This is a genomic window from Burkholderia anthinoferrum (assembly GCF_002925705.1).
Taxonomy (GTDB): domain Bacteria; phylum Pseudomonadota; class Gammaproteobacteria; order Burkholderiales; family Burkholderiaceae; genus Burkholderia; species Burkholderia semiarida.
Genome location: NZ_LFZP01000049.1, coordinates 115,343 through 173,013, shown reverse-complemented (window position 1 = coordinate 173,013; position 57,671 = coordinate 115,343). Strand labels below are relative to the sequence as shown.

Here is a 57,671-nt window from a genome sequence, read left to right as displayed (position 1 = left end):
CGCGAGCATATCGACGAGCGCGGCATCGTGTCGCTGCGACAGGTAAACGAGCGGGCGCGACGGCGCGACGGGGTCGTGCCGGACCGCGATGAACGGCAGCGCGCTCATCTGCCGTTCGACCTCTCGCGGGCCTGACATGCTCGGTTGACAACAATGGTTCACGATCGCCTCGCCGCATAAGGGTGGGTATCGGAGCGGCCGTTGCCCGATCGCGCCGGCGGGGCCCGCGGCCCTGCGGCGCGGCGCCGCTCCGTCCTCGAATCGATGCCGTGTCATCGGCAGAACACGACGCGCTGCGTGTAGACCTGCGGCTCGACGACGGGCTTCGCCGATCCGTTGAGATCGTCGCGATAGGCGCGGTAGGTCTTGCCGTTTACCGTCACGTCCGACGCGCGGGCCGTTTCGATCCGGTCGAGCCCGGTGTGCCGCCATGCGTTCACCCGGTCCGCCGCCGTGACGGCCGGCTCGCCCGCGATCTTCTGCGTGAGCGCGCTGCCGTCGCTCCACGGTTGCGTCCGCATGTCCTCGGCGTGCTGCATCGCGCCGACCGTCTTGCCGGTCGGCCTCGGCCCGCTCTGTGCGTCGAACGGCGCGCCTCGGCCGTACACCGGCGATTGCCACGATGGCGCGTGGCCCGCTTCCGGCATCATGTAGATCATCTGCGGATCGCCGATCATCATCATCGGCGCGCATGCCGCGTTGTCGGGACGGCCGAGGGTCGACAGCGCCTGCTGCACGCTCGCGGCGTTCGCAAGCGTCTGCTCGCTAAGAATGACGAAGACCGCGGGATTCTGGAAAACCGACTGCGCAGCGGCTTGCACGCTGGCCAGCAGCAAAGCGACCAAAAAGATCCTCATGATTGAGGCCTCCTTGCATCCTCGTCACGCAAAAAGAGGTGTTGACCTCGGGGATCGGAACAACACCCGTCAAACAGGAAACGACCATCGGGCATCGGGTCGAACGCCTGCCGTGCGGCCGGCGCGCCGGTCGCACGGCAAACCGGTCCGCATGCTTACGACGAGGTACTCGTCGAGATGACGGTCGGCGCCGGCGCGACCGGCGCAGCAGGTGCGGCCTGCTGGTCGACCGTGGCCGGCGACAACGCTTGCGCCGGATCGGTCAACGCCGATGCGGCGGCGGGCGGCGCGGCGGCGGCTACTGCGGGTTCGACCGCGTCCGGCACTTTCGCGACGGGGGCCGGCATGTCGGCCGGTGCCGCGACGACGGCCGGCGGCGCGGCCTCCGGGGCAGGCGGTTCGGCCGATGCCTGCGGCGCCGGTTCGACAGCCTTCGCATCGGCAGCCTTCGCATCGGCTGCCGGCGCCGCGACGACGGCAGCCGCCGGCATCGGTTCGGCCACCATCTCGCCCGCAGCCCGCGCCGTGTCGGTCGCGGCCGGTATCGGCTCCGGTACGTTGTCGGCGACGGGCTGTGCTGGCTCGGGAGCCGTGTCGGCGACGGCCGGAGCAGGCCCGGGCGTCTTGTCGGCAATCGCCGGCGCGGGTTCGGAGGCTTTGTCGGCGACCGGCTGCGCGGGCTCCGGCGCCTTCGTATCGGCCACCGGTGCGGCAGGCACTGGCGTGGCCTTGTCGGCCGCGACCGGTGCGGCAATGACCGCTGCAGCCGGCACGGCGGCCATTGCGGCGGCCGGTACGACCGACGCAGCGGGCGCGGCGACGGCCGCAGGCGCGGCTGTCGCCACGGGCGCCGCGGCCGAGGGGACTGCCGCTGCAACGGCCGGCGCGGCAACGGCCGGCGCGGCTGCGGCAACGGCCGGCGTCGCGACGGCAGGCGCGGCGGCGACGGGCGCCATCGTCGGGACAGGAACCGGCACCGAAACAGGCGCGGCGCGCATCGACGCCGTCTCGATCGGGCGCGTCGCCGCGGGCGCCGGCACGGTCGAGCCGAGCGGCGGCAGGCCCATCCGGTCGCGCACGATCGGATCGCGATACTTGATGTCGTCCGCGACGGTCGCTTCGACGCTGGGCGCCACGTTCGAACGCGCGAGCGGCGCGGTCGTGCCCGGACACAGGTGCCCGGTCGCCTCCACCGCGCGCCGGTTCGCATCGCTCTGGCACAGCAGCGCGAGCGCCACGTCGGTCAACCCCATCGCACGGAATTCGCGCGCATCGAGACGCCGCACGCAGGCCTGGTCGACCAGCGTCGTGCCGCCCGTCGCGCCGAACCCCGGGAACGACACGCCGACGCTCACCGAGCCCATGCAGGTATCGGACAGCGTGGTCGTGAGGCCGGGCGCCTGGATCGACGGATTCGTCTTGATCGTCTGCGTGCCCGAGTAATTGACGTTTTCCGTCGCCTGCGTGTTGTACGGGCTGGAGCCCGGCGCGCCGGTCGCGAGTGCGTTCGTGCTCTGCGGCGCCACGTTGCCGCCGGCCGTAGTGGACGGCATCGTCACGTTCACATTCACGCTCGAATTGCCGCTGCCGCGTACCCCGCTGCTGCTCGTGGCATTGCCGCCGCGCGAACTCGTGGTGTTCGTGTTCATGCTCGAACCACCGCCCTGGCTGATCGCGGTCGACGACGTCGTCGACTGCGCGCTCGACGTCGAATCGGCGGTTTGCGCCTGGGCGCCGATCGTGGTCATCGCGAACATCGCCGCACATGCCACCTTGATCCTGTTGCTGTTCATTTCACTCTCCGGACGAGGTTGGACCTCCGACCCAGGCAACCGTACTAATTCCCCTGAATGACTTCAGATTTCGCTGCTTCCCCGAACTGCTTCCAGCCGCTGCCCAGCTGGGACCACGAGCCGGCCGACATGCCCTGCCATTGCCGGGTGTCAGGTCCGCCGATCGCGCTGCCCGACGAAAGCGTTTGTTGTTCTGACGGTTTGGTTGTCTGGTCACGGTTGTTTGACGTCTGCATAGTCGATTGCCCGCCATCGGCGGCACGGTCGGCGCCATACGCCGTCAGCGACGCGAGCATCAGCGCGGCGGCAATCAGGTTCTGCTTCATGCCAACTCCTTACGTGACAACAAGGTGGAAAAGAGACCAGCGTCGCTGGGAAACTGGCCCCCCACACCTGACTAATGACTGCTCCCGGTCGCGCTCGAGTCGGCCTGGCTTCCGCCCGATGCGGACGGCGAACCGGCCGGGCCGGTACTCCACGCGGTCGACGCGTTGGTGTGATTCGAGCCCGCGATCGCGCCCGACCCGCCCATGCCCGTCCAACCCGCGGCGCCGGCGTTGGCCATGCCGTGGTCGTTTGCGCCCGTGGCCGTGTAGTGGTTCGCGCCGAGTACGATCGTGGCGGTCACCCCGCCCGAAAGCGCATTCGCGTTCTCGTTCGTGCTGCCGTTTCCGGCGAACGAGCCGGCGGCACCGATACCGCCGCCTGCCGCGAACGCGCCCCCGTTCGTGCCCCAACCGCTGGCCGTCGAAGTCGAGTTGTGATACGCGGACGCCGTGCCGGCGGAGCCGGCCGGTGTCACGGTACTGCCTGCATTCGCGCCGGCCGTCGAAGTCGAATTGCTGGTATAGCTGCCGGAGCCGACCAGCACCGAACCGGAAACACCCGCCGCAACGGATTGCGTCTGGTTGGTCGTGGACGATCCGGCCGCCAATGCAGCGGACGAAATGACGGTAAGCGCGGTCGCTAAAATGACTTTGGCTTTCATAGCAATCCCTTGCCGTGAGGAAGTTCGACGGTGGCGGAGCCGAGCCTGCCCGCACGCGGCAAGGCCCGGCCTCCGCACCGCCAGCCAATGACGAACGCTACGCGTCGCGGCTTAGTGGTGATACGTCCAGCCGGTCGAGCCCGCGTTCGCGCCGCTGCTGCCGCCTGCTTGTGCGCCGCCGAAGCCGAAGCCGCCGACCGTCGACGTTTGCGTGTGGTTCGTGTACGAGATCGAGCCGCTGCCGCCGTAGCCCGCCGTTGCACCGGCTGCACCGAGTGCGGAGCCGGAATCGGTCGCGGTGAAGTGGCCGAACCCGGTGACCCCTGCCATCGTCTGGCCACCGCTCGTCGAAGTGGTGCTCGACACCGTGCCGCTGCCGGCAAACGCTGCACCCGAAACCACCAGAACTGCTGCTGCAATCAGAAGCTTCTTCATGGTCGACTCCATAACGGCGTGGAGAGAATGAGCATGGAAGATCGCACGCCATCGATCCTCCTGCCTCGAGCAATCCTCGAAAAATAAGGATTGCTATCAAATCGGGAAATCTTTATCGAATTGCAAACCTTCGCATTTATTTTTGGCCAGCCGAAGTCTAGTTTTATGTTTTCAATTTTTCCAAAATTTATGCGTAGGTGTTTTCTATTATTTTTATGAGCATTGATACGCCCTTGAAACACCCACGATTACATCAACCGGAACGACGCGCACATCCTTCCGGCTCGCGATTTTCAATACCCCATCCAAAAGCGACGCGCAAACCAGGCACCCGCTTTCCGAATTGAAAATTCGCGAATGTATTTAATACTGCAAAATGCGGCACGCGTTCCGCATATGCCCTTTAGCCGGGCGATAACGGGCATGCATTGCAGCCAGACGACATGTCTGCTCCCTGAGCTTACGAAGAAAGGCCTTCCGGATAATCCGGCCGACGCGCGTTCGATCTAGTCCGGCCGGCGCCGGCACTGGCCCGGCGCGATCGAAACGGCTCTGCACGGTTGAAGTGGAATCGGCGCGCTGTCCGGCATGAACAGCGTGGCCCATCCGGGAACGCTCGATGAAGTCGAGCATCGCTGTCGCCGGGTTGCGGCGCGCAACGGCAACCGCTCCAGCACGCGGCGCGCGCGGAGGGCGCGAAATCGGCAAGGCGCGACCGGCGACGCTGGCACTGCGTCGCAAGCGCTACCCCGATCAATCGGACTACCCCTATGGTGCGCAAGAAACGCGCGGATCAAGCCACTGCTTATAGTGTTCATCGCCGCTTCCCCGACTGGCTTATGACGAACTGGCCGCCCCCACATCGTTGTTGCATCGTGTCGACCGCTCGCCGGTGCGTCCTGTGTCGCAAACCGCATGCCATGCGATATTCCACCGAGCATTGCGCGCCGAAAACAGCCGCCAGGCCTGATCATTTCGCCGGGAATGGCATTTTTTGTTTCACGAATGTATCGCGATAACGGGACGTTCGCGGCAGTGATCCTCGAACAATGCGACGCAATGCGCTGAATTCGGCGCGACAAGGCACGCCGGACACCCCTGCGAACGGTTGTTTCATAGTTGAGAAGCGTTTCGCGACAGGGCCGCTGGTTCACGCGCTTGCGCCGGCAAACCGCGTGTTGCAGCATGCCGGCAAACCTTCCATGACGCAGGACAACGCGGATTCAGTCGCTCGATGCCCGACGCCGAATGGCCGCCGATACGGCCGGAACACCGAGTCACTCTGAAATGGGAAACGGATTTGATTCATCCGTGAGAATAGCCACACGATCATGCAGCGAGAATGCTGCCGTCCGGCGCGTTGCGGCCGTAAAAATTTAAAAGGAAAAACATGCGATCCTGGCAAAAACAGGCGCATCATTTTTTCATTTCCATTCGATTCGCCTTTCATCCATGGCGCACCGACGAGTCATTCGTTGAAGCGACATACTCGATCCACCATCCGCTTGATTCTCATCACTGAAACGTGCCGATTCAAAACGGCGCTCAGGTCGCCAATCTCGCAACAGCCTGGTTTATCGCGCATCTCGTCCTATCGGACCGCATCGATCCTGCGACCGACACGGACGCGTCACTGCCCCCACCATGCACGCGCGAAACACGAACGTACATACCGAACGGTCAATGCGCGGCAGCGGCCGCACGCCAATCGGCGTGTCGGTGAAAAGGCGATGAAGGTCGCCACCGATCGATGCTTGCGTCGTTCAGGCATCGACGGGCTCGTCAGTGAAACCGGAGCGCAGCGCCGGCATTCCGCCAGGCAACGGTCGTCGCGAATTGATGAGCGGCAACGGGCCGGCCGCCCGTCAGCCGAGCAGTTCCTTCTTCCGCAGATGCACGACGTCGCGCATCGGCGGCGCGCCGAACAGCCGGCTATATTCGCGGCTGAACTGCGACGCGCTTTCGTAGCCGACGACGGCCGCCACCGACCCGACGTCGCCGCCCTGCCGCAGCAGCAGCCGCCGCGCCTCGTGCAGCCGCAGCTGCTTCTGGTACTGCAGCGGGCTCAGCGTCGTCACGTGCTTGAAATGATGGTGCAGCGACGACACGCTCATGTTGACCGCCTGCGCGAGCGACTCGACGCGCATCGGCTCCGCGAAGTGATCGCGGATCCATTCGATCGCACGCGCGATCCGGTGCGTCTGGCTGCCGGCGATCGCCATGTGCCGCAGCCGCGTGCCCTGCCCGCTCGTCATCAGCCGGTACAGCACTTCCTTCTCGATCAGCGGCGCGACGACCGCGATGTCGGCCGGCGTATCGAGCAGCCGCAGCAGTCTCAACGCCGCATCGAGCAGCGGCGGCGTCAGCTCGGCGAGCGCGATCCCCTCGCCTTCCGGGCCGGCTTCGGGCTCCGGCAGCCGCATCTCGGCCGCGAGCTCGACGATGCGCTGCGGATCGAGCGTCAGCGACAGGCACAGGTACGGCGCCTCCGGCGTTGCACGCGTCACGCGCGACAGGATCGGCAAGTCGATCGACGTAATCAGGCAATTCTGGGTGTCGTATTCGTATGCCTGGCCGGCCACGATCACGCGCTTCGCGCCCTGCGCGGCGATCACCAGCGCGGCGCGCGACACGCCGCAGCCGAGGTCGACCGGCCGCGTGTGCCGATGCAGCATCAGGCCCGGCACGGCCGTCGAATGCGAGCCGTCGGCCGGCGCGAAGCGGCCGATCAGCGACGCCAGTTCGCGCCGGCCGGATTCGCGCGACGCGACGATATCGGTCATGTCCATGACGCATCCTCGAATGATTTCCCGTGTCGCGCGAGCATAGCGAAACGGCTCGCGGCGTGGCGGGGATTTGCAGGATTGTTCAATAAATTTGCAGGATTGGGTAGACGCAAAAAGCGGCTGCTCGCGCACACTCCCGGCTAACCTGCCCGTAAGGCGGGTTTTCCCCATGGAGACATAAAAATGCCTACCTCGTTTGTCCTGAACGGCAAGAACGTCACGCTCGACGCCGATCCGTCGATGCCCGTCCTCTGGGCGATTCGCGAACACGCGGGACTGACCGGCACGAAATTCGGCTGCGGCATGGCGCAGTGCGGCGCATGCACGGTGCATCTCGAAGGCCAGGCCGTCCGCTCGTGCGTGCTGCCGCTCGCCGGCATCGCGGGCAAGCACGTCACGACGATCGAAGGCCTGCAAAGCAAGCCCGCGCAGGCCGTGCAGGCCGCGTGGGTCAAGCTCCAGGTGCCGCAGTGCGGCTATTGCCAGTCCGGCCAGATCATGTCGGCCACCGCCTTGCTCGAACAGAACCCGAAGCCGACCGACGCGGACATCGACGCCGCGATGAACGGCAACCTCTGCCGCTGTGCGACCTACGCCCGCATCCGGGCCGCAATCCACGACGCGGCCGCGACGCTGGGAGCCTGACCATGACGATCGAACTCGACAATACCGGTTCGGTGCGCCCGTCGCGCCGCACGTTCCTGAAAGCCGCGGGGGCAACCGCCGCCGTCAGCCTGACGATCGGCTTCGACTGGGCCGGCCTCGGCCGCCGCGCGCTCGCCGCCACCGCCCCGGCCGGCGAATTCGCGCCGAATGCATTCCTGCGCATCACGCCCGACGGCGCCGTCACGGTCATCGCGAAGCACGTCGAAATGGGCCAGGGCGCGTATACAGGCATCGCGACGATCGTCGCCGAGGAGCTCGACGCCGACTGGTCGAGCGTGCGCGTCGAAAGCGCGCCGGCCGATGCGAAGCGCTATGCGAACCTCGCGTTCGGCACGATGCAGGGCACGGGCGGCAGCTCGGCCATGGCGAACTCGTGGCAGCAACTGCGCGAAGCGGGCGGCAAGGCGCGCGCGATGCTCGTGTCCGCCGCGGCGGCCCGCTGGAAGGTGCCGGCCGGCGAGCTGACCACCGCCAACGGCGTCGTCACGCACGCGAAGAGCGGCAAGACGGCCACGTACGGCGCGCTCGTCGCCGATGCGTCGAAGCTGCCCGTGCCCGACAAGGTCACGCTGAAGCAGCCGGCCGATTTCAAGCTGATCGGCCATCGCATTCCGCGCGTCGACGGGTCGGCCAAATCGAACGGCACCGCGCAATTCACGCTCGACACGACGTTCCCCGGCATGCGCGTCGCGCTGCTGCAGCGGCCGCCGCGCTTCGGCGCGACGGTGAAATCGTTCGACGCGACAGCCGCGAAGGCCGTGCCGGGCGTCGTCTCGGTCGTGCAGGTGCCGGGCGGCGTCGCGGTCGTCGCGACGGGCTTCTGGGCCGCGAAACAGGGCCGCGACGCGCTGAAGGTCGAATGGGACGAAACGAAGGCGGAAAAGCGCGGCTCGGACGAGATCATGCGCGAATACCGGCAACTCGCGGAGAAGCCGGGCGCGTCCGCGCGCAAGGACGGCGATGCCGATGCGGCGATCGCCGGCGCGGCGCGCAAGATCAGCGCGACGTACGAATTCCCGTATCTCGCGCACGCGCCGATGGAGCCGCTCGATGCGGTCGTCAAGCTGACGGCGAACAGTTGCGAGATCTGGGCCGGCGACCAGTTCCAGACGGTCGACCAGGGCAACGCGGCCAAGGTCGCCGGACTGAAGCCCGAGCAGGTGAAGATCCACACGCTGTATGCGGGCGGCAGCTTCGGCCGGCGCGCGAACGCGTGGTCGGATTACGTGGTCGAGGCCGTGTCGATCGCGAAGGCGCTCGGCGCGGACGGCAAGCCCGTCAAGCTGCAATGGACGCGCGAGGACGACATCCAGGGCGGCTTCTACCGGCCGATGTACTTCCACAAGCTCGACGCGGGCCTGACCGCGGACGGCCGGCTGGTGGGCTGGCGTCACCGGATCGTCGGCCAGTCGATCCTCGCCGGCACGCCGTTCGAGGCGTTCATGGTCAAGAACGGGATCGATGCGACGTCGGTAGAGGGCGCGGCGAACCTGCCGTACGCGGTGCCGAACGTGTCGGTCGAACTCACCACCGCGAAGACGGGCGTGCCCGTGCTGTGGTGGCGCGTGGTCGGCAGCTCGCACACGGCCTACGCGGTCGAGGCGTTCATCGACGAAGCCGCGCACGCGGCCGGCAAGGACCCGTACGCGTTCCGCCGCGACCTGCTCGCGAAGGAGCCGCGCATGCGCGCGGTGCTGGAGCTGGCCGCGCAGAAGGCCGGCTGGGATCCGGCCAAGCCGCTGCCGAAGGGGCGCGGGCGCGGGATCGCGGTGGCCGAGGCGTTCAAGAGCTATGTCGCGCAGGTGGCCGAGGTGTCGGTCGACGCGGACGGCAAGGTGAAGGTCGAGCGCGTGGTGTGCGCGGTCGACTGCGGAATCGCGATCAATCCCGACATCGTCGCCGCGCAGATGGAAGGCGGCATCGGGTTCGGACTCGGCGCGGCGATGCACAGCGCGATCACGCTGAAGGACGGCCAGGTCGAGCAGCGCAACTTCGACGGCTACCACGTGCTGCGGATGGCCGAGATGCCGAAGGTCGAGGTGCATATCGTGCCGTCGGCCGAGGCGCCCACCGGGGTCGGCGAGCCGGGCGTCGCGCCGGTCGGGCCGGCCGTCGCGAACGCGATCTTCGCGGCGACGGGCAAGCGGCATTACGTGCTGCCGTTCGATTCGGCGGATGGCGCGAAGGCTTGATCCCGATGCGATAGCGCGCCGGCCGCGGGCGGGGCATGCCCCGTGGCCGGCGTTTCGCCGCTGTCGATGTAGGGTTCGATGTCGGCGGGAATTTCATACAACCCATTGATTTAAAAATAAAATAAGGCAAACCCGGTAGAGTTCGATGTAGGGTTCGCTATCTGGCTGAACCATCATCCAGCCCGTCCCCGTAAACCATCCCCTCTCCCACGTTACGTCAGACGTAACGCCCGTAACGTCGGCGCGCCGATGCTACGTAACAATCCTTCACCGTCGATCCAGCCCTATCATCGTCTGCCCGACGCTTCCCGTTAAAAATTCTTTTGAATTCAAGGCCGCCGGACCCTCTGCGCCGCTCCGCGCGGCCGCCACCACGTGACGATCCCGCCCCTGGCCCGGAAGTTGCTGCACAGGACCCGCAAACACTCCTTCTAGGACATGCGAGGGCCACCATGGATTGCAAATACCTGTACATCGACAACATAAAAATCAACTTCGTCCGCCGCACGATCGAAATCGACGACAAGGTCGTCGACGTGACGCCGCGCGAATTCGACGTCGTCGAATTCCTGCTCGACAACATGAACAAGATCGTGCCGCGGCAGGCAATCCAGGAAGCCGTGTGGGGCCGCGAGCTCGGCGTGTCGTCGCGCACGCTCGACACGCATATCTCGCGGATCCGTTCGAAACTGCAGCTCGAACACGACAAGAACCTGCGGATCATCCCGATCTACGCGGTCGGTTATCGCCTCGTGCTGTTCGGTGCGGCGATGACGCACGTCGAGCGCCACGAGGCCGCGCCGATCCTGCGCGCGGCGCCGCAACCGGCGATGGCCGCCGACTACGCGTAACGCTTCGCCCGCGCGCCGGCCACGCCTCCCCACCGCGCCGCGCGGATTCGCAGCCCTTCGCGGCCTGCACGCCGCCCGGCCCGCTAGCCAGTCGCGCCCCGACCGCCGCCTCCGGGCGGCGGTTGCCGTTGAGCGCCCGCCGTCGCCTCCCCCTTCACCGCACTTCACCGCACTTCACCGCCCTCCGCCGCACTTCGTCACGCTTCGTAGCGCCCCGCTCCCGCCATCTCCGCGCGATGGACGCGACTACGGATTCCGGCACGGCACGCGGCCATCGCCGTCCCTACAATCGACGCAGCAGCCGCGCGCCCCTCGGCGCCGCCGGCCCCAGAACAACCCGTCGAACCAACGCCGAATCCGCCCCGATCCCGCCGTGCCAGCGCTGTTCCTGACGAATGCCGACGCCGGCGACGCCGCGAACCGGGCCATGCCCGCCGCCTCCGAACCGCCCGCGGCCGCCGCGCCGGCCGCGGTCGCGCTCGACGCGTCGCCCTACCTGCCGCGCCTGTCCGCCGCCGCCGCGCGCGGGCTGTCGCACGCGTACTGCGCGACCGGCGCCGTTCCGGTCACGCTCGGCGAGCACGCGTACGAGGTGCGCTGGCGCGTCGACGCCGAGCCGGCCGCCGACGCGCACGCGTACCGCTTCGTCGTCGGCCCGGCCGCCGGCACGCTGTGGATCGACCCCGTCGCGGAAACCGAATGGCTCGGCGAGGCGGCCGACCCGGCCGTACCGGCCGTGATCCGCGCGGCGCTGCTCGCCGACCTCGCCGCGCCGCTCACGGCCGTGCTGCAGGCGGCGACGCGGCAGCGCGTGGAGCTGCTGCCGCCGGCCGATCACGCGCCGGCCTGGCACGCGTCGCCGGCCGCGCTGCGCTTCGAGCTGCGGCGCGCCGACGCCGCGTGGCGCTGCCACGGCGCGCTGCTGTTCGATGCGCCGGATGCGCTGGCCGTGTTCTTCGCGGCCGCGCCCGCCGCGCGCACGTCGGCGAGCGCGGCCTACGCGAACCTGCCCGTGCCGCTCGTGTTCGAGATCGGCCGCACCGAGCTGACGACGGCCGAGCTGGCCGATGTCGTCGGCGGCGACATCATCGCAATCGAGCGCTGGCAGGCGCACGAGCAGAACCTGCTGTGCGTCGCGCGGCTGCCGGCCGCGCCGGCGTGGGAAATCACCGGACGGCCGTCGGGCAACCGGCTGACCGTCGAACGAATCAGGGAGATGCCTTTGGAACCGACCCGCACCGACTCCGCGCCGCCGACGACGCACGACGCGCCGCCCGCCGACGCGCCGCGCTCGCTCGACGGCCTCGCGGTCGACCTGCGCTTCGAGCTGCCGCCCACGTCGATGCCGCTCGGCGAGCTGAGCGCGCTGCAGCCGGGCGCCGTGATCGAGCTGCAGCAAGGCATCAACCAGAGCGTGATCCATCTCGTCGCGAACGGGATGCTGATCGGCACCGGCCATCTGATCGCGGTCGGCCAGAAGCTCGGCGTGCGCGTGGTCACGCTGACGCAGCCCGCGCCGCGCGAGCGCTGAACGATGGGCAACCTGCCGAATCCGGTCGCGCTGATCGCGGTGATCGCCGCGCTCGGCATCGCGCCGTTCGCGGCGCTGATGGTGACGAGCTACACGAAGCTGGTGGTCGTGCTCGGCCTGCTGCGCTCCGCGCTCGGCATCCAACAGGTGCCGCCGAACCTCGTGCTGAACGGCATCGCGCTGATCCTGTCGCTGTTCATCATGGCGCCCGTCGGGATGTCGATCCGCGACGCGCTGCAGGCGCGCCACTTCGATGCGTCGGGACAGTTGTCGACTTCGGACATCGGCGCGCTCGCCGATGCCGCGCTGCCGCCGATCAAGGATTTCCTCGTGTCGCATACACGGCAGCGCGACCGCGAATTCTTCGTGCGCACGGCCACCTCGGTATGGCCGAAGCACCGCGCGGACGGCATCAAGGACGACGACCTGCTCGTGCTGGTGCCGAGCTTCACGCTCGCCGAGCTGACGAAGGCGTTCCAGATCGGCTTCGTGATCTATATCGTGTTCATCGTCGTCGACCTGCTGGTCGCGAACATCCTGCTCGCGCTCGGGATGCAGATGATCTCGCCGACGACGATCTCGGTGCCGTTCAAGCTGCTCTTGTTCGTCGCGCTCGACGGCTGGTCGCTGCTCGTGCACGGGCTCGTGCTGTCGTATCGGGTCGCCGGAGCCGGATGATGCGCGCACGCGCCCTGCGAACCGCCGCCGCATGCGTTTGCGTGTTGATCGCGCTCGCGTGCGGGCAGCACGGCGTCGCGCATGCGGCCGGCAGCGCCGCCGGCTTCGCGCAACTGGCGGGCGCGTGCGCGCCGAACGTCGACCCCGATACGCTCGCCGCGCTGGTGCGCACCGAGTCCGGCTTCAATCCGTATGCGATCGGCGTGGTGGGCGGCCACCTGGCGCGCCAGCCGGCGTCGCTCGACGAGGCGCGCGCGACCGCGCGTGAACTCGCGGCGCGCGGCTTCAGCTACAGCGTCGGGCTCGCGCAGGTGAACGAGCGCAATTTCGCGAAATACGGGCTCGATGAAACGACGATGTTCGAGCCGTGCCGCAACCTGCGGGCCGGCGGCGCGATCCTCACCGAATGCTTCGCCCGCTCGTCGAATACCGGCCGCCCGGCCCAGGCCGCATTGCGCGCGGCGCTGTCGTGCTACTACAGCGGCAACTTCACGACCGGTTTCTCGAGCGGCTACGTGAGCCGCGTCGTCGCGAGCGCGCAGCGCAACGCGCACGAAGGCGGCGTCGAACCGATCCCCGTCGTGCGCGACGTGCCGCCGCCGGCACGGCAGCGGCGCATGGACGCGGCCGCGACCACGCCGCCCGAACGCGCGCGCAGGCTGCCGTTGCCGGCCGCGTCCGCCGATGCGCCGTCGTGCCATGCGCGCCCGGTCGTGATGATGTGCCGCGGCTTGCCGGCGAGCCAGGCGAAGCGGCTGTGCGTGCGGTGTCTCGACCCGTGATCGCTTGATCGCGCGCGGCACCGTGCGCTCGCACCCGCGCCGCTTTCAGGGGTCCGAACGACGGTGCGCGGCATGGCGGCCGCACGCCGGGCCGGCCTCGTAGTCCACCTCGTAGTCGACCTCGTAGCCCGCGCGGCGCCCAGGCGCCGGCCGCTTCCCGCCGCTACGAAACTGCGGTGTTCCCGCTGCCGGGTGCGTCCGTACACTCGAACGATCACGTCGCGGCGTGCAGGGCGCCGCGCGTGCCGCGCGTCGCGCGGCTCAACGGAGACGAGCATGCTGTTGATCGACGGATTGGGACTGGGTGTGAACTGGCAGCGCTTCCTGTCGGAAACGCTGAATCCGGTCGTGGCGCCGCCGCCCCCGCCGCCTCCGCCGCCGAAGAAGGACGATCCGGCGGCCGGGCCCGCGAACCCGAGCGCCGCCCCGCCGATTCCCGTCACCGCGTCGCTGGCCACCGATCCGTCGAAGCCGACCAACGCCGAGATCCAGTCCGCGACGTCGCTGATCCAGAACATGGCCGCGCAATATACGGCGCCGCCGCCCGACATCACCGTCGAGAACGACAAGACGCGCGCGGTACAGAAAGCGATCCAGGACGCGCAGACGAAGTACGACAACGCGTCGCAGACGCTACAGGGCGCGCAGAACGTGCTGCATCTGGTCAACCGCGATCCCGAGTCGACGGCCGACGACCGCAAGACCGCGCAGGCCGACTACGCGAAGGCGCGCACCGCGGCCGACACCGCGCAGCGCGAGCTGAACGTGACGACCGACGCCGGCTACATGATCCTGTACGGCGAACAGGCGAACGCCGACATGCCGGCCGGAATGAAGATCGACGATTCCGGCAAGGTGACGGACCCCGGCGACGCGCAGCACGCGGCCGACCAGCAGTTCAAGACGCTGCTGGCCGCCTTCCCCGACCATGCGACCGATCCGAACTGGGTGCCGCAGCCGGGCGACTGCAAGAATCCGCTGCAGATCCGGCTCTACGACGATTGGCAGACCGCGAGCGCGAAGGCGGCCGTGGGCGCGTCGAAATACTTCGCGGACGTCGCGAATTCCAACCTCGCCTATACGCAGTTCCAGTCGTACCTCGCCGATCCGGACTACAAGGCCGCGCTCGATGCGGGCGTCGGGCGGTTGAACGACGCGCTGCAGCCGCTGGAGCTGCGCGTCACGATGCCCGACGCCCCCGCTTCGCAGGACGCCGCGCAGCAGGCCGTCACGGCCGCCGCGAAGGACGCGAACTATGCGAACGCCGCGTACGGCGCGGCCAACGACAGCCTGGCGCTCACGAACGCGCAGCAGCGCTACGATTCGGCCAGCGGCAAGGAAGGGCCGACGGTGATCGTCCCGAACGAGGTGTCGAACGCGAAGACCGCGCTCGCTCGCGCGCAGACGGCCGCGAACACGAGCGGCGGCTATCTGCAGATGCTGTCGGCGCAGCGGCAGGTCGACACGCTGCAGGCCGACTATACGAAGAAGCTGGACGCATCCAACGCGTGGCACAAGGACAATCCGCACGCGATGATCAAGGATCCGCAGGTCGATCTGGACCTCGGCGATGCATATGCGAAGCTCGATCAGGCGAAGCAGCAGGCGAGCATCGCGCACGACGGCTTCGTCGTCGCGTACGGCGCGACGCTCGCGCAGCAGTACGACGATCAGGCGTCGCAGATCAAGGCGCGGGTGAACGCGCAATCGATATTCACGAAACCCGCGCTCCAGTCGCCGCTGCTGACGCCGTCGCTGTCGACCGCGAACGGCCTGCCCGGCCTGCCCGCGTCGTCGTTGTCGACGGCCGCGTCGGCCGCCCCCACCGGCACGCCGGCGCTGCCGAGCGCGTCGCCGCTGGCCTCGCCGACATTGCCCGGGGCCAACGGCGCGTCGTCGCTGCCCGCGTCGCCGCTGCTCGACCGCCCGTTCCTGCTGCCGCAATCGTCGGGGCCGTCCGCCGCGCAGGCGGGCCCGACGATGCTCGACGTGAAGCGCATGCAGACCGTCGCGGGCGCGATCCGCGCGGCCGACAGCCGGATGTCGGATTCGGTCAACGAGCGCGCGACCCAGCTCGCGCTGTCGCAGGCGCGCATCAAGCAGACGCAGGCGAAGAGCACGCTCGAGTCGGTGCAGAAGCAGTACGACGACTGGGCCGCCGCGAATCCGCCGCCCATGCGTTTTCGCGCCGTCGCGGGCGACGACATGATCCCGGCGCCGTCGGCGCCGCGCCCGAACCTGTATCAGGACCAGCTCGACAAGGCGAAGGCGGCCGTCACGCAGGCCGACAACGCGGTGCAGCGCCTGCAGCTGCTGAGCGAGACGTCGCATCAACAGGTGCTGATGGACCGGTTCGACGCCGGCCTCGACGAACGGCTGCGCTACGCGGCGCCCGGCTCGGACGCCGAGAACGACTACAAGAAGGCGCTGCACGATTTCTACGAAGCACATCGCGGCGAATTGTCGAACTCGCTGCTCGACGCAGCCAGCGCGAGCACCAACAACGGCGGCACGATCGCGTTCGGCAAGCTGACCGACAACGAACAGCGCAACCTGATCGGCGTCGCGCTCGGCATGCAGCCGGACGTCCAGAACGATGCGGCGTCGGGCGACGGTTCGGACCCCGTATCGCCGACGAAGGACGACGTCGCGCGCTACACCGACAAGGAAAAGCTGAAGACGATCAACAGCGTGCGCGACAAGCTGCTGGAGATCGGCGGCGGCGCGACGACGCAGGTCAGCGTGTTGCCGATGGTCTACGCCGCCAAGGAGGCCGGCATGACCACCAGCGCGCTGTTCAAGGTCAGCGGCAAGGACGGCACGCAGTACGTCGACGAGACGGCGAGCAACTACGACGACATCAACGACTACATCGACAACAACGAGCTGTCGACGGACGGCACGGTCGACATCGCGACCGGCCACAACGCGGACGGCACGCTGCAGCTCGTGTCGAAGGCCGCGCATCACGAAAGCGGCTTCGACAGTTTTCTGAACACGCTGACCAGCACCGGCCTGAACATCGGCATGATGGTCGGCGGGATGGCGCTCGAAGGCCTCGGCACGCTGCTCGACGGCACCGGCATCGGCGCGATCGTCGGCGTGCCGCTGAACATCCTCGGCGCGGGGATGATGTACACGGCGATCGGCGCGACGATGACGAGCGCCGGCCTCGATCTGGCCAACCGCGCCGACCACGGGCGCAGCCTCAATCCGTTTACCGACCCGGGCGCGCGGGCCGACTTCATCAATCTCGTGCCGATGGGCGCGGCGGGCGCCGCGAAGCTCGCCGGCAGCAAGCTGTTCACGCGCGCGGTCACGACGCTCACGCGCACGCCGAAGGTCGCGTCGGTGCTCGCCACCGGCGCGCGGACCACCGCGGTGGTGACGGGCGTGGGCGGTGCGGTCGAGGCATTCGGCGAAGCCGGCTACGACTATTTCGTCACGGGCGACAAGAAGGCGGCCGGCGAGCAGCTCAAGTCCGGGATCACCAACGTCGCGCTGATGGCGGCCGGCGGCCTCAAGGAACGCGCGGTGACGTCGGTGCGCACGCGCACCGGCCGGCCGGTGCCGATCCGCGGGGCCGACGGCAAGACCGTCGCCGTCGACAGCCAGACGATCGGCCGGATACTCGAGAGCGGCGACGCGTCGTCGCTCGCGGCCGGCCGCACGCGCGTGACGCTCGACGGCGAAGCCGTCAAGGTGTCGCCGGACGGCACGCTGCGCGTGGGCGACAAGGTGCTCACCTACGACAACACGCCGATTCGCGTGCTCGACCGCGCATCCGCGAAGCGCCTGCCGCCGGGCAAATCGGTGGTGCTCGGCGAAGACGGCACGCTGTCCGTCGTATCGGTATCGCCGAAGGCATGGACCAACGGCACGCGCGTCGACGACGTGACGGGCACCGGCGAGCGCATGTCGTTCGGCCCCGACGGCGAGATGAGCGTGACGCCGAAGATCGTCGCGAAGACGCCGCTCGACGTGCTGCAACACGTGCTCGACCAGGCGAGCGACGCCTACCGGCAGACGGCCGCCGGAGCGCAGGCGCCGCGCCGCCTCGCGCAGACGGCGGCCGAAGGCGAAGCCGCGAGCGTGTCCGCCGATGCGCGCAGCACGCGACGCACCAGCGAGGAACGCGCCCGCGTGCAGCAGCAGCGCGACCAGACCGATGCCGAACGCAGCACGACCGCGAGCGCCAACCGGCGCAGCGCCGATACGCAATCGATGCGCTGGCGGCCGGTCGCGGCCGACGAGCCGGCCGGCCCGGGCACGCGCGCGAAGCCGGACGGCGCGCCGCCGCGCGTCAACGCGAAGGTCGTCGATCTGACGGAGGACGCGCCCGTCACGCGCGCGGCGACGTCCGATCCGGCCGGCATCGCCGTACCGCGCGGGCCGCGCGCCGAGGCGATGGAGCTGGGCGATCGCACGGTCTACGTGGTGCGCAGCGGCGCGACACCCGACGCGCCCGGGGCGCGGCCATCGTCGCCGCGCCCGCAGGATCTCGAGGAACCGGTGATCGTCGTCGCCGGCGAACACGACGCGGCGCTCGCACCCGAGCTCGCGAACCGCTGGCAGAAGCCCGTCTATGCGGCCGCGCCCGACGCATTCGGTGCGGACGGCCAACTGCGCGCGGACGCGCGCGTGCTGCGCTTCGATCCCGCGCCGGAGACGGCCGCGGCCCCTGAAGCCGGCCTGCCGGACGGCATCGCGCCCGACGAAGCGCCGCCCACGTCGCCCCGCGCGGCCGCCGACGACACGGTGATCGTGCTGGCCGGCAAGCGCGGCCCGAACGAACCGGCGATGCCGCGGACGGCCGCGCCGCCCGAGCCGGTCCATGCGCTCGACGGCGTGTTCAGCGCGCCGAACCGCGTGCTCGTGCTCGTCCAGCCGGAACGCGCCGGCGCGCCCGAGCGAATGGCGCAACGCGACACGGCCGCGGCGGACCGCGGCGCACGCGCGCTCGACGACGCGCACGGCCAGGCCGCCCGCGCGCCGGCGGGCGGCGAACGTCGCACCGCGGCGAACGACGACGTCGGCCTCGCCGCCGCGCACCCCGAAACGACCGAGACGGCCCCGCCCGACCACGGCGCATCGAAGCCGGGCTGGGTCACGCGGATGCAGATGCGCTTCGGCGGCGCGGCGCTGCCCGAAGCCGCGCAGGCGCTCGCGATGCAGTCGGGCACGCTCGCCACGCAACTGCGCATGCTGCAGGACGCCGGCTGGCGCGTGACGCTCGGCAAACGCGGCGGCGGCAGCCGCATCGACCCGCGCAAGCGCCGCGTGACGATCGACGGCGCGCTCCAGCATCCGGGCAGCATCACGTACACGCTCGCGCACGAAGCGCGTCATGCGGTCGAGGCGATGGCCGGCGTGCTGAACCTCGACTACGGCAACCGCAGCCGCTTCACGCGCAAGGCGCTCGAAGCCGAGGCCCGCGCGCAGATCAACGCGTTCGAGGCACGCTACGAAATCGAGCTCGCGGGCGGCGGCGACATTGCCGCGCACGTGCGCCTGCCCGATGCGATCGAACGCGAAGGCGCCGCGTGGCGCGCGCCGTCGCACGACTATGCGGGCACGGTCGGACGCCTCGTCGACGCATTCGCCGATGCGCCCGTGTCGGGCCGCGACGGCGAGACCTACCGCGACTTCTACGACGACGTCTGGTCACGCCAGAAGCGCCGCGGCGGCATCCCGCGCCGGATGCCCGCGCCGCAGACGCACGAGACCGGCGGCGCGCCGCACGGCGTGCGCGGCTTCGACGAACGCGTGGCATGGAGCCGCGCGCATGCCGAATATGCGTCGCCGTTCGGCGACGGGCCCGTGCCGGCGGTGGCCGACCTGCAGGCGGCGCGCAGCCGCCACTTCACGATGCTGCAGGACCAGGGCGTGCTGATGCTGCACGCCGATACGCTGGCGGACGGCACGCTGCTCTCGGGCGGCCGGCCGGCAGGCGTGCATGAATACGCGCTCGACCAGGCGCCGTCGTTCCTGGTCAAGGACGGCTATTCGATCGTGCTGTCCGCGAAGCACGGTGGCGATGCAGCGGCCGCCGGGCTCGCGAATCTGTGGCAGCGGCCGGTATATGCGCCGCCCCCGCACGCGGTCGGCGAACGCGCGGCGCTGCTCGACACCGGCGTGTTTCGCCGCTACGACCCGGCACCCGCGGCGCCGCACGATCTCGGGCCGCTCGCGGCCGATGCCGAAGGCGTGCACGTCGAAGGCAATCCGGCCGCGCGGATCGACGTCGAGCGTCACGTCGGCGAACTGCTCGGCGCCGGCGCCGAGAAAACCGTGTTCGCGCTCGGCCACGATGCCGCGCTCGCGGTGTACGACACCGGCCCGCATACGTCGGAAGCGCGTCAGATCGACGCGGCGATCGACGAGAGCATCGCACTCGACGATCTCGCCTCGTACGGCCTGAAGACCGTGACGATGGACGGGCCGTTCTCCGCGCTGAACCGCGTCGCCGTGCTGTACCGGCCGCTCGGCGTGTTCCACAGCTTCGGCTTCGAGACGGGCGCGCTGCCGCGCGTGGTGTCGCGCGCGGCGCTGGAGCACGTCCAGCGGATTCGCGACGTCGTCGAACGCACGGGCATCGGCTTCGACCTGCAAGGCCTCTTCACGCGCGGCGGCGATTTCCTGCTGAGCGACCCCGGTGCGATCGGCATGGGCGCGAGCGAGCACTTCGCCGCGCTGGAGCGGCTCGCGGTGATCGAGCGCGCGCTGACGCAAGGCCTCGAGCGCGGCAATATCGAACTCGCGCATCCGCGGCTGGCGGAAACGCTGCCGCCCGATGCGTTCGTGCAGAAGCCGTCGGTCATCACGCGCGTGCGGATGCGCTTCGGCGGCGCGCCGCTGCCGAAGGAAGCGTACCGGCTGATCGACGCATCGAGCCTGCTGTCGCAGCAGCTTCGGCTCGGCGCCGACGCAGGCTGGAAGGTCGTGCGCGGCAAGCCCGGCGGCGGCAGCAAGATCGACACGCGGCGGCGGCGCGTCACGATCGATGGCGGCCTGCAGTCGGCCGGATCGATGGTCTACGTGCTCGCGCACGAAGCCCGCCATGCGCTCGAGGCGGCGACCGGCACGCTCGGGCTCGACTACGGCTCGACGCAGCGCTACGTGCGCAGCGCGCTGCTCGCCGAGGCGCGCGCGCAGGTCGATGCATTCGCGGTGCGCGACGAGATCCGCGCGAACCTCGGCGTCGACATCGGCCGCCACGTCGCGCTGCCCGAGGCGATCGCCAACGAATACGGCCGCGCGCGGGCCGGCGACGCCGCCTCGCTCGCGCGCCTCGCCGACGCGTTCGAGCACAGCCCGACGTCGCTCGACGGCGGCGTGACCTACGGCGAGCTGTATCGGCGCCATGCGCAGGCCGCGCGACGCACCGGCGTCACGATGCCGGCGCCGCGCGAGACGGCCGCGACGCTCGCCGAAGAAACGGCATGGTCGCGCGCACGTCCGGTGAAGGCATCGCCGTTCGACGGCAAGCCGGTCGCCGGCGTCGACGCGCTGACGCTCGACCGCTCGGGCCCGCTGTCGTACGACCGCGACGGCCGCATCGTGATCGTGCATGGCGTCACCGATGCGCAAGGCCGCCTCGTCGATCCGGACGGCCGGCCCTACACGCCGGTCGAGGTCACGCTCGCGCACCGCTCGGTGCTCGGCCTGCCCGGCTCGTCGGTGATTCTGTCTGCACGCAACGGCCGCGACGCCGCCGCATGGCTCGCGAACGTCTGGCAGCGCCCCGTCTACGCACCGCCGACGATCGCGGTCGGGTTCGGCGCCGAGGCACGGCTCGGCCACACGAACGCATGGCTGCGCTACGATCCGGCGCCGCACCAGCGCCCGGAGCTGGGCGCGCTCGACGTGGACGGCAACGGCGTCCACGTGAGCGGCGATCCGGCCGCGCGCATGCCGGTCGAGCGCTTCACCGGCGCGGCGACCGGCGCCGGCATCGAGAAGACCGTGTTCGAACTGGGTCGCCGCAATGCGATCGGCCTCTACGAAGGCACGGACAATCGCGCGATTCTCGACCACATCGAATCGATCCGCCTCGAACAGGAAGGCCTCGCGGCGCTGCGCGCGCACGGGCTGCGCACGCTCACGGTCGGCGGCCCGTTCTCGGCATTCGATCGCGTGGCCGTGATGTACGCGCCGTTCGCGTCGCTGAGCAGCCACGACGTGATGGCCGGCGTGCTGCCGGCGCGCGTCACCCGCGACGCCTTCGCGCAGCTCGACCGCGCGCGCGACGTCACCGCGCGGCACCGCCTGTACTACGACTTCGAAGGCGTGTTCGACGCGCACGGCGACTTCTACCTGAGCGACCCGTCGACGGTCATGACCGATGCGCCGAAGCTGAACGTCGAAGGCATCGTCCGCGAGATCGGCGCGCTGCGCGCGACGCTCGAGGACGGCATCGCGCGCGGTGCGATCGAGCTCGCGCATCCCGGCATCACCGAACACCTGCCGCCCGACGCGTTCGTGCAGAAGCCGTCCGTCATCACGCGCGTGCGCATGCGCTTCGGCGGCGCGCCGCTGCCCAAGGCCGCCCATGCGCTGATCGACCGCTCGAGCCTGTTGCGCCAGCAGGTCGCGCTGGCCGGCGAGGCCGGCTGGAAAATCGTGGTGGGCCGGCCCGGGCGCGGCAGCCGGATCGATACCGCGAAGCAGCGGATCGTGCTCGACGGGCAGTTCCACGGCAGCGGCACGCTCGTCTACACGCTCGCGCACGAAGCGCAGCACGCGGTCGAGACGATCACGCGCCGCCTCGCGCTCGACCGCTCGTCGCCGGAGGCGCTGACCGACAGCGCGCTGATGGCCGAGGCGCGCGCGCAGGCGAACGCGTTCGCGGTGCGCCGCGAAATCCTCGACGACGGCGGCATCGACATCGCGCGGGACGCCCGCCTGCCCGACGCGATCGCACGCGAAGCCGACCACGTGCTGCCCGGCGACGAAGCCGGGCTGCGCCGGCTCGCGGCCGCATTCGGCGACGCCGCGCCGTCCGTGCCGGGCCACGCGACCTATCGCGCGTACTACGCGAGCCAGGCCGACGCGATGCATGCGCTCGGCATGCCGCGCGAGATGCCGGCGCCCGCGCCGCAGCCGGCGTCGAACGCGCCCGTGCCCGCGGCGACGGCGGACGCCGCAAGCCGCCAGCATGCGCTCGATCACCTCGCGTCGCACGGCAAGCGCGACCTGATCCGCATCGACGGTTCGCAACTCGCGTCGCTCCAGCAGATGAAGGATGCGTTCGGCACGAATGCGCACGTGCTGATCGCGGAGCACGAACCGCGGCCGGAGGCCTCCATCGACGCGCGCCACGCGCAGCCGAAGTTCGTCGCGAGCATGCGCACCGACGAGAACGGTACGTTCGTCGACAAGGCGTCCGCCGATCCGGCCGTACCGATCCGCGACGCGGTCTATCGCGCGCTGAAGGACAACGGCCAAGCGGAACGCGCGGATGTCGATTTCTACGTGTCGCCCGTGTCGCTCGCGGAACTGCGCGAGTACGGCGGCGCCGCGCGGATCACCGCGCGCAGCGACGGGCGCGCCTGGGAAGCCGAACAGGCGGGCGCGACGCCCGACGCGAACGTCGTCACGACGCTGAAGTCGCTCGCCGACGCGCCGCGCTTTCGCCGGCCGAAGCAGGCGGCGAAAGCGGCCGGCGACGGCGCGACGCTTTACGCGATCGACAAGGAAACCGGCACGGTGCTCGGCTACGCGACGCGCAACGCCGCGCACGACTGGACGTATCACGAATCGACCTCGCTCGGCGACGCGACGATCGCGCCGCGCGATCTCGGCGCCGCGTTCCGCCGGCGCGCCCGCAACCTGTCCGGCGGCCGGCGCGGCGTGCGATTCGTCGTGACGGACGTCGCGCACGACACGGTCGAGCGCTACGGCGGCTTCGCGCCGGCGGAAATGCGCAAGGCGCTCGGCGACGAGAAGCCGCCGATGCAGAAACTCGGCACGCGCGTGCAGCGCGGCCTCGCGAAAGCCGATCCCGGCGTGCGCCGCAAGATCGCGGAGATCGAGGGCGCCGACAGTCCGTTCCTGCCGCCGAAGCTCGTACCGGACAGCGAGCAGCTCGCGATCGACTTCAGCGGCGCGAACACGCTGCACCTGATGCGCGCGCTGGAGCTGAAAGCGCTGCGCGGCGATCACTACGTGTACGTGTACGAGACCGATCATCCGGTCGCCGAATCGCTGCACACGCGCCGCGGCATCATCGCGATCCACGACGGCAACGCGCGCTGGTACGACGACGCCGAGCAATTGCGCGACCGGCCGGACGCGGGCCGCCCGCTCGACGAGATGCCGCTCGGGCGCGGCCCGTTCGGCGCGAACCAGCACTTCCTGCTGTCGACGCTCGCGCCCGATGCGTTCGACCCGCGCGCGACCGCCACGCAGAAAGCCGCGCTCGCGCAACGGCTCACGCAGTTGCTCGACGAGAAGTCGTATTTCGATGCGCTGCCGCAGAAGTTCGACCTCGCGACGCGCTGGATCCGCACGCAGATCGCCGGCCAGATCGATCGCGTGAAAGCCGCGCAGGCCGACCTCGCCGCCGCCCAGCAAGCCGCGCGGCAGGCCGCGCAGCCGGCGGGCGGCGCGACGGGCCCCACCGGCCCCGCCAGCCGGGTGCGCAATGCGCTGCGCGGCAAGGGCCGCCGGCGCAACCGCCGCGCCGCGAATGCGTCGAACGCGTCGAACGCGTCGAACACGCCGGCCGCGCCGAAGCCGCCGAAAACGCCGGCGGCCAAGCCGCTGACGCTGCGGCCCTACCAGCCGAGCCTCGGTTCGAGCACGGTCGCGGAATGGGTGATGCGCTACGGCGCCGCCAAGGTGGCCGACTGGTTCCCGACGGTCGACCGCGTGAAGGCGCTCGCCGCGCGCAGGCACCAGCCCGATGCCGGCGGTCTCGCGCTGACCGACGAACCGCAGACGATCCTGGCCGACGCACCGATGCTGAAAGCGCTCGGCATCCCCATCGGTCTCGCGCGCGAGGTGTCGAGCATGCCGTCGCGCGGGCCGGTGGCCGATCCCGGCGGCGATCACAACCGGTTCGTGAAGTGGATGCAGGCGTACGCCACGCGCCACAGCGCGGCACGCATGATCGACAAGCGCGCGATCCAGGCGTTCGTGCGCGCGCCGGCCGAGATCCAGGACCGCGTCGCGCCGATGGCGCGCGCGTTCAACCTGCGCGACGACCCCGCGCTCGCGGTGCGCTACGTCGAGCAATACGGCGGCGCGATGCCGGTGGTGTCGATTCCGGTCGATCCGCACACGCTCGCGGCCGCGCGCGGCGGCAAGCACGATCCGGCGTTCATCCGGCGCGCCCGCCAGTTCGGCTCCCCGATCGGCGCGCGCTACAACGAGGCCGACGCGACGATCACGCGCGAGGCGCCGGACGGCACCACGCGCACGCTCGAGCTCGACGACATCGCGCATCTGCACAAATGGCTCACCGCGGCGTCGCGCCATGGCTTCCAGCTTCGTCTCGAAGCGGCGTCGGGCCGCCCGCTCGTCTCCGCGGACGACCGCCGCACGATCGCCGGCACCAACGACAGCTACGCCGAATACACGCGGCTCATGACGTCGTTCGAGACGTGGTCGCACGATCATGCCGGCGAGCCCGCGCCGAACGTGATGCTGAGCTTTCACGGGTGGGACGCCGTGCTCGAACCGGTGCCGGGCGCCGGCCACGTCGAGCTGCTCGATGCGCTGCTCGACCGCAAGGCGATCGACTGGCTGCACGTGGGGCTGTCGTACGGCACGCACGGCGCCGACTTCATCGCGAACCAGGACCTGACGCGGGCGCTGGCGGAACGGATCGTCGACTATTACCAGACCGACCGTCACGGCAAGTTCGCGCGGCTGCACGGCGCCGATGCGCTCACGCGCGTATTCGAACCGGTGAGCCCCGAGACGTTCGCGAACCAGCAGCAGGTGCTGTTCGCGGAAATCGCGCGCATCGGCAAGTCGAAAGGCCTGTCCGACGACGCGCTCGCGACGCTGCGCGGCGAACTGTACGAACGCAACACGACCGCGCTCGTCAACCAGGCGCGCAAGGCGACCATCGAGCATGCGATGAGGCAGTGGGCGTCGGCCGATCATCCGCCCGCCACGCGCACCGAAAAGCTCGCGCGCCGCTCCGGCGAACGCTGGCTCGCGGAAACCGGCGGCCGCGCGCCGGCGCGCGGCACCGTCGTGTCGACCGCCGATCCCGCGGGGCCGCTGCCCGACAGTCGCGCGTACTGGCAATCGGTGGTCGAGCGCGAAGCGCTGAAGAACGATCCGTCGAAGCCGATCAGCGTCGGCCGGCAGATCGCGGCGAATCCGAAACAGGCCAAGATGATCGAGGAGCTGCAGGCGCTCGCGCAGATCAACGCGCTGCGCGTGCATCGGCCGTCGTTCCGCAAGGCGGAGCTGTGGAAGTCGATCGGCTTCAGCTCGCTCGTCACCGGCGCGGGCGCGCTCGTGATCGCCGATACGCTCGGCGCGACGCACGTGCTGCGGCAGGACATGCTGGGCAGCGCGACGTCGTCGTTCCTGCTGGGCTCGCGTCTGGGCCGCGTGTTCCAGGTCATGCACCAGGGTGCGGTGCGCAGCCTGCAGGCCGGCGATCCGAAGGCCGCGCAGGCGGTGCTCACGCGGCTCGAAGTGACGCTGTCGCGGCAGTTGCGCTCGGGCGCGCACGATTACGGCCAGAACCGGCGCGCCCAGCTCGAACAGATCTCGAACGAAGCGCGGACGCTGGCCGCGCAGTATGTCGAACTGAACCGCGTCGGGCTGATGAGCTTCGACGACGCGACCACCCACATCAAGGCGCTCGCCGCGGACGTGCTCGCGCAGATGCAGGGCACCGTCGGCGGCACGTCGCTGCAGCAGCTCCATACCGGCAACCCGCGTCACCTGTTCGGGATCGCGGGCCGCGCGGGCGCCGCGATCACGTCGACCGCGACGCTCGCGGTCGGCATCAGCGGCGTCGTGCACGCGCACGGGGCGTTCGATCTCGCCTACGGGTCGGCCGCCATCGCGAGCGGCGCGTTCGGCGCCACGTATGCGGGCCTCGTCTATACGATCGGCGCGCACCGCGTGAATGCCGACAAGCGCAGCCGCATCGTGCGCTTCACCGATTCGGCGAGCGACTTCATGGCCGTCGCGTACGGCGGCCTCGGCACCGGCGTGCAGTGGAGCGGCGGCCATTACGACCTCGCGATCGCGACCGGCGTGTCCACCGCGCTGCTGCTCGGCGGGCGTCTGAACACGCATTTCCCGAACGCGACGCCGCTGATCAACAAGATCCCGACGGCCGTCGTGCTGATTCCGGTCGGCGCGTTCGCGTACAAGCTGATCGAAGGGCTGTGGACGACGTTCTTCGGCTCGGGGTCCGGTTCGTCGAATCAGTCGAATCAGTCGAATTCGTCGCAATCGAATCTCGCGCCCGGTGCGTCGGCGAGCGCGTCGCCGAGCGCTTCGGCCAGTCCTTCGGCGAGCGCTTCGCCAAGCGCGACGCCAAGCGCTTCGGCGAGCGCTTCGGCGAGCGCATCACCCGGTACGCCGCCTGCCGCGCCGGCTTCGCCGTCGGCCAGCGCCACGCCGTCGACCGCGCAGCCGTCCGGGTCGCCGCAGCCCTACATCGTCGTCGCCGGCGATTCGCTGTGGGTCGTCGCCGACCGGCATCGCCAGTCGCTGCTCGACGCCGCGCACGTGTCGCGCGCCGATCAGCAGGCGATGACGCGCGGCGAGCAGGACAGGCTCGCGCTCAACGAGATCCTGCAGCTCAATCCGTCGGTGTCAGGCGATCCGAACCGCCTGGCGGTCGGCACGCCGCTGATCGTGGGCTGATATCGGCGCGCGGGCCGCGTGGCGCCGCGCGCGCCGGTCGCGCGCGGCACCCCGCATCACGCGACATCACGCCGCCCGCTGATGTTCCAGCCACGCCTGGAACATCAGCACCGTCCACAACTGATGCTGCCAGTTCATCCGGCCCGTCTGGTGCTGGCGCCACAGCCGCTCGACCGCCGCCGCATCGAAGAAGCCTTCCTCGCGCAAGCGCGACGGCCGCAGCAGCGCGTCGGCCCAGTCGCGCAGCGCGCCGCGCAGCCAGTGGTCGACCGGCGCGCAGAAGCCCTGCTTCGGCCGGTCGATCAGCGCGGCCGGCACGTAGCGGTCGAGCAGCCGGCGCAGCAGCGCCTTCGACTGCCCTTCCGGCAAGCGCACCGACGCCGGCACGCGCCACGCGAATTCGACGACGTGATGATCGAGGAACGGCATGCGCGTCTCGAGGCTCACGGCCATCGCCGCGCGATCGACCTTCGCGAGGATGTCGGTCGGCAGGTACGTGAGCGTGTCGATCGCCATCGCCTGCTCGGCGAAGCTCAGGTGCGCGGGCCACGCGGACACCGTGTCGAGCGGCGTCGGCGGCTCCTGCCCCGACAGCGCGATGCGCTCCGGATGATGCACCGACGACATCAGCAGCCGGTACAGCCCGATGCGGCTCTCGGCCGTCATCACATGGCCGAGCTTGTGCAGCCGATCGCCGATGCGCGACGACGATTCGCGCGCCTCCACGCCGCCCCACGCGCCCTGCGCGACGGCCGCGAGCTGGTCCGCATGATCGGGCCGCAACGCGTGCAGCGCGGCGGCGATCCGCGCGCGCACGGCGGCCGGCACGCGATGCAGCTTGCGCCACAGGCGCGGCGTCAGGAAATAGCGCGTGTAGCCGCCGAACAATTCGTCGCCGCCGTCGCCGGACAGGCTCACCTTCACGTGCCGGCGCGTCAGTTCGGAGACGAGAAAGGTCGGGATCTGCGACGCGTCGGAGAACGGCTCGTCGTAGATCGACGGCAGCTTCGGCACGACGCCGAGCGCATGGTCGGCCGTCACGTAAAGCTCGGTATGGCGCGTGCCGAGATGGCGCGCGACCGCCTTCGCGTAACCGGCCTCGTCGTAGCCGGCCTCGTGAAAGCCGATCGTAAACGTGTCGACCGGCGTCGCCGATTGCGCCTGCATCAACGCGACGATCGTCGACGAATCGATGCCGCCCGACAGGAACGCGCCGAGCGGCACGTCGGCTTCCATCTGCCGCGCGACGGCCTGGCGCAGGATCGTGTCGAGCTGGTCGACGGCTTCGTCGGCGCTGCCCTCGAACGGCTGCGCGCGGCCCGCCTCGATCGCCTGTTCGAGCGTCCAGTAGGTGCGCAGGCGCGGCGTGTCGCGCGCATGTTCGAACTGGATGTACGTACCGGGCGGCAGCTTGCGGATGCCGCGATAGATCGTGTAAGGCGCGGGCACGCTCGACTGGCGCAGGTACAGGCACAGCGCGTCGCGATCGATCGCGCCGTCGAAGCCCGGATAGCCGCGCAGCGCCTTCAGCTCGGACGCGAACACGAGCGCGTCGCCGATCCGCCCGTAGTAGAGCGGCTTTTCGCCGATCCGGTCGCGCGCGAGCGTCAGCACCCGCGACGCGCGGTTCCACAGCGCGAACGCGAACATGCCGGTCGCCCGGCGCAACGCGGCCTCGACGCCCCACGCGACGATCGCCGCGATCAGCACCTCGCTGTCGGAGTGGCCGCGCCACGCCGGTGCGCGCCCCGCGCGCTCGAGCTCGGCGCGCAGTTCGCGATGGTTGTAGATTTCGCCGTTGAAGACGAGAACGTAGCGGCCGCACGCGGAAGCCATGGGCTGCCGGCCGTGCACCGACAGGTCCACGATCGCGAGCCGCCGGTGGCCGAGCGCGATGCCGGCCTCCGGGTCGACCCAGATCCCCTGTCCGTCGGGCCCGCGGTGCGCAAGGCTCGCCGTCATTCGCGCGAGCGTGCCGCGCGCTGTCTCCTCATCGAAGGCGACGCTATTCAGAAAGCCGTCGATTCCGCACATTGATATGTCCGCCCCTGTTGACCTGTTCCGTCACGGACGGCACGACCTCGCGGCCGCCGTCGGGCGTGACGGTCGAGCCATATTACGAAGAAATAAATCAGCAATAATTCACCAGTGAATGTCGGCGGCATCCGGAAAAAAATGGACGTCAAGTGCCGCATGCGGATGGCCGCGCAACGGGGCCATATCGAATCGGATGAGTGGGCCGGCAAACGTGGCGGACAAAAAAGGGGGCCGCATGCCGATGCGACGCCGCCACGCCGTGTCATGCGGCGCCGGTCGCCCATTTCAGCAACTGCGCGACCTCGCGGAAATGCTGCGGCTGGATCGTGCCGTTCTCGGGCGTCGTCTCGTACAGCGCCTGCGCGAGCCCGACGTTCGCGAGCGTCGGGCGCAGCGCGTCGCGGGCCAACCGCACGATCCGCTCGGCCGCGTCGCCCTCGCCGCGCGCGAGCACCCACGGCAGCGAGCCCATCCCGCCGTAATAGAGCGCGACCGCGACGCGCGGCGAATAGACGACCACCGACGCATAGGCGATCCGGTCGGGCAGCGACGCGAACTGCACTTCGCGCGCGAGCTGGCGGCGCTTCGCCTGGATGTGCGGATCGCCTTCGTCCTCCTTGTGCTCGCGCCGCACTTCGTCGATCGACATCTTCATTTTCTGGTTGAATTCGTGCCGCTGGTGCACGATGTCGATCAGCGCCATCACGATATAGATCAGCGCGGCCCAGCCGAACAGCAGCATCAGCAGCTTCACGATCAGCGCGAGGATCGAGACCGGCCGCGTGAAGCCCGACTGCACGGACGGATCGAGCGACTCGACGATCAGCCAGCCGAGCGTCGCGACGAGCAGCGCCGTCTTCAGCAGCATCTTCGCGAGGTTGACGAGGTTGCGCAGCGACCACAGGTTCTTCATCCCCTCGGCCGGGTTGAGCCGCGACAGTTGCGGCACGAGGCGGCTCCACGCCATCACGCCGCCCACCTGCACGAAGCCCGCGAGCAGCCCCGCCAGCAGCCCGGCCGCGACGATCTGCGCGGACTGCGTGGCCCAGTCGCGCGCGGCGCCGTCGATCAGCACCGCGAGCCGCGCGGCGGGGTCGGCCGCGCCGACCGCGTCGAACACGAGCCGGAACAGCGCCTGCAAGCGCGCGAACAGCGAACCGATGCCCACCGCGAGCGCCACGCACACGCCGACGAAGAACGCCGACGACACCGTTTCCGCGCTCTTCGGCACGTCGCCTTTCTCGCGCGCCTCGCGCAGGCGCTTCGCGGTCGGCTTCTGGTCCTTTTCGGCCATCGCGGCTCCCGCGCGCTCAGCCGCCGCCGTGCGCGGCGAACAGCGCGCGCAGCAGCGCCACGAGCCCGCTGTCGGGGCTCAGCAGCGCGTGCAGCGACGCGTACACCACCGGCAGGAACAGGATCATCATCAGCATCGCGAGCGCGCTTTTCAGCGGCTGCGAGAACACGAAGACGTTGAGCTGCGGCACCGCGCGCCCGACCAGGCCGACGCCGAGCTCGACGAGCACCAGCACGATCGTGACCGGCGCGGCGAGCTTCACCATCCATTCGAAGATCGTGTCGGTCTGGCGCACGATGAAGGTCTGCAGCATCGACGAGAAATCGGGGCCGAGCGAGCCGATCGGCCACCATGCGTACGACTGCGCGAACAGTTGCACGAGCACCTGCAGCCCGCCCGCCGTGACGAACAGCGCGATCGCGACGAAATTCAGGAATCCCGAGGTCGGTCCGCCCTCGTGCCCGCCCATCGGGTCGAAGAACGCGGCGCTGCCGCTGCCGGTCTGGAAGTCGATCAGGTAGCCGACGCCCTGAATCGCGAACAGCACCGCGCTGAACGCGCCGGCGAGCAGCATGCCGACCATCGCCTCCTTCGCGACCAGCAGGCACCACATCAGGAACGGCAGCGCGGCCACCTGCGCGGCATCGATCGCCGGCGCGACGAACGCGGCGATCACGACCGCGATTCCGTTGCGCACGAGGCCCGTGATGATCTGCTCGTTGAATACCGGCACGACCAGCATGATCGGCAACAGGCGCGGCATCACGTAGAGCAGCGGCCGCAGCATGCCGGCGACGTCGTTGAAACCCGCGGCCTGGTCTAGCATCGGCGCTCCGCGACGGTGGGCGGGGCGGGATCGCCAGCCGCGTCAGGCACCTCGGGCACGTCGGACAGCACGGTTTCAGCGGCGATGTCGGCGCCCGCCTCCGTTTCGGTCATGGCCGCATCGAACGCGGCCGCGGCCGCCGGCGGCGTGGACGCATGACCGGCCGCGTCGCCCGCGCCGGCCACCCAGGTGCCGCCCGTCGCGAAGCGCCGCACCGCGTAGCCGTCCGCGACGTCGTCGGCGTCGCGCTCGACCCGCGCGGCGCGCGCGTGCTGCGCCTTCTCGCCGGCCTTCTCCAGCTTGTCCTCGGCGGCCTTCGCCTTGCGCGCGGCGCGCTGCAGGTCGGCGAGCGTCGCTTCGTGGCCGCGGTGCACGTGCGCGGCCTCGCTCACCGACGCGTTCGCGTTGCCGATATGCCGGTCGAACGTGCGCGTATCGGCCGCCGCGTCCTGCAATGCGCGCGCTTCGCGCACGTCGTCGGCCAGGCGCGTCTGGATCGCGGCCTTCGCGGCGACCTGCTGCGCGAGCTGCGCCTGCGCGGCCGCGAGCGCCCGCCGGCTCTGCGCGGCGATGCCTTGCTGGCGCGCGGCCGCGACGCGCGCGATCTGGCTGCGCATCTCGCGTACGCGCTTCAGGCGGGCGAGCGTCGCGAGCACGAGGCGGTCGTCGGCTTCAGACATGATCGTTCGCCAGCTTCGTCAGCTTCGCGAGCAGCGCGTCGAAACGCACGTCCTCGTCCGACGCCTGCGCGCAGAACGCGCCGATCGCGTCGCGCGCGCGCAGCGCGAGATCGCCAAGCCGATCGCTGCCTTCGCGGTACTCGCCGATCTGCACGAGCAGCTCGATTTCCTGATACTTCGCGATCAGCTCGCGCACGCGCGCGGCCGCATGCTGATGCGCGCGGCTCGCGACGAGCGGCATCACGCGCGACAGGCTCGCGAGCACGTCGATCGCCGGGTAGCGGTTCGCGAGCGCGATCTTGCGCGACAGCACGATATGGCCGTCGAGAATCGAGCGTACTTCCTCGGCGATCGGGTCCGATTCCTCGTCGCCTTCGACGAGCACCGTGTAGAGCGCGGTGATCGACCCGTGCGCCCCCTGCCCCGCGCGTTCGAGCAGGCGCGGCAATACCGCGAACGTCGACGGCGGGAAGCTGCGTCGCGTCGGCGGCTCGCCGCTCGCGAGGCCGACCTCGCGCTGCGCGCGTGCGAAGCGCGTCAGCGAATCGACCAGCAACAGCACGCGCTTGCCCGCATCGCGGAAGTGCTCGGCGATCGCAGTCGCGACCAGCGCGGATTTCACGCGCTCCATCGCGGGGCGGTCGGACGTCGACACGACGACGATCGAACGCGCGCGCACCTCGGGCGACAGGCTGTGCTCGATGAATTCGCGCACCTCGCGGCCGCGTTCGCCCACCAGCGCGATCACGTTCACGTCGGCCTGCGCGCCGCGCGCGATCATCCCGAGCAGCGTGCTCTTGCCGACGCCCGAAGGCGCGAAGATGCCCACGCGCTGCCCGACGCCGAGCGTCATCAGGCCGTCGATCACGCGCACGCCGGTCGCAAACGGCGTGTCGATCATCTTGCGCGCGAGCGGGTTCGGCGGGTCCTGCTGCGTCGAAACCCACGCGGCGCCCGTCACCGGCCCGCGATCGTCGAGCGGCCGGCCGAGCCCGTCGAGCACGCGGCCGAACAGCCCCTCGCCCACCGGAAACACATGCTCGCGCCCGGACGGCACGACGGTCGTCTCCGGCGACAGCCCGGCCACGTCGCCGAGCGGCGTGAGCAGCGTCGTCTGGCGCGAGAAGCCGACCACCTCGGCAAGCAGCGTCGGCTGGTTCGGCGTGCGCAATTCGCAGATCTCGCCGAGCCGCGCGCGGATGCCCGTCGCATTCAATATCTGCCCGACCGCATGATTGACGCGGCCCTGCACCGATACCGGCGAGAAGAACGCGAGCCCCGCGTCGAGCTCGCCGACGAGGCGGCCGCGATCGAACGGCGCGCCGTCGTCGTCGCCGAACGTTTGCCGATCGTCGAGCGGCGCGTTCATCGCGCGGCGCCCTTCAGCGCGTCGCGGCGGATCGCCTGGCGCAACGCGTCGATCTGCAGGTCGAGGCTCGCGTCGATGCGCCCGGAGGGCGTCTCGACCGTGCACGCGTGGCGTTCGAGCTGCGCGTCCTCGACGATGCGGATCTTCTGCCGGTTCGACTGCTCCGCGAACGCGCCGTCGAGCGCGTCGCGCATCTCGTCCGTGCGCCCGGGCGCGACGCGCACGATCAGGAACGCCTCGTCGCGCACGAGCGGCGCGATCCGCGCGAGCGCGGCCTCGTACAGCTTCTGCGTGCTCATCTCGCCGACGATCGCGCGCACGGCCTTCACGACGATCTCGGCCATCGCATCCTTGATCGTCTCCATCGTGCGCGTGGCCGCGAGCGCCTGCGTGTACGCCTGCGCGGCCTGCTCGCGCTGCGCGCGGCGCATGCCTTCGTCGTAGCCGGCCGCCTGGCGCTTGTCGAATTCGCGCTGTGCGTCGGCGACGATGCGCGCGGCCTCTTCATGCGCGGTCGCGATCACCGCGGACGCGTCGAGCAGCGCCGCGTATTCGCGCTCCTTGAGCACCTTGCGCTCCGACAGCAGCTGCAGGTTGTCGCTCGTGATCAGAAAAGCCAGTCCCATGACGCAAGCCTCTCGGGAATCAGAAACAGGAACATCAGTTCGCCGAATTGATCGCGCTGCGCGCGGTTCAGCCAGTACGGCGCTTCGTCGTCGATCGCACGGTTGAATTTCAGGCACACGCGCCGCGCGACCGCGTCGCCGGCCACGCCGATGAAATCCGCGAGCAAGCGCCCGCCGCGCGCGCGGATCACGACCGGCAGCGCGGCGGGATCGGCGCGCCACGGTTCGAGCGTTTCGGCGAGCGCGCCGAATTCCGGCGCGCGTTCGAGCGCGAGTTCGAGCGCATCGCCGCCGAGCCGCGCCGCCACTTCCGCGCGGATGCGCCGCCCGGCCAGCGCGTCGCGCAGCCACGCGCGATGCAGCAGCAGCCCCGCATACGCGGCCAGCTGCTCGAGCGCCGCGCCCGGCAGCAGCGCGAGCCGCGCGCACGGATTCGCCACGTCGAAGTCGTGCCGGTCGGCCACGCCGTTCAGCGCGAGCAGGTGCCGCGCCAGCAGCTTGCGGCCCGCCGCGCCGAACGCATCCGGCGAACGGTAGCGCGCGGGCCACTCGGCCGGCACGCGCGTCACGTGCAGATAGCGATCGGGCCGCAGGTTGAAGTCGCACACGAGCGCATGAAACGCGGCGGCACGCGCGGCAGGCGGCGGCGCAAGCGGGTGCAGCCACGGCAGCGGCGCCGCGTCGGATGCGGCCGCTTCGCCCGGCGGCAGCGCGCGCGGATCGCTCATGCGCCGTCGCGCGCGCCGTCCGGCGTACGCAGCCCGCCGCCCGCCTGCTGCGCGGCCGCCCCGCCGCCGTTCGCGCCGCGCGGCGCGCCGAGCAGGCCCGCAAGCCGCGCGCCGAACATCCCGCGCCGGGCGGCCGACAGCGCGATCACCGCGCAGGTCAGCAGGATCAGCGCGAACACGAGCCAGCCGAGCGGCGAGCGCAGCCGCAGGATGTCCGACACCGCGCCGCCGATCCCGTCCACGCGCGTCGCGCGCGCCGCGGCCGGCTGCAGGAACAGCGACACGTTGTCGTACTGCAGTCCTTCGATGCTGTGCGCGACCAGATCCTTGACCATCGGCGCCATCGCGCGCAGGTCGACGCCCGGCCGGTAGCGGATGTACACCGCCGCCGACGACGGCTTGATCTTGTCGGCGAGCGGATCGTTCTCCGGAATCACGACCTGCACGCGCGCGACCACCACGCCCTCGATGTCCTGCAGCGTGCGCGACAGGTCCTGCGACACGCCGTACAGGTAGCGCACGCGCTCCTCGGCCGGCGTCGACACGAGGCCCTGCTTCTGGAACAGCTCGCCGAGGCTCGCATAGCTCGGCTTCGGCAGCCCGTTCGCGTGCAGCACCGTGAGCGCCGCCTGCATGTCGCCGTCCGCGACGCTCACGAGCCACGCGTTGCGGTCCGACGTATCGCGCGCGTCGTTGTCCTTCGACGCGCTGATGCCCGCGTCGCCGAGCACCGCGATCATCTGGTTCGCGTCGCGCTCCGACAGGCCCGAGTACAGCTCCTTCTGGCACCCGGCCAACAGCACGAGCAGCCCCGCGAGCAGCGCGCGCGCCGCCCGGCTGCGCCACGCATGCGTGCGCGGCGTCGAATCGATCGTCGTCATCGTTTGTCCGCTTCAGGGTGCGTGAGGCCGTATCCTCCGGCCCGCACGCGCTTTCACTCCTGCGTCTTCAGCACCGTATGCGTGAAGCCGTTCGCCGCCTGCGCAACCGACAGGCTCAACTGGTATTCCGAAATCGTGGTGGTTGCCGTCCACTGGAAATCCATCGCCTTCACCATCGTCATCAGCGGATCGCTGCGGCTGTCCGCCATCGACGTCAGCATCTCGGTGCGATGCTTGTCGATGTTCGCGTACCGCGAATCGAGATCGTTGCCGTACGTGCGCAACCGCTCGACGAGCGACGACGGGTTCGCCTGCGCGGGCGTCATCCGCACGGCCGGCGCCGCATCCGCCGGCGCGCGCGACATCGCGACGCCCGACGAAGACGGCGCAGCGGCCGGCGACGCGCCCGGCTGCATCAGCGCATCGAACTGGCGCACCTGCGCCGGATCGGACGTCGCGCCCGTTTGCTGCGCGGCGCCCGCGAGCGCGGCTGCGCCCGGCGGCGCCGCGCCTACGCCTGTTACCGACATGATCGTGTCCTCCTTGACCGGCAGGGCCGGAAACGGGCCGGCCGGCACGCGCACACGCCATGCCGGGCGCCCGTCGTGGGCGGCTCCGGCACGCGGCGTCGCGCGGCCCGGCCGGCGACCGGCGTCACGCGCGGCCGGCGGAACTCAGGTGTTGCGCAACCTGGGCGTTCGCCGTCCCCTCCTGCGCGGTCACTGCGTTGCTGGTTTCGAACGTCGCAGTCGATTGCTGAACCTGGAAATTGATCTTCGTCAGTTCGAGCTGCGTCTTGGTCAGGTCGTCGGCCTGCTTCTGCACGTCGCCCGTGTTCGTCACACCACCTGCTGCCGAGGTACCCATGCTTCGCTCCTTTACGTGAACCACACTCCACATTCCGGCGGCGGCCCCATGCCCCGCCGGCGACGTGACGCGCCGCATGCATGCGGCGTGTCGCGTGATGCGCGCATCGCGAAACGCGCTGCGCCTGATTCGTCGCGACGCTAATGCGCCGCCTCCTTCGCCGATACCCCGACACCGGCCGCCGGCTCGCCGGGCAGCAGCGTCGGCCCTGGCACCGGCCGCGCGACGCCGGCCGCCGCGCCGCTCGCGAGCGGCGCCACGGGCGGCGCGCTCGCCTGCTCGGGCGCGCTCGCCGGCGCGCCGCCGAGCGGCATCGTGATGCGCTGGCCGTTGCGTGCGAACACCACTTCGTCCGGGCCGATCGACACGACCGTCGCGCCTTCCTTCATCCGCGCACCTTCGAAATAGCGGCTGCCGTCGACCGTCTCGATGTAGCGCTGGTCGCCGTCGCCGGCGAACACGGTCGTGATCTCCGGAATGCCCGCCGTGCCGCCGAGCGTCGTCGCCGTGCGCGGCGCGGCCGCGTCGGCATCGCGCACGTGATCGACCACCTCGAGCGCCGGGCGCGCATCCTTCATGTAGTTGCGGATGCGCGGCTCGATCTGCGCGCGCGCGGCCGCGCCCGTCAGCTCGATCCGGCCGCGGCCGAGATACGTGACCGTCAGCGCCGTGTCGCTGAAATAGGTCTGCGCGGTCGCGACCAGATCGCTGACCACGTAGATGTTGCCGAGCGCCGCGTTGTCGACGCCCGCGACGATCTGCGCGACGCGCTCGCGCGCGGCCGGGTCGCTCACGTAGCCCGACACGATCACGCCGTCGTCGCGCGGCGCGACCGCCAGCTCCGGATACGCGTGCAGCAGTTGCTGCAGCCGGTGCGTGCGCGCGAGCACCGATTCGTGCTGCCACGGCAGCCGGCCCGACCACGCGACGAAGCCGTAGCCGAGCGCGCCGAGCAGCACGCCGACCCACAGCGCGACCAGCGCGATCACGAGCCGCCGGCTGCCCAGCCGCCGCAGCCCGCCCGTGAGCCAGCCGAGCCACGCGGCCTCGCGCGCGGCGTCCGGCGCATCCGTTTCGTCGGGCACCGCGACGCTCGCCTGCGCATGCCGTGCGATGCCGAGCCGGATCGAGCCGACGGTCACGACGTCGTTCGGCGTCAGCGAGCGGCGGCCGGCGCCGAGCGGCTCGTCGTTGAACAGCACCGGCGCGCCGGTGTCGCCGCCGTGGTTCTGCACGGTCACCGCGAGCGCGCCGACCTGCAGGCACACCTGCTTCGCGCCGATCTCGCGATCGGGCAGGATCACTTCGCAGTCGGCCGCCGTGCCGACCCAGTTCGCGCCGCGCGCGAGCGACATCGTGCGGCCGTACATCGGCCCGCTCAGGAAGCACAGGTTCCACGGCGACGCGAGCGCGGCCGAACCGGCCCCCGCGCCGGCCGCGCCGCCGGGCAATGCGCCGTCGCCGTGCGGATCAATGATGCTCGTCGACATGCGTGACCACTCCTGCGGTCGTCGCCGCCGGCTGCGACGCCGCGCCCACGGGCGGCGGCAACGCGGGCGGACCGAACTTCGTGCCGGGCAGCGGCTTCGGCGTCAGCGGCACCGTGACGTCGTTGTCCGGCGGCCGATACATCGACATCCCCTCCGGGTTCGCCGGACCGTCGACGCCCGGGTTCACGGGCGAGCCGTCCGGCGCATACATCGACGCGTTCGTCACGACGCGCGGCGTCAGCAGGTAGAAGCGCTCCATGTGGTTGCCCGACTTGTCGGTGTACTTGAACAGGTTGCCGATCAGCGGAATGTCAGACAGCCAGGGCACGCCGCTCTTGTTCAGCCGCACCTCGTCGTCGTTGAAGCCGGCGATCAGGAGGCTCTTGCCTTCGTCGATCATCGTCTTGGTGACGATGTTGCGCTGCTGGATCACCGGCACGTTCGACACGGCCTGCCCCGGCACGATGTTGCCGTCCTGGATGTCGATCGACATCATCACGCTCTGGGGGCTGCCGGACACGGCCGCGGCGTTGCGGATCGCCTCGTCGACGATCATCGGCGTCACCTTGATGCTGGTGCCGGTCGTCACGCTGTACAGCGACGAATCCTGGTAGCCGGGCACCTGCACGTAGAACTGCGTGAGGTTTTCGAGGATCGCCTCGGTGTTGTCGAGCGCGAGCACCTTCGGCTTCGATCGCAGTTGGGCCTGACCCTTCTGCGCGAGCGCGTTCACGCGCGTGAGCAGGTAGTTGCGCAGCGACCCGCCGATCGACGCGGTCAGCGCGATGCCGGTCGGCATGAACGCGCCGGTCTGCCCGGTTTCCGACGTGCCGATGCCGAACGTCAGCGGCGGGTTGCCGACGCCGTTGTACTGCGTGTTGCCGTTCAGCGGGTTCTGGCCGTTGCCGATCTGCACGTCGCCGTGCGTCGTGTGCAGGCGCCAGTCGATCCCGAGGCTGTCGAGCGAATCCTCGTTGATGTCGATGATCGTCACGTTGATCTCGACGATGCGCGGCCGCTCGTCGAGCTGGCCGATCAGCGACTGGTAGCGATACATGTTCTCCGGCAGGTCGCGCACGATCACCGCGTTGATCGCCGGATCGGCGACGATCTGCGGCAGCGTGTCGCCGCCGCCGGTCGAGAACGGCGACAAGCCGCCGCCCATGCCGCCGTCCGTACCGCCATAACCGCTCTGCCGCGGGCCGCCGGAGATGTCGGGGAAGTCGAGCCGCGGCACCGCGATCGTCAGCCCCGAGCCAAGCTTCACCTGTCGCGCGGCCTGGCCGAGCGGCGTGCTCGCCGGCGCCGCGGCCGTGTCGCCGGTCTTGCCGAACAGCCGGCGCAGGATCGTCGCGACGCCCGGCACCGTCACTTCCTTGCCCGAGCGGTTGATCGTGAAGTCCGACGCCCAGCCGTATTTCAGCCGGAATGCGCGGATATCCGCATGCGCGCCGTTCGCCGACGGATCGCCGACCGAGCCGATCGCCTGCCGCACGAGTTCGACATAGCGGCGCGGGCCGGCCACGTACACGCTGTTCGAGCGGTCGTTGATCACCAGCGTGTAGCGCTTGTCCGGAATCTGCATCGCCTGCAGCGCACGGCCGATTTCGCCGGATGCGTTCGGCGGGATCGGGATCATCTGCGTCTGCGACTGGTCGGCCGGATCGACGTACAGGAACGAGCCGTCGTAGTACCACGTGAGCCCGTAGGTCGAGCAGATCGTGTCGAGCGTCTGCTGCGGCGTGCCGGAAAAGCGGCCGCTGATCACGCCGTCGACCTTCGGGTCGACCACCGCCGTCACGCCCTGCGACGACGCGAGCTCGCGGATGAAGTCGCCGATCTTCTTGCCGTTCGCGACGATCGTGAACGGCTTGTTGCGCCAGCGCAGGTCCGCCGCGCGCGCATGCTGCGCGGGCGCCATGCACAGCGACGCCGTGAGCAGCGCGGTCGCGCACACGGCAAGCGCGGCCCGTTGCAGGCTGCGCGGTTGAAACCGGATCGAGGCGACGCGTCGACGCATCAAAGGACTCCTGTTGAAGAAACGAACATGCGTTCCAGCGCCTGCTGCGCGAAGCGCAGCACTTCGCCGCCGAGCCAGCCCGACAGCAGCACGAGCGCGACCATCACGGCGATCAGCCGCACCGCGATGCCGATATTGGCGTCCTGCACCTGCGTGACGGCCTGCAGGATCGCGACGACGAGGCCTGTGACGGTCGCGATCAGCACGATCGGCAGCGACAGCAGCAGCACGAGCATCAGCGCCTGGCGCGTCAGGTCGAGGATCGTCGAGCTCGTCATTGCACGGCTCCCGGCGCGCGCACGTCGGCGCCCGCGCCGACCGTGCCGTCGTCCGGCGGGTTCTTCACCCAGCCGACCGTATGCAACTGCACGTCCTCCTCGACTTCCTGGTACGACAGCACCGCGAGGTCGGGCAGCACCGGCTGCAGGATCGTCTTCACGTAGCGGCGCGCGCCGAGCGCGACCATCACCGCGAGCCGCGCGGCGCCCGGCGCGTTGCCGTGGCCACTGTGGCCGCCGGGACCGGCCGCCTGCGCGGCCTGCACGATCGCGCGCACCTGTTCGCCGATGTCCTGCTTGACCGCGCTCGACAGCGCGAGGAAATTGCCCTGTTTCGTGCGCATCACCGCGCGCTCGATCCGCTCCTGCAGGTTCTGCTCGAACAGCACGACCCGCAGCTGGCGCGCCGTGCCCGCGTGACGATCGGTGATCATCCGGCGCAGATCGACGCGCACGAGTTCGACCAGCGCGATCACGTCGTCGGGCTCGTTCGGCGCCCACGTGATCAGGCTCTCGAAGATCACGCGCAGGTTGCGGATCGGCACCTGTTCGGCGAGCAGCCGGCGCAGCACCTCGGTCACGCGCTGCAACGGCACGAGCCGCGTCAGTTCGCCGACGAGCTCCGGATGATCGCGACGCACCAGATGCACGAGCGCCTGCGTCTCCTGGATGCCGAGCAATTCGTCCGCATGCTGGCGCACGATCTGCTCGACGTGCGCGGCCAGCGCGCTTTCGCTCGACAGCCACTTGCCGTCCGGCGCCGCGCCGTCGGGCTTGATCCACAGCGCGGTCGCGAACGGGCCGAACGCCTCGGCCGGCTGGCGCTCCGCACGCTCCGGCAGCGGCGCGACGCCGTCCCACAGCAGCCAGCCCGGCTTCAGCGCGCCGTGCGCGGCGAGCACGTCCTGCAGGTAGATCCGGTACGTGCCGGCCGGCGCGCCCTCGTCGTCGTTCAGCGTGATGCGCGGAAACACCGTGCCGATGTCCGCGTCGACGCGCGCCTTCACGCTCGACAGCGCCGCCTGCAGTTGCGCGAGGTTCAGGCCCGTACGCAGGTCGTCGGACAGCGACACCGCGATCAGCGACGTGACGCCGGCCGCGTGCGACACCTTCGCCGGCTGGCCGTCGTCGGCCGCGCCGACGCGCCCCGCGACATGAATCAGGTTGAAGCTCGGCGCGGACGTCTTGCGCTTCAACTGCGTGAACGCGAAGGCGCCGAGGCCGAGCGCGATCAGCGCGAACGACCATTTCGGAAAGCCGGGCACGACCAGAAAGCCGCTCAGCACGAACGCCGCGATCAGCAGCGCGCGCGGGTGCGCGCCCAGTTGCTCGCCGAGCTGTTCGCCGAGCTGGCGCTGCCGCGCATCGCGCGTCGCGACGCGCGTCGTCACGATGCCGGCCGCGATCGATACCAGCAGCGACGGAATCTGCGACGCCATCCCGTCGCCGACCGTCAGGATCGCGTAACGCTGCAGCGCCTCGCCGATGTCCATCCCGTGCATCAGCGTGCCGACCGCGATCCCCGCGACGATGTTGATGAACGCGATCACGAGGCCCGCGATCGCGTCGCCCTTCACGAACTTCATCGCGCCGTCCATCGCGCCGTGCATCTGCGATTCCTGCTCGAGCTTCTCGCGGCGCTCGCGCGCCTCGTCGGCGCTGATGATGCCCGCGCGCAAGTCCGCATCGATGCTCATCTGCTTGCCCGGCATCGCATCGAGCGAGAAGCGCGCGCCGACTTCGGCCACCCGCTCCGACCCTTTCGCGATCACGATGAACTGCACGACCGCGATCACGAGGAACACGACGCCGCCCACCACCACGTTGTTGCCGACCACCAGCCGCCCGAACGCGTCGATCACGTGGCCGGCGTTCGCATGCAGCAGGATCAGCTTGCACGACGCGATGTTCAGCGCGAGCCGGAACAGCGTCGTAAACAGCAGCAGCGCGGGAAACGACGAGAAGCTGACCGCCGACGGCACATAGGTCGACACCGTCAGCAGCACGACGCTCGCCGCGAGATTCAGCGAGATCATCCCGTCGAGCGCGGCCTGCGGCAGCGGCAGGATGAACAGCGCGACGACCGCGACGATGAAGGTCGCGAGAAACAGGTCGGCGCGCGGCGAGGCGCCTCCGAGGCGCCGTCCGGACACGCCGCGGCCGGCGGAAAACAACCGCTGCCAGTCGCGGGGGAGCGCCTTCGGTTCAGCCATCGTGCCGTTGTCCTGTCGTTATCGCCGGCTGGCACGGGCAACCCTTCCCGTGCTGCGCGGACCGTTGAATGGGACGAGTGTAGCGATGGGAAACCGCGGAAAAAGAAGCGCGCCTCGTAGCGTGAAAGCGCGTTTTCCTCAGACGATCGAATCGGACTACGAAACCCGGCGGCCCGCTCGGGCACGCGCCGCCGGAACCGCTTCCATCGCGCGCCGCGGGCGCCGGCGCGCGTGTCCGGCAGGCTTACGTCAGGACGGCAGCCGCCGCGCGGCGAGGTACGCGAGCTGCGCGCGGTTCTGCACGTTGAAGAGCTTTTCCAGCGAGCGGATGTGGTGCCCGACCTTGTGCAGCGACGTGCGCAGCGCGCTCGCGATCTCCTGGTCGGACAGCCCGTGCACGAGCCGGTCGAGCACCTGCTGCTGCTCGTCGGCGAGCGCGAAGCCGCGCATGCGCGCGACGCGCGCCTCGAGAAACGGCAGCGCGACGCGATGCACGGCAAGGCTGACCGACAGCGCGCCGCCGATCACGCGATCGTCGATCCATTCGGTGCCGTGCGTTTCCGACGTCAGGTTCACCGCGACGCGCAGGTCGAGGCGCGGCGCCGACAGGCTGAAGATCACGCCGCTGTTCATCGCATGCGCGCGCAGATGGCCGGCGAGCGCCAGCACCTTGCGGTCGCCGCTGCCGTGCGCGGCCGCCTCGATCTCGTCGAGCCGCCACGCGACCGGAAAGCCGCTCTGCCGCACCTGCGCGAAGCGCGGGTCGCTGTCGTACAGCATCCCTTCGATGAACGGCTGCATGAACGTCGCCGGCGCGAGGTCGCGCAGCAGATGCGCGCGCAGAATGCGCCGCCCGATCATTTCGTAGGCGCCGTAACCGAGCGTACTGAATCCGATTTGCCGCAATCGCGCATGGCATTGCGCGAAATCGAATGACGCGAGGTCGGTTTTACCGGGTGCTATTTGAATACCGGTAAAAACGTCACGCTCGATTGCGTGATATTCGTTCGAATAAGCGGCCGCGGCCGCTATATCGGCTTGTGAGAACCATTCGACGCGTGGTGCGCCGTCAGCATATGTCATGAGGAGCCCACCCTTTCCCATTATGTGAAACTGCGCCCCGTCACGATCTGGTCTTTTCTTTATGATTTTCTGGTCGTCGTTATACGCGCGCGAACATGAACCTTTCGCCGACATTAGTATTACGGCATATTACCCACACACCGGCATTTTTGTACAATGCCCCCGCGTTTCGTCAGGGATGACGGTCGGCGCAGATCACAACGATGCTCTGTCGCACCGCCGCGAATGCCGTACACGATACGGCCGCCGCCAGGCGATGCGCGTCGATTCCGAGGGATGGCTCATGTCCGATATTGCATTGCACGAAGAAGCGGTCGCCCCAACCACCTTGCCGCGCGCGTCGCGCGGATCGGACGCAGGCGCGGACGCGCTGCGCGAGCGCACCGTGCAGGTCGTCTGGTGCGACGACGTGAAGCGCGGCGACGTCGCGCAGCCGCACGCGCCGAAGCTCGGCGTGGCCGATACGCTCGCGCACGCGCAGAGCACGGCCGAGCGCAACCGGATCGTCACGAGCCTGCTGCATCTGACAGGCTTCTCGACGTTCGCGTACTTCGCACTCGAATTCACGCGCGAGCGCGTCGAAAGTCTCTACCTGCACGAGGCGTTCACGCCGGCCACCTATCGCGGCGACTACGTGCGCCACAACCATCACGACGTCGATCCGCGCACGCTCGGCGCGCGCGTGTGCAACATGCCGATCGTGTGGGATCTGCAGCAATTGCGCCGCGAGCACCGCGAGCGCGACGACGCGCCGCGCGTGAGCCCTGCCGCGCTCGACGGCTTCCTGCAGACGATGCAGGACGACGGGATGTGCAGCGGCATCATGTATTCGATGGCCGTGCCGGGCACGCGGCTGCACGCGTTCATGAGCTTCACCGCGCCGCGCCGCACGCGCGAATGGATCACGCCGGCGACGATCGAGCAGGCGCTGTCGATCGGGCTGTCGGTACACAAGTTCGCGTCGCCGCAATTGATCTCGACGTCGCGCGAGCGCGCGGTCAACGGGCTCACGCCGTTCGAGCAGGAACTGCTGCTCGGCATCGCCGAAGGCGCGTCCGACAAGGAAATCGGCCGGCGTCTCGACACCAGCGCGCACAACGTCGACTATCACCTGCGCAAGCTGCGCAAGCGCTTCGGCGTCGCGAACCGGATCCAGCTCACCTATCTGACGTCGAAGCTCGAGTTGATCTGACGACGGCGGCGCAGCGCGGTTTCGCGCCGACGAACGCGTCAACGCACATGCCGGCCTCGCGGGCCGGCATGTGCGGGTGGCGGCGCGGCGCCGCTTGCTGGCGGACGATCGCCGTTACTTCATCAGCGTCATCTGCACGACCTTCACGATCACGAGGCCGACCGCGATCACCAGATAGCCGCGCAGCACGGCCATCCAGATCCGCGTCGCGAGCGTCATGTTCTGCGGTTCGAGCGTATCGAGCGGCGGCATGCGCCACGTGTCGCGCAGCGAACGATCGATGGCCGGCTCGACGACGCGCCTGTTGCGGCGAATCAGTACCGTCGCGAGATAGCCGGCGATCGCGAGCACGGTGCCGCCCACCAGCACGTCGACGATCGCCTCGCCGCTGATGTCCGGATACATCACCGACGCGGTCAGGATGATCGACAGCAGCACCAGCACCCAGATCACCGCGCCCGTAAATATGTTGAGCTTCGTCGAGTTGACCCAGGGCCCAAGCACCTGGCGGTCGTTGCACAGCACCAGCAGGAACACCGTCGCGCTCGGCAGCAGCACGCCGGCCAGCGTCTGCACGGCTTCGGTCAGCAGGCCGAGCGGGCTGCCCGGGATCAGCACGAGCGCGGCCGCGGCCGCGATGATGCCGAAATAGACGAGATAGAAGCCCTTCGCGTCGGTCACCCCGCGGTGCAGCGAGTGGCGGATCCTGAATACGTCGCCGATCGCGTACGCGGTCGACAGCGACACGGCCGCCGCGCCGATGATGCACGCGTCGAGCAGCGCGACGGCGAACAGCGTCGCGCTCGTGCGGCCCGCATACTTCTCGAGGCCCGCGATGACGCCGCCCGCGTCGGTGAAGTTGCCGGCTTCCGGATGGCCGCCGAACAGCGCCGAGCTGAAGCCGATCATCGCGACCGCGCCGACCAGCACGAACGCGATGCCGATCCACAAGTCGGCCTTTTCATATTTCATGAAGCGCGGCGTGATGCGCTTGTCGATCACGTAGCTTTGCTGGAAGAACAACTGCCACGGCGCGACCGTCGTGCCGACGATACCGATCACGAGCAGCATCACGTCCGACAGCTTCGCGTGCGCGGGCCAGTTCGGCACGAAGAAATCGCGCGTCATCTGCGCGACGGGCGGGTGGATCGACACGAGCACCGGCACGAGCAGCAGGCTCAGCACGCACAGCCCGATCGCGAACCGCTCGAAGCGCCGGAAATCGCCGGTACTCACCGCGGCCATCGTCAGCGCCGCGGCCACGCATACGCCGGCCACCTTCGGCAATCCGAAGAAATCGAGCACGAAGGTGATGCCGATGAACTCGGTGACGATGGTCAGCGCGTTGAGCAGGAACAGGTCGATCACGCTGAACGCGCCCCAGAACTTGCCGAAGCGCTCGAAGATCAGGCGCGCATGGCCGACGCCCGTGACCGCGCCGAGGCGCAGCACCATTTCCTGGTTCACGTACAGCACGGGCACGAGCAGCAGCAACGTCCACAGCAGCGTCGTGCCGTAGTTCTGGCCGGCCTGCGTATAGGTGCCGAATGCGCCGGCGTCGTTGTCGCCGACCATCACGATCAGCCCCGGGCCGATGATCGCGAGCAGCGTGCGCAGGCGCGCCCACCACGTGCCGCGCGCGCCGGTGTCGTGGTGCGAGATGGTGCCGAGCGCACCGCGGATGTCGCCCAGATGGGCTTCGTCGAGCACGGCGCCGCGCTCGACCGGGATCGGTGGAGAGACGTTGGAGGGCGTGGACATGATGTGTTCCGTACGGCTAAGGGTTATGCGATTCGATGAGCGTGCGACCTTGGAATGCGCACGGGGCGGCCGCTCGAAGGCGGCCGCGCGTGCGCATGCCGAGGCGCGCTCGGCGCTTCTTTTCAGTGGATCAATGCTTTCAGCTGGTCCAGCAGACGGGAGAACACCCGCGGACGGGCGTCGAGCGTCAGCATCGCGTCGTAGTGCTGGCGCGATTCCGTGACGTGCGGAAGGTTCGACAGCAGAAGGCCGAAGTTCATGGTCTGGCTCCGTGCGGCGACGGCAGCGTGCCGGCCGCGTGATGGGCGCGGGGCCAGTCCGGGGCCTGAACGACGTGTCAGGCTAGTCGGCCGGATTGTCCCCGCGACCCGGATTCGAAAGGGTCTGCGTATGCAACGGGCATAAGGGACAACTGTCACTGTCGTTCATGGCGGCTCCTGTGCGGTGTTCCGGGGAACACGGTTGACCGCCGTCCGGCCGGCGGGCCGGCATTCGCGCGCCCGGAGAACGGATGCGCGAACGCGACCGCCTGCCTGGCGGCGGTGAAACCGGGCAACGCATGCGAGAACGCATCACGCTAACCGGCGCGAATCTGGGTGCACGTAGGGAGTGGCTGCGGAATACTGCTGCGCGCACCGTTTGCCTGGCAGACAAACGGCGGCTTCGATGAGGCGCGGACGTCGGTCGCTCAGGCGGAAATTTCGTTCGAAGATCGACTACTGCAGGCGTCCAAGGCGGCGGCCCCAAGAGTGAAGATGGCGGATTCTATGGATCGCGCGAAAGCGAAGTCAACCCCTTGAAACCCCATTTTTCGAAATAAATTCCCCGCATGATGCGACTGAAAGATTTGCCCTTGAATTGACGTTCTGAAACCTTTCAGCGTCGTCACGACGCAACGATGCGCCGATGCGCGGCAGCAACGGCCCGACCTCGGCCGCGCGCCCTCGTCGCGCTCGCGGAGCGGGTACGTGGCCGCCGCGCGCCGCTGCGACACGCACACCACGCAGCGCAACCGTCATGCGTTTTTTACTTGCGCCGCAGCAAAAGTCGCGACTACAATCCGCCCCAATTCATTACGGGAGTCCCTCCGTGGACGCATGCTCTAGTTGCAGTTCGATGCCGGTCCAGGCCGGCCAAGCCATCGCGAGATAGCAGCCAGACGCATGTCTTTCGCCGCTAGCTCGCACTCGTCGGGTTAGCGCGCCTCCATCCGGGCCGGCCATCGCCGGTTCGTCAGTCGCACGCTTCGCCATGTTCCACCCTCCGATCGCAGGCCGCGTCATGCACCCGCGCTCGATCACGTCGTCCGGCGTTCGCCGGACGGAACGGAGGCAGCGTCATGTTCTTTCAATCGTTCGCGTTCAAGTTCAAGCGCGTCGTGCACGTCGCGTGCGACCGCTCGTTTTCCGGCTTCTCGCCGCTCGCCCGGGCATTCGGCCGCTGGCGTGGCCTGGCCCTCGCCCACGTCCCCGCGGCGCCCCGCCCGCTCGATTGCGTGCTGATCGCAGCGACGGCGGCCGCGGTCGCGCTCGTCGCGCTACTGTGCTCGGCCGCGTCACACGTCGGCTTCGCGCAGGTGTGGCGCGTCGGCGGCTGGCTGCCGTAAGTCCTTCCCCATGCGGGCCGTCTCGCCATGCGGCCCGCATCACGTTCCCGTTTCTTCAGCCAACCTGATCAATCTGCCAACCCAAATGAAGAACCCGCTCGCTCCCGTCCCGCGCAAGCTTCGCCTCGACGCGCTCGCCGCGCTGCTGCTGTCGCTCGCCACCGCATCCGCATTCGCACAAGCCTCGGCTGCCGCCGCCGAACCGGCGGCCGGCACGAACGATGCCGCCGCCCCCGCGCAACCACCGGCCGCCGATGCCGCCGCGCCCGCGCCCACCGGCTTGTGGGAGCGTTCGAATCTGCTCGGCAACATGGGCGGCCTGCGCGACGTGCTCGACGAACACGGCGTCACGCTGAGCCTGCAGGAAACCAGCGAATACCTGTACAACGCGTCCGGCGGCACGGGCCGCGGCGGCGCGTACCAGGGGCTCACGCAATTCGGTTTCAACGTCGATACCGGCAAGGCGATCGGCCTGCCGGGCGGCACGTTCAACGTGTCGGGGCTGCAGATCCACGGCACCAACCTGTCGCAGCGCTACCTGCAAACCTTGCAGACCGCGACCGGCATCGAGGCCAATTCGACCACGCGCCTGTGGGAGCTCTGGTATCAGCAGTCGCTGCTCGACGGCAAGGTCGACGTGAAAGTCGGCCAGCAGAGCGTCGACCAGGAATTCATGGTGAGCGAGAACGCGGCGACGTTCATGAACGCGACGTTCGGCTGGCCAGTGCTGCCGTCCACCGACCTGCCGTCCGGCGGCCCCGCATATCCGCTGTCGTCGCTCGGCGTGCGGCTGCGCGTGAAGCCGGCCGACGCGTGGACCGCGATGGTCGGCGTATTCGACGGCAACCCGGCCGGCCGCACCGACGGCGACGCGCAGGTGCTGAACGCGCACGGCACCAACTTCAACCTGCGCAGCGGCGCATTCGTGATCGGCGAAGTGCAGTACGCGCTGAACGCGCCGCCCGCCGACCCGAAGGCGCCGCAGCCGGCCGGCCTGCCCGGCACGTACAAGCTCGGCGTCTGGTATCACTCGCAGCACGCGAACGATCCGCGCTACGGCACCGACGGGCTGTCGCTCGCCGATCCGGCGAGCAACGGCACGCCCGCCACGCATCGCGGCAACTACGGCTTCTATGCGGTCGCGGATCAAATGGTGTGGCGGCCGTCGGCCGACAGCCCGCGCTCGGTCGGCGTGTTCGCGCGCGTGATGGGCTCGCCCGGCGACCGCAATGTCGTCGATTTCGCGGCCAATGCCGGCGTGACGCTGAAGGCGCCGTTCGCCGGACGCGACAACGACGTCGCCGGCATCGCGATCGGCTACGCGAAGATCGGCTCGCATGCGCGCGGCCTCGACGGCGATACCGGCGTGTACACGACGCCCGGCTATCCGGTGCGCCGCGCGGAAACCGTGATCGAGGCGACCTACCAGTATCAGGTCGCGCCCTGGTGGCAAGTGCAGGCCGACCTGCAGCACTTCTTCCGTCCGGGCGGCGGCATCCCGAACCCGAACACGGTCGGCGCGCGCATCGGCGACGAAACCGTGGTCGGCGTGCGCACGACGATCACGTTCTGATGCGAGCCGCATGAAGACCCGGGCCGGCCGGCCGCTTGCGCGACGGTCCGGCCCGTGCGGTGGCCTGCGGTACGGGCATGCGGCCCCTCCCGCGCACCACACGTTATTCGCCGTACAGCCCGAGCAGTTTCAGCGTGACGCCGTTGGTCCAGCCGAAGCCGTCCTGCAACGGATATTCGCCCCCTCCGCCGCCGCCCGTGCCCGTGCCTTCGACCACGTACTTCTCGACCAGCTTGCCTTCGGTCGCGTACACCTGCTTCACGTCGGCCAGGAATCGCGTGCCGATGTCCTTCGCGAGCGCCGGTTCGCCGTAACGGCGCAGCCCGTCGATCGCGATCCACTGCAGCGGCGCCCAGCCGTTCGGCGCATCCCATTGCTGGCCCGTGTGCTCGGTCGTCGTCACGAGGCCGCCCGGCTGCAGCAGCGTCTTGCGCACTTCGCGCGCGGTCGCCTTCGCGCGCTCCGGCCACGCCACGCCCGCGAACAGCGGATACAGCGCGGCCGCCGTCACGCCGTCGCGCGGCTTGCGCAACTGCCAGTCATAGTCGCCGTAATAGCCGCGACGGTTCCACAGGTAGTGATTGATCGCGGCCGCACGCCGTCCAGCCCGCGCCGAGAAATCGGCCACGCAGCCGATGTCGCGCGTGAGCGCGCAGCCCTTCACGATGGTCGTCTCGAGATGGAACATCAGGCTGTTCAGGTCGACCGGCACGATCGAGGTCGTGCGGATCGTCGCGAGCGTCTTGCCGTCTCCGAACCAGCGCGAGCTGTAGTCCCAGCCGCTTTCGGCGCCCGCGCGCAGGTCGCGGTACACCTCGTTCGCCGGACGGGACGGCACCGATTTCGCGGTCGTCACGTCCTGGAGATACGATTCGTCGCGCGGCGTGTCGCTCGCATCCCAGTAGCGGTTCAGCACCGCGCCGTCGGGCATCGTGACCACGTGGCGCGCGGCCTGCCCGCGCGGCGTCGTGGTTTCGCCCTGCATCCAGTACGCATGCTCCTTGCGCAGCGCCGGCAGGTATTTCTGGTAGACCTTGTCGCCTTCGACCTGCGCGGCGAGCGTGACCATGTACGCGAAGAACGGCGGCTGCGAGCGGCTCGCATAATAGGTGCGATTGCCGTTCGGGATGTGCCCGACCGTATCGATCAGGTAGGCGAAGTTGTCGAGCATGTCGTCGACGAGATCCTCGCGCCCCGACACCTGCAGCCCGAGCATCGTGAAATAGGTGTCCCAGTAGTAGCCTTCACGGAAGCGGCCGCCCGGCACGACGTACGGCTTCGGCATCGGAATCAGCGAACTGTACGGGGGCGCCGTGACACTCGTGCGCGTGAGCTGCGGCCACAGCCAGTCGATATGCTGGCGCAGCGTCTGGTTCGGCGGCGGCGTCACGCCGCCTGCCGCGGGCGGTGTGAAATGCTGGTCGACGAACGCCTTCAGCGAGAAACCCGGCTGCGATTTCTGTTGCTGATACAACTGCACGATCGTCGCGGGATCGGTGTCGGGCGTGGCGTCGACGAAGGTCTTCTGGTCGGGATAGAGCTGCGCGGTCTGCACCGCGACGAACAGGTCGCCGTAGAGCTGGCTCGGCGGCGGCAGCAGCGTGCCCGACGCGGGCGCGGAAGCGGCCGCGGTGGTGGCCGGCAACGCCGACTGGCTGGCCGCTTGCGCGGCGGCCTGATGCGCATTGTCGGCCTGCGCGGCACAGCCGGCGACGGCGAGATAGGCGATGGCCAGTGCGGCGGCCCAGCGCAGACGCGGCGCGGGCGGCGACTGACGCGACGAGAAACGCGATGCAAGCGGTGCGGCACGACGTGACGTCATGGCGTGTCCCCTCCTTTCGATGGTGGTGGATCGGCACGAGGTCTCGTTCGCGCGCGCGTTCGTCTCGATGGCCTTCGATCGATACGCGTCATGTTGTGGTGTGAATGGGCCCGACTGTCGCACGAAACATGCGTGTCAAGCAAGTTTCGATTCGCGCGACTCCCGCAGATAACCGCGCACCGCCCGCCACGCGCGCGCTTCGAGCGCATCGGCATCGGTCTCGCCGCGCGCGCCTGCCGCATCGACGATGCCTTTCACGATCGCGAGCAGATCGTGCGCGACCACGTCGGGCGCGGCGACGCGTGGCGCATCGCGCAGCCCGAGCGCATGCAGCAAGGTCGCGTGGACGCGGTCCGCGACGCGCGCGGTGCGCGCGCCGAGCGGCAACCGCGCCTCCTCGAAATCGATCAGCCGCGCGAGCGCCGGCCGGCGCATCTGGTGTGCGACGGCCCCGCGCACCAGCGCGCGCAGCACGTCGTCGCAGGACGACCGCGCGGCCGCGCGGTCGACGTCGTCGAGCAGATGCGCGCTCTCGCGCTCGACGAGCGCGGCCGTCAGCGCATCGCGGTTCGGGAAGTATTGATAGAGGGAGCCGATGCTCACGCCGGCCAGCGCGGCCACGGAATTCGTCGTGTAGCCATCGAAGCCGTCGCGCTCCAGAACGCGAGCGGCGGCCTCGACGATCGCATCGACGGTGGCCATCGAGCGGCGCTGGCGCGGCGCCTTGCGGGGCGAGAGCGGGATGCGCGAGGACGATTCGGACATGGCGGGAACGCGAGTTTAGAATATGAGCAAGTGCTCATATTTTAGAAACGCACCGCCGCGCCGTCAAAAGGAATCGACATGGCCGGCCGACGCGCCGCTCGTCGCATTCAAGCGCACACGCACGGTCGATTTACCGTGCGACACGCGGTTGGGAAATCACCGCGTCGACATCCTGCCCGGTATCGAAAGCGCGCGCGCCCCGCTGCGACGATGCGGGTTTGTTCACCGGGCAAGCAGCGCACCGCTCGCGCGTGCGCAGTCATCCCTTCCACGCCACCCGTCAGAAAAGACGACTGTTGCAACATGCGGAACAACTGTTGTCATACGTGACGCAGCGCTCACATTATGGGCATAATGGCGTCTTTACCGCGCGCCCTCCTCATGTCGCCCGTCTTTCTAGCACCGCTCATCGTTGCCTGTGCGTTGTTCATGGAAAGCGTCGACGCGAACATCATCGTCACCGCACTGCCTGCGATGGCGAGGGACTTCGGGCACAACCCCGTCACGCTGAACATCGCGATCACGGCCTACGTGGTCGGTCTCGGCGTGTTCATCCCGATCTGCGGCTGGCTCGCCGACCGCTTCAGCGCCCGCTCCGTGTTCCGCACCGCGATCGGCATCTTCGTCGTCGGCTCGCTGATGTGCGCGGCGTCCAACTCCCTCGGCGTGCTCACGTTCGCGCGCTTCATCCAGGGCGTCGGCGGCGCGATGATGGTCCCGGTCGGCCGCATCATCATCTTCCGCGCGGTGCCGCGCGCCGATCTCGTGCGCGCGATGAACTACCTCGCGATTCCCGCGCTGTTCGGGCCCACGGTCGGGCCGCTCGTCGGCGGCTTCATCACGACCTACCTGCACTGGCGGATGATCTTCTTCATCAACGTGCCGATCGGCCTCTACGGAATCTACCTCGCGAGCAAGCACATCGCGAACACGCACGAGCCCGATCCGGGCCCGCTCGACTGGTTCGGCTTCCTGCTGTCGGCCAGCGGCGCCGCACTGCTGCTGATGGGCCTCACGCTGATCGACGGCTCGCTCACGTCGCGCTCGAACGCGATCATCATGTGCGCGGCCGGCGCCGCGATGCTCGCGCTGTACGTGCCGTACGCGCGCCGCAAGACGCGCCCCGTGCTCGACCTCGGTTTCCTGAAGATCCCGACGTACCACGCGAGCGTCGTCGGCGGGTCGCTGTTCCGCATCGGCCTCGGCGCGGTGCCGTTCCTGCTGCCGCTCGCGCTGCAGGAAGGGCTCGGCATGAGCGCGTTCCACTCGGGGCTCATCACGTGCGCGTCCGCGCTCGGCGGCGCGGTCAGCCGCTCGACGGCCACGCATACGCTGCGCCGCTTCGGCTTTCGCACGGTGCTGATCTACAACGCGGCATTCGCGGGCCTCGCGATCGCCGCATACGGTGTGTTCCATCCCGGCATGGCGACCTGGGCGATCTGGCTGATCGTGCTCGTCGGCGGCATCTTCCCCGCGCTGCAGTTCACGAGCCTGAATTCGATGATCTATGCGGACATCTCGCCGCGCGACGCCGGCCGCGCGACGAGCCTCGGCAGCGTCGTGCAGCAGATGTCGCTCGGCCTGGGCGTCACGGTGGCCGGCCTCGTGCTGCACGTGTCGCACTGGCTCCAGGGCCATCAGGCGATGGTGTGGTCGGATTTCTGGCCCGCGTTCCTGGTGGTCGGGCTGTGCTCGTTCGCGTCGATTCCGATCACGCGGCGGCTGCCGCCCGGCGCCGGCGACGAAATCGCGCGCGGCAAGCGGCAGTAAACGGCCGCCGATCGATTGCGGCGGAAGCGTTTTCGCCGCAATCGATCGTCCGGGTATTACGTCGCTTTTATTTTCCAATTCCGCGATTTATTCAATCGCGCGAAACACACAAACCGCTCGCCGAATCCCCTTGCCGAAATAACATCGGCTCGAAAATCGATCGCGCATCACCGCTTTCGATATCCGCCGGCGCCGCGCCACGCCTGCGCGGCCGCTTGCGCGCCCGGGCGCCCCGATATCGTGCATGCGAACGACTTGATAATCCGAAATCCATTGATCGATAATGGTCGCTCGCATCGGCGCGAACAGAATCCCCCCGCCGGATTGCAGCAGTCGCGATAACCATCCCATCCGCTGTTTCACGTTTCGATCGCTATCTCGCCTCGAAGGAGTCTCCATGACTCGAGAGTTGATTCTGCGCGCGCCGGAAACATTCGCCATCGACTCGCCCGCTGAACCGGATGCGGCCCGGCCGCCGTTGCCGACCCATCTTGCCGTCATTCTCGACGGCAACCGGCGCTGGGCGGAGCGCCTCGGCCTGCCGGCCGCCGACGGCTATCGGGCCGGCGGACGCAACGTGCATGCGCTGCTGTCGTGGTGCGAGGAAGCCGGGATCCCGCTCGTGACGCTGTGGCCGCTGTCCACCGAGAATCTCCAGCGCGACGCCGGGGAATTGCGCGGCCTGCTCGCCGTGATCGCCGACGTCTTCGACGAGCTCGCCGCCAGCGGCCGCTGGCGCCTGCACGTGATCGGCGACCTGACGCAGCTGCCGCCCGCCACGGCCGAGCGCATCGGCGCCGCGCAGCAACGCACGGCCCGCGCGCGCGGGCTCGACGTGAACATCGCGGTCGCCTATAGCGGCCGCCTCGACCTGCTGCACGCAGTCCGCTCGCTGATCGCGGAGCACGTCGCGGCCGGCACCGTCGATCAGTTGCTCGCGCAACTCAGCCCGGAGTCGATCGCGAGCCGGCTGTATACGGCCGGCCAGCCTGAGCCGGACCTCGTGATCCGCACGTCGGGCGAACAGCGCCTGTCGAATTTCATGCTGTGGCAAACCGCTTTCTCCGAGTTCTATTTCACGCCGACGTGCTGGCCCGATTTCGGACGCGACGATTTCGAACAGGCCATCGATGCGTACGGCAAGCGCGCGCGCCGGTTCGGCAAGTAGCCCGGCGCGCTCCTCACGACACCTGTTGTCACCCGCCATCCGCGAGGTACGCCATGTCCACCGTCGAAACCGTTGCCGCCGAAGCCGCGGCGCCCACGCTGGTGCTGCCGCACCTGTTCCACCCGTTCGAAACACCCGTGCATCCCGATGCCGAGCGCGCCGAAGCCGACCTGTACGCGTGGATGAACAGCCACGGATTGCTCGACGATCCGCGCTGGGCGCACGGCATCCGTCACGGCAAGGTCGGCGAATACTGCGCGCGCGTCTATGCGCACTCGTCTTTCGACGGACTGTGCACGACCGCCCGCGCATACGGCTGGATCTTCGCGATCGACGACGGCCTGTGCAGCCTGCACGGTGTCGCGCGCGCCCCGGGCGAGCTCGGGGCGCTCTACTTGTGGCTGTACGAAATGATCGCCGATCCGACCGGCCATGACCCCGCGCCGCTGCGCGCCGCGCTCGCGGCGCGCCTACCGCACCTGGCCGCGTTCCTGCCCGCCCTGCAACGCGCGACGCAGGACATATGCGCGCGTATCGCGGCCGTGTCCACGCGCGTGCAGTACGCCCGCTGGGTGGCGGGGATGATGACGTTCCTGTTCTCGACGCTGTGGGAAGCCGGCCGGTTCGCGACCGACGTCGTGCCCGGCGAGGCCGAATACCTGTCCGGCCGCACGTACAACGGCTGCGGCGAGGGTGCGTTCGCGCTGATCGATATCGCCGCGGGCTACGAAGCGCCGGCCGCGTTCTACGCAGACGAAGCGGTCGAGCGCCTGCGCAGGCTGTCCAACGCGATCCTGTGCCTGTGCAACGATATCTTCTCGTATCCGAAGGAGGCCGGCGAGTCGAGCAGCAATCTCGTGTGCGTGCTGATACACGAACGCGGGCTCTCGCCGCAGGCCGCGCTCGACGCGGCGGCGGACATCCACAACGGCTATCTGGCGCGTTATCTCGATCTGGAAGAAAAGGTGCGCGCGCGCACCGACGATCGTGCGTCGCTGCGCCTGCTCGACGAGGCCAGGACGTACATTCGCGGCAACTACGACTGGCACTTCGGTTCGCCGCGTTACGGCGCGGCGAAACACTACGACCTGTCCCGCGCGCTGCGGCCCGGACAGACGAGCGCCGCGGCATGACCTGTCGCGGGCAATGGAGGAAAAACCGGAAAAACAAAAAAATCAGCGGACATCCACACGGGGCCGGTGCATAGCCGCATGGATGTCCGCTCAGGGCTCCGGGTCTCCCGATGGGGGTTGAGAATCCCGGATTCGCTTCCTGCGTGCCATGGACATATGTGCGTCGGAAGCGGAATCGGTGCGCGCACGTGTCGTCGCGCCATGAACCGCACTATAGGGAAACTTGCGAAACGTATCTGTCAACCATTGTCAGACGCGTTGCAGCCGCACGTCGCGCGCGCGCGCCGCTTTCGCGCTAAAGTGGTTCCCGATCGCCACCCTCGACCGTCCTGCCGATGCTCACGCTTTCGTCCGCCGCCGCCCGCGCCCTGCATCTCGCCGCACAGGGCCTGCTCACGCCACCCCGCCGCAAGGCGACCAAGTCCGACGTGCTCGACACGATCCGCCGGATGGCGCAGTTGCAGATCGACACCATCCACGTGGTCGCGCGCAGCCCGTATCTCGTGCTGTACAGCCGTCTCGGCGATTTCCCGCCGCACTGGCTCGACGAACATCTCGCCGAGGCGCGCCTGTTCGAATACTGGTCGCACGAAGCGTGTTTTCTGCCGATCGAGCAGTTCGGGCTGATGCGCTACAAAATGCTCGACCCGTCGGGAATGGGCTGGAAATACGCGGCCGAATGGCACGAGCAGAATCGTCCCGAGATCGAACGGCTGCTTGCGCGGATTCGCGAAGAAGGCCCGGTGCGGTCGGCCGATTTCGCACGCGAAAACGGCGTGAAGGGCAACGGCTGGTGGGATCGCAAGCCCGAAAAGCGTCATCTGGAAGTGCTGTTCACGACGGGCGACCTGATGGTGTCGGAGCGCCGCAATTTCCAGCGCGTGTACGACGTGCGCGAACGCGTGCTGCCCGACTGGGACGATGCGCGCGACCTGCCGCCGCGCGAGGCCGTGCTGCCCGCGCTGCTCGACTACACGTGCCGCGCGCTCGGCGTCGTGCGCGCGGACTGGGTGGCCGACTACTATCGGCTGCCGCGCCGCTCGTACCGCGCGGAGCTGGAGCGGCTCGCCGAGGCCGGCGAC

Annotated in this window: 43 protein-coding genes (2 of these 43 running past the window's edge); 15 read left to right on the top strand and 28 right to left on the bottom strand. The window is 69.3% G+C overall.

Annotated elements, in window-relative coordinates; all coding sequences use genetic code 11:
* The 3 genes from C5F75_RS19695 to C5F75_RS19685 all read right to left on the bottom strand — a co-directional run.
* A protein-coding gene (locus tag C5F75_RS19695; RefSeq protein WP_407641353.1) for a sigma-54 dependent transcriptional regulator crosses the window boundary here: on the bottom strand, positions 1 to 108 show its 5' portion. 1,260 nt of this gene lie to the left of the window's left edge; the window shows 108 of its 1,368 coding nt (coding positions 1–108); the start codon lies at positions 106 to 108; its stop codon lies beyond the left edge, outside the window.
* 164 nt (positions 109 to 272) lie between these two features.
* Positions 273 to 857 carry a hypothetical protein gene (locus tag C5F75_RS19690; RefSeq protein ID WP_059584737.1) on the bottom strand — a complete coding sequence of 195 codons (585 nt, stop codon included), beginning with the start codon at positions 855 to 857 and terminating at the stop codon, positions 273 to 275.
* A gap of 155 nt (positions 858 to 1,012) precedes the next feature.
* Complete coding sequence (locus tag C5F75_RS19685) at positions 1,013 to 2,410, bottom strand: chemotaxis protein CheA (protein WP_230951201.1); 1,398 nt, start codon at positions 2,408 to 2,410, stop codon at positions 1,013 to 1,015.
* On the opposite strand from C5F75_RS19685, the gene C5F75_RS37265 reads away from it, so the two are divergent.
* Positions 2,400 to 2,711 (top strand): hypothetical protein, encoded by a 312-nt coding sequence (locus C5F75_RS37265; RefSeq protein WP_226093905.1) that lies wholly within the window; start codon positions 2,400 to 2,402, stop codon positions 2,709 to 2,711. The genes C5F75_RS19685 and C5F75_RS37265 overlap by 11 nt on opposite strands.
* On the opposite strand, the gene C5F75_RS19680 is transcribed toward C5F75_RS37265, so the two are convergent.
* The 5 genes from C5F75_RS19680 to C5F75_RS19660 form a co-directional block, all read right to left on the bottom strand.
* Entirely contained in the window at positions 2,695 to 2,976 is a 282-nt protein-coding gene (locus C5F75_RS19680; protein WP_059584734.1) for a hypothetical protein, read from the bottom strand. The two genes, C5F75_RS37265 and C5F75_RS19680, sit on opposite strands and share 17 nt — an antisense overlap.
* Before the next feature lie 71 nt (positions 2,977 to 3,047).
* The gene (locus tag C5F75_RS19675) at positions 3,048 to 3,638 is read right to left on the bottom strand and encodes a hypothetical protein (RefSeq protein WP_059584733.1); all 591 of its coding nucleotides are present in this window, start codon (positions 3,636 to 3,638) and stop codon (positions 3,048 to 3,050) included.
* Positions 3,639 to 3,749: 111 nt separating this feature from the next.
* Positions 3,750 to 4,073, bottom strand: a complete 324-nt coding sequence (locus C5F75_RS19670; protein ID WP_059585110.1) for a hypothetical protein — start codon at positions 4,071 to 4,073, stop codon at positions 3,750 to 3,752.
* Positions 4,074 to 4,436: 363 nt separating this feature from the next.
* Positions 4,437 to 4,706, bottom strand: a complete 270-nt coding sequence (locus C5F75_RS36840) for a hypothetical protein (protein WP_181035448.1) — start codon at positions 4,704 to 4,706, stop codon at positions 4,437 to 4,439.
* 1,232 nt (positions 4,707 to 5,938) lie between these two features.
* Positions 5,939 to 6,862, bottom strand: a complete 924-nt coding sequence (locus C5F75_RS19660) for an AraC family transcriptional regulator (RefSeq protein ID WP_059584731.1) — start codon at positions 6,860 to 6,862, stop codon at positions 5,939 to 5,941.
* Between the two features lie 180 nt (positions 6,863 to 7,042).
* On the opposite strand from C5F75_RS19660, the gene C5F75_RS19655 reads away from it, so the two are divergent.
* The 7 genes from C5F75_RS19655 (at position 7,043) to C5F75_RS19625 (ending at position 27,407) form a co-directional block, all read left to right on the top strand.
* Entirely contained in the window at positions 7,043 to 7,504 is a 462-nt protein-coding gene (locus C5F75_RS19655) for a (2Fe-2S)-binding protein (RefSeq protein ID WP_006480868.1), read from the top strand.
* A 2-nt stretch (positions 7,505 to 7,506) separates the two neighbouring features.
* A complete protein-coding gene (locus tag C5F75_RS19650) occupies positions 7,507 to 9,717 on the top strand; it encodes a xanthine dehydrogenase family protein molybdopterin-binding subunit (RefSeq protein WP_059584730.1) in 2,211 nt (736 codons plus the stop codon).
* 452 nt (positions 9,718 to 10,169) lie between these two features.
* A complete protein-coding gene (locus tag C5F75_RS19645; protein ID WP_059584728.1) occupies positions 10,170 to 10,568 on the top strand; it encodes a winged helix-turn-helix domain-containing protein in 399 nt (132 codons plus the stop codon).
* 373 nt (positions 10,569 to 10,941) lie between these two features.
* Entirely contained in the window at positions 10,942 to 12,099 is a 1,158-nt protein-coding gene (gene sctQ, locus C5F75_RS19640; RefSeq protein WP_104012638.1) for a type III secretion system cytoplasmic ring protein SctQ, read from the top strand.
* A 3-nt stretch (positions 12,100 to 12,102) separates the two neighbouring features.
* Positions 12,103 to 12,777: a type III secretion system export apparatus subunit SctR gene (sctR, locus tag C5F75_RS19635; protein ID WP_059584725.1), complete on the top strand. Its 675-nt coding sequence runs from the start codon at positions 12,103 to 12,105 to the stop codon at positions 12,775 to 12,777.
* On the top strand, positions 12,777 to 13,559 hold the full coding sequence (locus C5F75_RS19630; protein ID WP_104012648.1) for a lytic transglycosylase domain-containing protein: 783 nt from the start codon (positions 12,777 to 12,779) through the stop codon (positions 13,557 to 13,559). Before sctR ends, C5F75_RS19630 begins: the two co-directional genes overlap by 1 nt.
* Positions 13,560 to 13,835: 276 nt before the next feature.
* Positions 13,836 to 27,407: an LWXIA domain-containing protein gene (locus C5F75_RS19625; protein ID WP_104012637.1), complete on the top strand. Its 13,572-nt coding sequence runs from the start codon at positions 13,836 to 13,838 to the stop codon at positions 27,405 to 27,407.
* A gap of 66 nt (positions 27,408 to 27,473) precedes the next feature.
* On the opposite strand, the gene asnB is transcribed toward C5F75_RS19625, so the two are convergent.
* The 15 genes from asnB to C5F75_RS19545 form a co-directional block, all read right to left on the bottom strand.
* Positions 27,474 to 29,441 (bottom strand): asparagine synthase (glutamine-hydrolyzing), encoded by a 1,968-nt coding sequence (gene asnB, locus C5F75_RS19620; RefSeq protein ID WP_059584721.1) that lies wholly within the window; start codon positions 29,439 to 29,441, stop codon positions 27,474 to 27,476.
* 265 nt (positions 29,442 to 29,706) lie between these two features.
* Entirely contained in the window at positions 29,707 to 30,738 is a 1,032-nt protein-coding gene (locus C5F75_RS19610) for an EscU/YscU/HrcU family type III secretion system export apparatus switch protein (protein ID WP_099317669.1), read from the bottom strand.
* 16 nt (positions 30,739 to 30,754) lie between these two features.
* Complete coding sequence (gene sctT / locus C5F75_RS19605) at positions 30,755 to 31,564, bottom strand: type III secretion system export apparatus subunit SctT (RefSeq protein WP_104012636.1); 810 nt, start codon at positions 31,562 to 31,564, stop codon at positions 30,755 to 30,757.
* Entirely contained in the window at positions 31,558 to 32,244 is a 687-nt protein-coding gene (locus C5F75_RS19600; RefSeq protein WP_104012635.1) for a hypothetical protein, read from the bottom strand. Before C5F75_RS19600 ends, sctT begins: the two co-directional genes overlap by 7 nt.
* Positions 32,237 to 33,613: a type III secretion system ATPase SctN gene (gene sctN / locus C5F75_RS19595; RefSeq protein ID WP_059584714.1), complete on the bottom strand. Its 1,377-nt coding sequence runs from the start codon at positions 33,611 to 33,613 to the stop codon at positions 32,237 to 32,239. Before sctN ends, C5F75_RS19600 begins: the two co-directional genes overlap by 8 nt.
* Positions 33,610 to 34,239 (bottom strand): type III secretion system stator protein SctL, encoded by a 630-nt coding sequence (sctL, locus tag C5F75_RS19590; RefSeq protein WP_059584712.1) that lies wholly within the window; start codon positions 34,237 to 34,239, stop codon positions 33,610 to 33,612. Before sctL ends, sctN begins: the two co-directional genes overlap by 4 nt.
* Positions 34,221 to 34,967 carry a SctK family type III secretion system sorting platform protein gene (locus tag C5F75_RS19585; RefSeq protein WP_104012634.1) on the bottom strand — a complete coding sequence of 249 codons (747 nt, stop codon included), beginning with the start codon at positions 34,965 to 34,967 and terminating at the stop codon, positions 34,221 to 34,223. The genes sctL and C5F75_RS19585 overlap by 19 nt, the downstream gene beginning before the upstream one ends.
* On the bottom strand, positions 34,964 to 35,848 hold the full coding sequence (gene sctJ, locus C5F75_RS19580; protein WP_059584709.1) for a type III secretion system inner membrane ring lipoprotein SctJ: 885 nt from the start codon (positions 35,846 to 35,848) through the stop codon (positions 34,964 to 34,966). Before sctJ ends, C5F75_RS19585 begins: the two co-directional genes overlap by 4 nt.
* Before the next feature lie 53 nt (positions 35,849 to 35,901).
* The gene (locus C5F75_RS19575) at positions 35,902 to 36,378 is read right to left on the bottom strand and encodes a hypothetical protein (RefSeq protein WP_059585108.1); all 477 of its coding nucleotides are present in this window, start codon (positions 36,376 to 36,378) and stop codon (positions 35,902 to 35,904) included.
* A 124-nt stretch (positions 36,379 to 36,502) separates the two neighbouring features.
* Positions 36,503 to 36,715 carry a hypothetical protein gene (locus C5F75_RS19570; RefSeq protein ID WP_006480857.1) on the bottom strand — a complete coding sequence of 71 codons (213 nt, stop codon included), beginning with the start codon at positions 36,713 to 36,715 and terminating at the stop codon, positions 36,503 to 36,505.
* A 140-nt stretch (positions 36,716 to 36,855) separates the two neighbouring features.
* Entirely contained in the window at positions 36,856 to 38,205 is a 1,350-nt protein-coding gene (sctD, locus tag C5F75_RS19565) for a type III secretion system inner membrane ring subunit SctD (RefSeq protein WP_059639767.1), read from the bottom strand.
* Positions 38,186 to 40,225 carry a type III secretion system outer membrane ring subunit SctC gene (gene sctC / locus C5F75_RS19560; RefSeq protein WP_104012633.1) on the bottom strand — a complete coding sequence of 680 codons (2,040 nt, stop codon included), beginning with the start codon at positions 40,223 to 40,225 and terminating at the stop codon, positions 38,186 to 38,188. The genes sctD and sctC overlap by 20 nt, the downstream gene beginning before the upstream one ends.
* The gene (gene sctS, locus C5F75_RS19555; protein ID WP_006480854.1) at positions 40,225 to 40,503 is read right to left on the bottom strand and encodes a type III secretion system export apparatus subunit SctS; all 279 of its coding nucleotides are present in this window, start codon (positions 40,501 to 40,503) and stop codon (positions 40,225 to 40,227) included. Before sctS ends, sctC begins: the two co-directional genes overlap by 1 nt.
* On the bottom strand, positions 40,500 to 42,716 hold the full coding sequence (gene sctV / locus C5F75_RS19550) for a type III secretion system export apparatus subunit SctV (protein WP_104012632.1): 2,217 nt from the start codon (positions 42,714 to 42,716) through the stop codon (positions 40,500 to 40,502). The genes sctS and sctV overlap by 4 nt, the downstream gene beginning before the upstream one ends.
* Positions 42,717 to 42,965: 249 nt before the next feature.
* Positions 42,966 to 43,799, bottom strand: a complete 834-nt coding sequence (locus C5F75_RS19545) for a helix-turn-helix transcriptional regulator (RefSeq protein ID WP_059639770.1) — start codon at positions 43,797 to 43,799, stop codon at positions 42,966 to 42,968.
* 283 nt (positions 43,800 to 44,082) lie between these two features.
* Between C5F75_RS19545 and C5F75_RS19540 the strand changes: the two genes are divergently transcribed.
* Positions 44,083 to 44,991 (top strand): helix-turn-helix transcriptional regulator, encoded by a 909-nt coding sequence (locus C5F75_RS19540; protein ID WP_059585107.1) that lies wholly within the window; start codon positions 44,083 to 44,085, stop codon positions 44,989 to 44,991.
* 114 nt (positions 44,992 to 45,105) lie between these two features.
* On the opposite strand, the gene C5F75_RS19535 is transcribed toward C5F75_RS19540, so the two are convergent.
* Together C5F75_RS19535 and C5F75_RS36835 are read right to left on the bottom strand one after the other, a co-directional pair.
* The gene (locus C5F75_RS19535; RefSeq protein ID WP_104012631.1) at positions 45,106 to 46,752 is read right to left on the bottom strand and encodes an NRAMP family divalent metal transporter; all 1,647 of its coding nucleotides are present in this window, start codon (positions 46,750 to 46,752) and stop codon (positions 45,106 to 45,108) included.
* A 122-nt stretch (positions 46,753 to 46,874) separates the two neighbouring features.
* On the bottom strand, positions 46,875 to 47,012 hold the full coding sequence (locus C5F75_RS36835; RefSeq protein WP_167351651.1) for a hypothetical protein: 138 nt from the start codon (positions 47,010 to 47,012) through the stop codon (positions 46,875 to 46,877).
* Between the two features lie 1,079 nt (positions 47,013 to 48,091).
* On the opposite strand from C5F75_RS36835, the gene C5F75_RS19530 reads away from it, so the two are divergent.
* The gene (locus C5F75_RS19530) at positions 48,092 to 48,358 is read left to right on the top strand and encodes a hypothetical protein (RefSeq protein ID WP_059584699.1); all 267 of its coding nucleotides are present in this window, start codon (positions 48,092 to 48,094) and stop codon (positions 48,356 to 48,358) included.
* Between the two features lie 85 nt (positions 48,359 to 48,443).
* The gene (locus C5F75_RS19525; RefSeq protein ID WP_059584698.1) at positions 48,444 to 49,931 is read left to right on the top strand and encodes a carbohydrate porin; all 1,488 of its coding nucleotides are present in this window, start codon (positions 48,444 to 48,446) and stop codon (positions 49,929 to 49,931) included.
* A 103-nt stretch (positions 49,932 to 50,034) separates the two neighbouring features.
* Here the strand turns inward: C5F75_RS19525 and treA are convergent, their stop codons facing one another.
* Together treA and C5F75_RS19515 are read right to left on the bottom strand one after the other, a co-directional pair.
* Complete coding sequence (gene treA, locus C5F75_RS19520) at positions 50,035 to 51,753, bottom strand: alpha,alpha-trehalase TreA (protein WP_059584696.1); 1,719 nt, start codon at positions 51,751 to 51,753, stop codon at positions 50,035 to 50,037.
* Between the two features lie 135 nt (positions 51,754 to 51,888).
* Positions 51,889 to 52,518, bottom strand: a complete 630-nt coding sequence (locus C5F75_RS19515) for a TetR/AcrR family transcriptional regulator (protein ID WP_104012630.1) — start codon at positions 52,516 to 52,518, stop codon at positions 51,889 to 51,891.
* Positions 52,519 to 52,899: 381 nt separating this feature from the next.
* Here C5F75_RS19515 and C5F75_RS19505 point away from each other — a divergent pair, with 381 nt between their 5' ends.
* A complete protein-coding gene (locus C5F75_RS19505; protein ID WP_059584688.1) occupies positions 52,900 to 54,288 on the top strand; it encodes an MFS transporter in 1,389 nt (462 codons plus the stop codon).
* A gap of 87 nt (positions 54,289 to 54,375) precedes the next feature.
* On the opposite strand, the gene C5F75_RS36430 is transcribed toward C5F75_RS19505, so the two are convergent.
* On the bottom strand, positions 54,376 to 54,651 hold the full coding sequence (locus C5F75_RS36430) for a hypothetical protein (protein ID WP_144029755.1): 276 nt from the start codon (positions 54,649 to 54,651) through the stop codon (positions 54,376 to 54,378).
* A gap of 34 nt (positions 54,652 to 54,685) precedes the next feature.
* Between C5F75_RS36430 and uppS the strand changes: the two genes are divergently transcribed.
* From uppS to C5F75_RS19490, 3 genes are all read left to right on the top strand, one after another.
* Complete coding sequence (gene uppS, locus C5F75_RS19500; RefSeq protein ID WP_059584686.1) at positions 54,686 to 55,456, top strand: polyprenyl diphosphate synthase; 771 nt, start codon at positions 54,686 to 54,688, stop codon at positions 55,454 to 55,456.
* Between the two features lie 53 nt (positions 55,457 to 55,509).
* Positions 55,510 to 56,589 (top strand): terpene synthase family protein, encoded by a 1,080-nt coding sequence (locus tag C5F75_RS19495; protein ID WP_104012629.1) that lies wholly within the window; start codon positions 55,510 to 55,512, stop codon positions 56,587 to 56,589.
* A 335-nt stretch (positions 56,590 to 56,924) separates the two neighbouring features.
* A protein-coding gene (locus C5F75_RS19490) for a winged helix-turn-helix domain-containing protein (protein ID WP_059584682.1) crosses the window boundary here: on the top strand, positions 56,925 to 57,671 show its 5' portion. It continues 465 nt past the right edge of the window; 747 of the gene's 1,212 nt are visible here — the first part of the coding sequence; the start codon lies at positions 56,925 to 56,927; the stop codon falls past the right edge of the window.

What these genes read in the sequence shown, in the direction of transcription:
- C5F75_RS19690 (WP_059584737.1), bottom strand. Translation starts at nt 857, where the DNA reads ATGAGGATCTTTTTGGTCGCTTTGCTGCTGGCCAGCGTGCAAGCCGCT.
- C5F75_RS19685 (WP_230951201.1), bottom strand. Translation starts at nt 2,410, where the DNA reads ATGCCGTCCACTACGGCCGGCGGCAACGTGGCGCCGCAGAGCACGAAC.
- C5F75_RS19680 (WP_059584734.1), bottom strand. Translation starts at nt 2,976, where the DNA reads ATGAAGCAGAACCTGATTGCCGCCGCGCTGATGCTCGCGTCGCTGACG.
- C5F75_RS19675 (WP_059584733.1), bottom strand. Translation starts at nt 3,638, where the DNA reads ATGAAAGCCAAAGTCATTTTAGCGACCGCGCTTACCGTCATTTCGTCC.
- C5F75_RS19670 (WP_059585110.1), bottom strand. Translation starts at nt 4,073, where the DNA reads ATGAAGAAGCTTCTGATTGCAGCAGCAGTTCTGGTGGTTTCGGGTGCA.
- C5F75_RS36840 (WP_181035448.1), bottom strand. Translation starts at nt 4,706, where the DNA reads ATGCTCGACTTCATCGAGCGTTCCCGGATGGGCCACGCTGTTCATGCC.
- C5F75_RS19660 (WP_059584731.1), bottom strand. Translation starts at nt 6,862, where the DNA reads ATGGACATGACCGATATCGTCGCGTCGCGCGAATCCGGCCGGCGCGAA.
- C5F75_RS19655 (WP_006480868.1), top strand. Translation starts at nt 7,043, where the DNA reads ATGCCTACCTCGTTTGTCCTGAACGGCAAGAACGTCACGCTCGACGCC.
- C5F75_RS19650 (WP_059584730.1), top strand. Translation starts at nt 7,507, where the DNA reads ATGACGATCGAACTCGACAATACCGGTTCGGTGCGCCCGTCGCGCCGC.
- C5F75_RS19645 (WP_059584728.1), top strand. Translation starts at nt 10,170, where the DNA reads ATGGATTGCAAATACCTGTACATCGACAACATAAAAATCAACTTCGTC.
- sctR (WP_059584725.1), top strand. Translation starts at nt 12,103, where the DNA reads ATGGGCAACCTGCCGAATCCGGTCGCGCTGATCGCGGTGATCGCCGCG.
- C5F75_RS19630 (WP_104012648.1), top strand. Translation starts at nt 12,777, where the DNA reads ATGCGCGCACGCGCCCTGCGAACCGCCGCCGCATGCGTTTGCGTGTTG.
- C5F75_RS19625 (WP_104012637.1), top strand. Translation starts at nt 13,836, where the DNA reads ATGCTGTTGATCGACGGATTGGGACTGGGTGTGAACTGGCAGCGCTTC.
- asnB (WP_059584721.1), bottom strand. Translation starts at nt 29,441, where the DNA reads ATGTGCGGAATCGACGGCTTTCTGAATAGCGTCGCCTTCGATGAGGAG.
- C5F75_RS19610 (WP_099317669.1), bottom strand. Translation starts at nt 30,738, where the DNA reads ATGGCCGAAAAGGACCAGAAGCCGACCGCGAAGCGCCTGCGCGAGGCG.
- sctT (WP_104012636.1), bottom strand. Translation starts at nt 31,564, where the DNA reads ATGCTAGACCAGGCCGCGGGTTTCAACGACGTCGCCGGCATGCTGCGG.
- C5F75_RS19600 (WP_104012635.1), bottom strand. Translation starts at nt 32,244, where the DNA reads ATGTCTGAAGCCGACGACCGCCTCGTGCTCGCGACGCTCGCCCGCCTG.
- sctN (WP_059584714.1), bottom strand. Translation starts at nt 33,613, where the DNA reads ATGAACGCGCCGCTCGACGATCGGCAAACGTTCGGCGACGACGACGGC.
- sctL (WP_059584712.1), bottom strand. Translation starts at nt 34,239, where the DNA reads ATGGGACTGGCTTTTCTGATCACGAGCGACAACCTGCAGCTGCTGTCG.
- C5F75_RS19585 (WP_104012634.1), bottom strand. Translation starts at nt 34,967, where the DNA reads ATGAGCGATCCGCGCGCGCTGCCGCCGGGCGAAGCGGCCGCATCCGAC.
- sctJ (WP_059584709.1), bottom strand. Translation starts at nt 35,848, where the DNA reads ATGACGACGATCGATTCGACGCCGCGCACGCATGCGTGGCGCAGCCGG.
- C5F75_RS19575 (WP_059585108.1), bottom strand. Translation starts at nt 36,378, where the DNA reads ATGTCGGTAACAGGCGTAGGCGCGGCGCCGCCGGGCGCAGCCGCGCTC.
- C5F75_RS19570 (WP_006480857.1), bottom strand. Translation starts at nt 36,715, where the DNA reads ATGGGTACCTCGGCAGCAGGTGGTGTGACGAACACGGGCGACGTGCAG.
- sctD (WP_059639767.1), bottom strand. Translation starts at nt 38,205, where the DNA reads ATGTCGACGAGCATCATTGATCCGCACGGCGACGGCGCATTGCCCGGC.
- sctC (WP_104012633.1), bottom strand. Translation starts at nt 40,225, where the DNA reads ATGCGTCGACGCGTCGCCTCGATCCGGTTTCAACCGCGCAGCCTGCAA.
- sctS (WP_006480854.1), bottom strand. Translation starts at nt 40,503, where the DNA reads ATGACGAGCTCGACGATCCTCGACCTGACGCGCCAGGCGCTGATGCTC.
- sctV (WP_104012632.1), bottom strand. Translation starts at nt 42,716, where the DNA reads ATGGCTGAACCGAAGGCGCTCCCCCGCGACTGGCAGCGGTTGTTTTCC.
- C5F75_RS19545 (WP_059639770.1), bottom strand. Translation starts at nt 43,799, where the DNA reads ATGACATATGCTGACGGCGCACCACGCGTCGAATGGTTCTCACAAGCC.
- C5F75_RS19540 (WP_059585107.1), top strand. Translation starts at nt 44,083, where the DNA reads ATGTCCGATATTGCATTGCACGAAGAAGCGGTCGCCCCAACCACCTTG.
- C5F75_RS19535 (WP_104012631.1), bottom strand. Translation starts at nt 46,752, where the DNA reads ATGTCCACGCCCTCCAACGTCTCTCCACCGATCCCGGTCGAGCGCGGC.
- C5F75_RS36835 (WP_167351651.1), bottom strand. Translation starts at nt 47,012, where the DNA reads ATGAACTTCGGCCTTCTGCTGTCGAACCTTCCGCACGTCACGGAATCG.
- C5F75_RS19530 (WP_059584699.1), top strand. Translation starts at nt 48,092, where the DNA reads ATGTTCTTTCAATCGTTCGCGTTCAAGTTCAAGCGCGTCGTGCACGTC.
- C5F75_RS19525 (WP_059584698.1), top strand. Translation starts at nt 48,444, where the DNA reads ATGAAGAACCCGCTCGCTCCCGTCCCGCGCAAGCTTCGCCTCGACGCG.
- treA (WP_059584696.1), bottom strand. Translation starts at nt 51,753, where the DNA reads ATGACGTCACGTCGTGCCGCACCGCTTGCATCGCGTTTCTCGTCGCGT.
- C5F75_RS19515 (WP_104012630.1), bottom strand. Translation starts at nt 52,518, where the DNA reads ATGTCCGAATCGTCCTCGCGCATCCCGCTCTCGCCCCGCAAGGCGCCG.
- C5F75_RS19505 (WP_059584688.1), top strand. Translation starts at nt 52,900, where the DNA reads ATGTCGCCCGTCTTTCTAGCACCGCTCATCGTTGCCTGTGCGTTGTTC.
- uppS (WP_059584686.1), top strand. Translation starts at nt 54,686, where the DNA reads ATGACTCGAGAGTTGATTCTGCGCGCGCCGGAAACATTCGCCATCGAC.
- C5F75_RS19495 (WP_104012629.1), top strand. Translation starts at nt 55,510, where the DNA reads ATGTCCACCGTCGAAACCGTTGCCGCCGAAGCCGCGGCGCCCACGCTG.